Source organism: Bacteriovorax sp. As-1 (genome assembly GCF_058446905.1).
Map to the genome: position 1 here is coordinate 172,631 of NZ_CP184341.1, position 56,793 is coordinate 229,423.

The 56,793-nt window shown below is 41.6% G+C and carries 59 protein-coding genes (2 of these 59 only partly in view); 36 read left to right on the top strand and 23 right to left on the bottom strand.

Annotated elements, in window-relative coordinates; all coding sequences use genetic code 11:
- From ACN20O_RS00820 to ACN20O_RS00850, 7 genes are all read left to right on the top strand, one after another.
- Positions 1-154 carry the end of a hypothetical protein gene (locus ACN20O_RS00820; RefSeq protein ID WP_491636248.1) on the top strand. It extends 1,289 nt beyond the left edge of the window, so the window shows 154 of its 1,443 coding nt (coding positions 1,290-1,443); its start codon lies off the left edge, out of view; its stop codon occupies positions 152-154.
- Between the two features lie 14 nt (positions 155-168).
- Positions 169-426, top strand: a complete 258-nt coding sequence (locus tag ACN20O_RS00825) for a hypothetical protein (protein WP_491636250.1) — start codon at positions 169-171, stop codon at positions 424-426.
- Between the two features lie 48 nt (positions 427-474).
- Positions 475-3,390: a hypothetical protein gene (locus ACN20O_RS00830; RefSeq protein ID WP_491636252.1), complete on the top strand. Its 2,916-nt coding sequence runs from the start codon at positions 475-477 to the stop codon at positions 3,388-3,390.
- Positions 3,391-3,395: 5 nt separating this feature from the next.
- Complete coding sequence (locus ACN20O_RS00835) at positions 3,396-4,292, top strand: tetratricopeptide repeat protein (RefSeq protein ID WP_133566630.1); 897 nt, start codon at positions 3,396-3,398, stop codon at positions 4,290-4,292.
- Between the two features lie 91 nt (positions 4,293-4,383).
- Positions 4,384-4,995 carry a MotA/TolQ/ExbB proton channel family protein gene (locus ACN20O_RS00840; RefSeq protein ID WP_158649654.1) on the top strand — a complete coding sequence of 204 codons (612 nt, stop codon included), beginning with the start codon at positions 4,384-4,386 and terminating at the stop codon, positions 4,993-4,995.
- 38 nt (positions 4,996-5,033) lie between these two features.
- Positions 5,034-5,459 (top strand): ExbD/TolR family protein, encoded by a 426-nt coding sequence (locus ACN20O_RS00845; RefSeq protein WP_102243980.1) that lies wholly within the window; start codon positions 5,034-5,036, stop codon positions 5,457-5,459.
- Between the two features lie 24 nt (positions 5,460-5,483).
- Entirely contained in the window at positions 5,484-6,572 is a 1,089-nt protein-coding gene (locus ACN20O_RS00850; RefSeq protein WP_491636255.1) for an AgmX/PglI C-terminal domain-containing protein, read from the top strand.
- Between the two features lie 41 nt (positions 6,573-6,613).
- Here the strand turns inward: ACN20O_RS00850 and ACN20O_RS00855 are convergent, their stop codons facing one another.
- From ACN20O_RS00855 to ACN20O_RS00865, 3 genes are all read right to left on the bottom strand, one after another.
- Complete coding sequence (locus ACN20O_RS00855; RefSeq protein ID WP_491636257.1) at positions 6,614-8,758, bottom strand: type IA DNA topoisomerase; 2,145 nt, start codon at positions 8,756-8,758, stop codon at positions 6,614-6,616.
- A 77-nt stretch (positions 8,759-8,835) separates the two neighbouring features.
- Positions 8,836-9,714 (bottom strand): M48 family metalloprotease, encoded by an 879-nt coding sequence (locus ACN20O_RS00860; RefSeq protein ID WP_491636259.1) that lies wholly within the window; start codon positions 9,712-9,714, stop codon positions 8,836-8,838.
- Between the two features lie 197 nt (positions 9,715-9,911).
- The gene (locus tag ACN20O_RS00865; RefSeq protein ID WP_491636261.1) at positions 9,912-10,793 is read right to left on the bottom strand and encodes a hypothetical protein; all 882 of its coding nucleotides are present in this window, start codon (positions 10,791-10,793) and stop codon (positions 9,912-9,914) included.
- A 169-nt stretch (positions 10,794-10,962) separates the two neighbouring features.
- Here ACN20O_RS00865 and ACN20O_RS00870 point away from each other — a divergent pair, with 169 nt between their 5' ends.
- Positions 10,963-11,703: a MipA/OmpV family protein gene (locus ACN20O_RS00870; protein ID WP_491636263.1), complete on the top strand. Its 741-nt coding sequence runs from the start codon at positions 10,963-10,965 to the stop codon at positions 11,701-11,703.
- 3 nt (positions 11,704-11,706) lie between these two features.
- Here ACN20O_RS00870 and ACN20O_RS00875 read toward each other — a convergent pair whose 3' ends face one another.
- Positions 11,707-13,068, bottom strand: coding sequence for an HD-GYP domain-containing protein (locus ACN20O_RS00875; protein ID WP_491636265.1), 1,362 nt, complete (start codon positions 13,066-13,068; stop codon positions 11,707-11,709).
- 105 nt (positions 13,069-13,173) lie between these two features.
- On the opposite strand from ACN20O_RS00875, the gene ACN20O_RS00880 reads away from it, so the two are divergent.
- Genes ACN20O_RS00880 through ACN20O_RS00905 form a run of 6 tightly spaced genes read left to right on the top strand, consistent with a single transcriptional unit; the run spans position 13,174 to position 16,742 of the window.
- Positions 13,174-13,629, top strand: a complete 456-nt coding sequence (locus ACN20O_RS00880) for a Fur family transcriptional regulator (RefSeq protein ID WP_491636267.1) — start codon at positions 13,174-13,176, stop codon at positions 13,627-13,629.
- Positions 13,630-14,088, top strand: a complete 459-nt coding sequence (locus ACN20O_RS00885) for a DUF3299 domain-containing protein (protein WP_491636269.1) — start codon at positions 13,630-13,632, stop codon at positions 14,086-14,088.
- Positions 14,085-14,630 (top strand): ZrgA family zinc uptake protein, encoded by a 546-nt coding sequence (locus ACN20O_RS00890; RefSeq protein WP_491636271.1) that lies wholly within the window; start codon positions 14,085-14,087, stop codon positions 14,628-14,630. The genes ACN20O_RS00885 and ACN20O_RS00890 overlap by 4 nt, the downstream gene beginning before the upstream one ends.
- Before the next feature lie 24 nt (positions 14,631-14,654).
- A complete protein-coding gene (locus ACN20O_RS00895) occupies positions 14,655-15,326 on the top strand; it encodes an ABC transporter ATP-binding protein (RefSeq protein WP_491636273.1) in 672 nt (223 codons plus the stop codon).
- Positions 15,319-16,572 (top strand): ABC transporter permease, encoded by a 1,254-nt coding sequence (locus tag ACN20O_RS00900; protein WP_491636275.1) that lies wholly within the window; start codon positions 15,319-15,321, stop codon positions 16,570-16,572. The genes ACN20O_RS00895 and ACN20O_RS00900 overlap by 8 nt, the downstream gene beginning before the upstream one ends.
- Before the next feature lie 17 nt (positions 16,573-16,589).
- Positions 16,590-16,742: a DUF5989 family protein gene (locus ACN20O_RS00905; protein ID WP_491636277.1), complete on the top strand. Its 153-nt coding sequence runs from the start codon at positions 16,590-16,592 to the stop codon at positions 16,740-16,742.
- Between the two features lie 4 nt (positions 16,743-16,746).
- On the opposite strand, the gene ACN20O_RS00910 is transcribed toward ACN20O_RS00905, so the two are convergent.
- From ACN20O_RS00910 to ACN20O_RS00925, 4 genes are read right to left on the bottom strand one after another with little or no spacing between them, the layout of a single operon-like run.
- The gene (locus ACN20O_RS00910) at positions 16,747-17,142 is read right to left on the bottom strand and encodes an SxtJ family membrane protein (RefSeq protein ID WP_491636278.1); all 396 of its coding nucleotides are present in this window, start codon (positions 17,140-17,142) and stop codon (positions 16,747-16,749) included.
- On the bottom strand, positions 17,129-18,901 hold the full coding sequence (locus ACN20O_RS00915) for a carbamoyltransferase family protein (RefSeq protein WP_491636279.1): 1,773 nt from the start codon (positions 18,899-18,901) through the stop codon (positions 17,129-17,131). Before ACN20O_RS00915 ends, ACN20O_RS00910 begins: the two co-directional genes overlap by 14 nt.
- Positions 18,902-19,714, bottom strand: a complete 813-nt coding sequence (locus tag ACN20O_RS00920) for a hypothetical protein (RefSeq protein WP_491636281.1) — start codon at positions 19,712-19,714, stop codon at positions 18,902-18,904.
- A complete protein-coding gene (locus tag ACN20O_RS00925) occupies positions 19,714-20,433 on the bottom strand; it encodes an ABC transporter ATP-binding protein (RefSeq protein ID WP_491636283.1) in 720 nt (239 codons plus the stop codon). The genes ACN20O_RS00920 and ACN20O_RS00925 overlap by 1 nt, the downstream gene beginning before the upstream one ends.
- Positions 20,434-20,527: 94 nt before the next feature.
- Between ACN20O_RS00925 and ACN20O_RS00930 the strand changes: the two genes are divergently transcribed.
- On the top strand, positions 20,528-21,010 hold the full coding sequence (locus ACN20O_RS00930) for a glutathione peroxidase (RefSeq protein WP_491636285.1): 483 nt from the start codon (positions 20,528-20,530) through the stop codon (positions 21,008-21,010).
- On the opposite strand, the gene ACN20O_RS00935 is transcribed toward ACN20O_RS00930, so the two are convergent.
- Complete coding sequence (locus ACN20O_RS00935) at positions 21,007-21,960, bottom strand: MerR family transcriptional regulator (protein WP_491636287.1); 954 nt, start codon at positions 21,958-21,960, stop codon at positions 21,007-21,009. The genes ACN20O_RS00930 and ACN20O_RS00935 overlap by 4 nt on opposite strands.
- 148 nt (positions 21,961-22,108) lie before the next feature.
- On the opposite strand from ACN20O_RS00935, the gene ACN20O_RS00940 reads away from it, so the two are divergent.
- Entirely contained in the window at positions 22,109-23,029 is a 921-nt protein-coding gene (locus tag ACN20O_RS00940) for a TIGR01777 family oxidoreductase (protein ID WP_491636289.1), read from the top strand.
- An 8-nt stretch (positions 23,030-23,037) separates the two neighbouring features.
- A complete protein-coding gene (locus tag ACN20O_RS00945) occupies positions 23,038-24,453 on the top strand; it encodes a cryptochrome/photolyase family protein (protein ID WP_491636291.1) in 1,416 nt (471 codons plus the stop codon).
- Between the two features lie 8 nt (positions 24,454-24,461).
- On the opposite strand, the gene ACN20O_RS00950 is transcribed toward ACN20O_RS00945, so the two are convergent.
- Positions 24,462-25,277: an acyltransferase gene (locus ACN20O_RS00950; protein WP_491636293.1), complete on the bottom strand. Its 816-nt coding sequence runs from the start codon at positions 25,275-25,277 to the stop codon at positions 24,462-24,464.
- Positions 25,278-25,345: 68 nt separating this feature from the next.
- On the opposite strand from ACN20O_RS00950, the gene ACN20O_RS00955 reads away from it, so the two are divergent.
- The gene (locus tag ACN20O_RS00955) at positions 25,346-26,668 is read left to right on the top strand and encodes an MATE family efflux transporter (protein WP_491636295.1); all 1,323 of its coding nucleotides are present in this window, start codon (positions 25,346-25,348) and stop codon (positions 26,666-26,668) included.
- Here the strand turns inward: ACN20O_RS00955 and ACN20O_RS00960 are convergent.
- The 3 genes from ACN20O_RS00960 to ACN20O_RS00970 all read right to left on the bottom strand — a co-directional run bounded on the left by ACN20O_RS00960 (position 26,637) and on the right by ACN20O_RS00970 (position 29,391).
- Complete coding sequence (locus tag ACN20O_RS00960) at positions 26,637-27,476, bottom strand: RluA family pseudouridine synthase (protein ID WP_491636297.1); 840 nt, start codon at positions 27,474-27,476, stop codon at positions 26,637-26,639. The two genes, ACN20O_RS00955 and ACN20O_RS00960, sit on opposite strands and share 32 nt — an antisense overlap.
- Positions 27,477-27,545: 69 nt before the next feature.
- Entirely contained in the window at positions 27,546-28,832 is a 1,287-nt protein-coding gene (locus ACN20O_RS00965) for a S8 family peptidase (protein WP_491636299.1), read from the bottom strand.
- A 160-nt stretch (positions 28,833-28,992) separates the two neighbouring features.
- On the bottom strand, positions 28,993-29,391 hold the full coding sequence (locus tag ACN20O_RS00970) for a hypothetical protein (RefSeq protein ID WP_491636301.1): 399 nt from the start codon (positions 29,389-29,391) through the stop codon (positions 28,993-28,995).
- Positions 29,392-29,534: 143 nt separating this feature from the next.
- On the opposite strand from ACN20O_RS00970, the gene ACN20O_RS00975 reads away from it, so the two are divergent.
- The 3 genes from ACN20O_RS00975 to ACN20O_RS00985 all read left to right on the top strand — a co-directional run bounded on the left by ACN20O_RS00975 (position 29,535) and on the right by ACN20O_RS00985 (position 33,313).
- Complete coding sequence (locus tag ACN20O_RS00975; protein ID WP_491636303.1) at positions 29,535-30,662, top strand: hypothetical protein; 1,128 nt, start codon at positions 29,535-29,537, stop codon at positions 30,660-30,662.
- 5 nt (positions 30,663-30,667) lie between these two features.
- Positions 30,668-32,992, top strand: a complete 2,325-nt coding sequence (locus ACN20O_RS00980; RefSeq protein WP_491636305.1) for an acetyl-CoA hydrolase/transferase family protein — start codon at positions 30,668-30,670, stop codon at positions 32,990-32,992.
- Between the two features lie 69 nt (positions 32,993-33,061).
- Entirely contained in the window at positions 33,062-33,313 is a 252-nt protein-coding gene (locus tag ACN20O_RS00985) for a hypothetical protein (RefSeq protein WP_491636307.1), read from the top strand.
- Between the two features lie 237 nt (positions 33,314-33,550).
- Here the strand turns inward: ACN20O_RS00985 and ACN20O_RS00990 are convergent, their stop codons facing one another.
- Positions 33,551-34,564 (bottom strand): 3-oxoacyl-ACP synthase III family protein, encoded by a 1,014-nt coding sequence (locus ACN20O_RS00990; RefSeq protein ID WP_491636309.1) that lies wholly within the window; start codon positions 34,562-34,564, stop codon positions 33,551-33,553.
- Between the two features lie 212 nt (positions 34,565-34,776).
- Between ACN20O_RS00990 and ACN20O_RS00995 the strand changes: the two genes are divergently transcribed.
- Genes ACN20O_RS00995 through ACN20O_RS01005 form a run of 3 tightly spaced genes read left to right on the top strand, consistent with a single transcriptional unit; the run spans position 34,777 to position 36,857 of the window.
- The gene (locus ACN20O_RS00995) at positions 34,777-35,604 is read left to right on the top strand and encodes an endonuclease I family protein (RefSeq protein WP_491636311.1); all 828 of its coding nucleotides are present in this window, start codon (positions 34,777-34,779) and stop codon (positions 35,602-35,604) included.
- A gap of 6 nt (positions 35,605-35,610) precedes the next feature.
- Positions 35,611-36,198, top strand: coding sequence for a hypothetical protein (locus ACN20O_RS01000; protein WP_491636313.1), 588 nt, complete (start codon positions 35,611-35,613; stop codon positions 36,196-36,198).
- A 5-nt stretch (positions 36,199-36,203) separates the two neighbouring features.
- Positions 36,204-36,857 carry a tRNA-uridine aminocarboxypropyltransferase gene (locus ACN20O_RS01005; protein ID WP_491636315.1) on the top strand — a complete coding sequence of 218 codons (654 nt, stop codon included), beginning with the start codon at positions 36,204-36,206 and terminating at the stop codon, positions 36,855-36,857.
- Between the two features lie 41 nt (positions 36,858-36,898).
- Here ACN20O_RS01005 and ACN20O_RS01010 read toward each other — a convergent pair whose 3' ends face one another.
- Complete coding sequence (locus tag ACN20O_RS01010) at positions 36,899-37,246, bottom strand: high-potential iron-sulfur protein (protein WP_491636317.1); 348 nt, start codon at positions 37,244-37,246, stop codon at positions 36,899-36,901.
- A gap of 207 nt (positions 37,247-37,453) precedes the next feature.
- Between ACN20O_RS01010 and apaG the strand changes: the two genes are divergently transcribed.
- The 5 genes from apaG to ACN20O_RS01035 all read left to right on the top strand — a co-directional run bounded on the left by apaG (position 37,454) and on the right by ACN20O_RS01035 (position 41,413).
- Positions 37,454-37,894, top strand: coding sequence for a Co2+/Mg2+ efflux protein ApaG (apaG, locus tag ACN20O_RS01015; protein WP_491636319.1), 441 nt, complete (start codon positions 37,454-37,456; stop codon positions 37,892-37,894).
- Between the two features lie 65 nt (positions 37,895-37,959).
- Complete coding sequence (locus tag ACN20O_RS01020; protein ID WP_491636321.1) at positions 37,960-38,733, top strand: ABC transporter substrate-binding protein; 774 nt, start codon at positions 37,960-37,962, stop codon at positions 38,731-38,733.
- Positions 38,734-38,740: 7 nt separating this feature from the next.
- Positions 38,741-39,433, top strand: coding sequence for an amino acid ABC transporter permease (locus ACN20O_RS01025; RefSeq protein WP_491636323.1), 693 nt, complete (start codon positions 38,741-38,743; stop codon positions 39,431-39,433).
- Entirely contained in the window at positions 39,433-40,176 is a 744-nt protein-coding gene (locus ACN20O_RS01030; RefSeq protein ID WP_491636325.1) for an amino acid ABC transporter ATP-binding protein, read from the top strand. The genes ACN20O_RS01025 and ACN20O_RS01030 overlap by 1 nt, the downstream gene beginning before the upstream one ends.
- Positions 40,177-40,240: 64 nt before the next feature.
- The gene (locus ACN20O_RS01035; protein WP_491636327.1) at positions 40,241-41,413 is read left to right on the top strand and encodes a hypothetical protein; all 1,173 of its coding nucleotides are present in this window, start codon (positions 40,241-40,243) and stop codon (positions 41,411-41,413) included.
- On the opposite strand, the gene ACN20O_RS01040 is transcribed toward ACN20O_RS01035, so the two are convergent.
- Genes ACN20O_RS01040 through ACN20O_RS01050 form a run of 3 tightly spaced genes read right to left on the bottom strand, consistent with a single transcriptional unit; the run spans position 41,388 to position 44,369 of the window.
- A complete protein-coding gene (locus ACN20O_RS01040; RefSeq protein WP_491636329.1) occupies positions 41,388-42,482 on the bottom strand; it encodes a glycosyltransferase family protein in 1,095 nt (364 codons plus the stop codon). The genes ACN20O_RS01035 and ACN20O_RS01040 overlap by 26 nt on opposite strands.
- Positions 42,479-43,423, bottom strand: coding sequence for a UDP-glucuronic acid decarboxylase family protein (locus ACN20O_RS01045; RefSeq protein ID WP_491639248.1), 945 nt, complete (start codon positions 43,421-43,423; stop codon positions 42,479-42,481). The genes ACN20O_RS01040 and ACN20O_RS01045 overlap by 4 nt, the downstream gene beginning before the upstream one ends.
- A 40-nt stretch (positions 43,424-43,463) precedes the next feature.
- The gene (locus tag ACN20O_RS01050; protein WP_491636331.1) at positions 43,464-44,369 is read right to left on the bottom strand and encodes a DMT family transporter; all 906 of its coding nucleotides are present in this window, start codon (positions 44,367-44,369) and stop codon (positions 43,464-43,466) included.
- Positions 44,370-44,473: 104 nt separating this feature from the next.
- On the opposite strand from ACN20O_RS01050, the gene nadE reads away from it, so the two are divergent.
- Positions 44,474-46,213 (top strand): NAD(+) synthase, encoded by a 1,740-nt coding sequence (nadE, locus tag ACN20O_RS01055; RefSeq protein WP_491636333.1) that lies wholly within the window; start codon positions 44,474-44,476, stop codon positions 46,211-46,213.
- A 19-nt stretch (positions 46,214-46,232) separates the two neighbouring features.
- Positions 46,233-46,589 carry a hypothetical protein gene (locus ACN20O_RS01060; RefSeq protein ID WP_102244018.1) on the top strand — a complete coding sequence of 119 codons (357 nt, stop codon included), beginning with the start codon at positions 46,233-46,235 and terminating at the stop codon, positions 46,587-46,589.
- Positions 46,590-46,611: 22 nt separating this feature from the next.
- Here ACN20O_RS01060 and ACN20O_RS01065 read toward each other — a convergent pair whose 3' ends face one another.
- Genes ACN20O_RS01065 through ACN20O_RS01075 form a run of 3 tightly spaced genes read right to left on the bottom strand, consistent with a single transcriptional unit; the run spans position 46,612 to position 50,372 of the window.
- A complete protein-coding gene (locus ACN20O_RS01065) occupies positions 46,612-47,676 on the bottom strand; it encodes a metallophosphoesterase family protein (protein ID WP_158649658.1) in 1,065 nt (354 codons plus the stop codon).
- 11 nt (positions 47,677-47,687) lie between these two features.
- The gene (locus ACN20O_RS01070) at positions 47,688-48,689 is read right to left on the bottom strand and encodes a GGDEF domain-containing protein (RefSeq protein WP_491636336.1); all 1,002 of its coding nucleotides are present in this window, start codon (positions 48,687-48,689) and stop codon (positions 47,688-47,690) included.
- A 3-nt stretch (positions 48,690-48,692) separates the two neighbouring features.
- Positions 48,693-50,372 carry a hypothetical protein gene (locus ACN20O_RS01075; RefSeq protein WP_491636338.1) on the bottom strand — a complete coding sequence of 560 codons (1,680 nt, stop codon included), beginning with the start codon at positions 50,370-50,372 and terminating at the stop codon, positions 48,693-48,695.
- Positions 50,373-50,531: 159 nt separating this feature from the next.
- Here ACN20O_RS01075 and ACN20O_RS01080 point away from each other — a divergent pair, with 159 nt between their 5' ends.
- The 3 genes from ACN20O_RS01080 to ACN20O_RS01090 are packed head-to-tail and all read left to right on the top strand — an operon-like array spanning position 50,532 to position 52,795.
- Positions 50,532-51,584, top strand: a complete 1,053-nt coding sequence (locus tag ACN20O_RS01080) for a L,D-transpeptidase family protein (RefSeq protein WP_491636340.1) — start codon at positions 50,532-50,534, stop codon at positions 51,582-51,584.
- Positions 51,584-52,450: a hypothetical protein gene (locus ACN20O_RS01085; RefSeq protein WP_491636342.1), complete on the top strand. Its 867-nt coding sequence runs from the start codon at positions 51,584-51,586 to the stop codon at positions 52,448-52,450. The genes ACN20O_RS01080 and ACN20O_RS01085 overlap by 1 nt, the downstream gene beginning before the upstream one ends.
- Before the next feature lie 9 nt (positions 52,451-52,459).
- Positions 52,460-52,795: a bactofilin family protein gene (locus ACN20O_RS01090; protein ID WP_491636344.1), complete on the top strand. Its 336-nt coding sequence runs from the start codon at positions 52,460-52,462 to the stop codon at positions 52,793-52,795.
- A 45-nt stretch (positions 52,796-52,840) separates the two neighbouring features.
- Here ACN20O_RS01090 and ACN20O_RS01095 read toward each other — a convergent pair whose 3' ends face one another.
- Positions 52,841-54,238 (bottom strand): M16 family metallopeptidase, encoded by a 1,398-nt coding sequence (locus ACN20O_RS01095; protein WP_491636346.1) that lies wholly within the window; start codon positions 54,236-54,238, stop codon positions 52,841-52,843.
- Positions 54,238-55,659, bottom strand: coding sequence for a M16 family metallopeptidase (locus tag ACN20O_RS01100; protein ID WP_491636348.1), 1,422 nt, complete (start codon positions 55,657-55,659; stop codon positions 54,238-54,240). Before ACN20O_RS01100 ends, ACN20O_RS01095 begins: the two co-directional genes overlap by 1 nt.
- 85 nt (positions 55,660-55,744) lie before the next feature.
- On the opposite strand from ACN20O_RS01100, the gene ACN20O_RS01105 reads away from it, so the two are divergent.
- Positions 55,745-56,560 carry an MBL fold metallo-hydrolase gene (locus ACN20O_RS01105; RefSeq protein WP_491636350.1) on the top strand — a complete coding sequence of 272 codons (816 nt, stop codon included), beginning with the start codon at positions 55,745-55,747 and terminating at the stop codon, positions 56,558-56,560.
- Between the two features lie 14 nt (positions 56,561-56,574).
- Positions 56,575-56,793 carry the beginning of a hypothetical protein gene (locus tag ACN20O_RS01110; RefSeq protein ID WP_491636352.1) on the top strand. The gene runs 345 nt beyond the window's last position, so the window shows 219 of its 564 coding nt (coding positions 1-219); the start codon lies at positions 56,575-56,577; its stop codon lies beyond the right edge, outside the window.

The following is a 56,793-nucleotide window of genomic DNA, read 5'->3' on the forward strand; positions in this document are numbered from 1 at the left end:
AGGACGTTCTCGTGGTTCTGATGTGAATATCAACAGAAAGACAAGCCAGTACTTCTTTGATTTCAACGGTTCTTTCTGGGCCGATGAACTTGGGGACTACTCTTTCGGACTTCAGTCTGCTTGTGTCGATAACAAAAAAGTGGCCAATAAATAATTAAAGGACAATTTATGAAAATATTAGCAGTCACAACATTATCACTTCTTCTTTCTTCTGGGCTAATGGCCCAGGAGGAAAAGAAAAACGTTATTTACAAATATAAAGAATACGAAGTCATCGACCTTGGGAGTTTAGAGATTAAAGGACAGATCATGGCCCCAGGGGACTTAACAGTAAACGAAAGAGAGCGCCAATCTTTTAAACGTTCACTGCTAGAGAAAAATAACTTTGACTTTGAAAACCGCAGAGAAATTGAAAACCTTCGCTAAGTTTATTTAATATTGACGTTAATCCTCCGCACATACAGAGGGCCCTTCATGAAAACACTCCTACTTCTTCTTACAATACTTTCAGCTAACGTTTCTTTATCGCAAGAAGCTCCACAAACTGGAGCTATGACGCCCGCTCCGGCGTTTGATCAAGAACGTTGGAAAAAACTAATGGTTTTAATCGACAGCGAAATTAAAACTATAAAAGGAAACCGCTACTCTGGGCCGGAACTAAAACACCGCCTCTTCGAGCTTTACTCTGAAAAAATTAAGCTTATTAAAGAAAAAGAAAACTTAAATCTGCTTAAGGCCGACGCTAGTGTGGTCATTAAAAATGGAAAAGAAACTTTCTTTAAAGCGTCTCAAGAGCAGTACAAAACGGCCCAGAGTTACGCTTTAACTATTATTTCTCAATACCCAAAATACCCAAGAATCGCCGAAATCTACTACGCCCTGGCGATCAACTCTCGCGATTACGGAACAGCTTCAGACACTGAACGCTTCCTGAAACTTGCCATTGCTAATAGCACTGGTGAGTCTAAAACGATGTACAACGCAAAAACTGCGCTGGCAGAATACTACTATAACAACAAACGCTACCATGAAGCGGTAGTTTACTATAACGACGTTCTTAAAAACCCGGACGATGAATGGTACGGAAAGCACCTTTACAACGCCGGCTGGTGTCACCTTAAAGAAAGAAATTTCAAAAAGGCCCTGGACTTAATCAAGCTTTCATATGAAACGACAAAAAATAAAAAGTACGTTTCAATGAAAGAGCAGATTTTTATGGCCATCGGGATCTTCTTCGTTCAGGCCGACGCTACTTATGAAGGGGTTGAATTCTTCGAAGCTAACGCGAACCCATCAGCTCCTCACTTGCTTGGACTGGCGCTTTCATCAATGAATAAAAATAACTTCTCTATGACAGATGAAGTTTTAAAAGCGGCGCTTAAAGATACAAGAAAAAGAAAAGACCCTAACGGTGAAATGAAAGTTCGCCTGACTCAACTTGACGTTTACCGTGAGAGTAAAAAGGACGACCAGTACTTTGACACTGCTAACAGCATCCTTGAGCTACACAAGAAAAACAAGCTGGATAAAGATGACCTTTTCCAGGCACAAAACAAGATCAAGGAAGTCGCCGGGTTCATGCAAATCAACCTGATCAAAGACAAGTCAAAAGACCCGGTTGTATACAGCAAAGACGATTACAAAAAGATCATGAGATACTTTGATATTCTCTCAAGCCTGGACCGCCCAAACAAAAAATTATACCGCTACTATCAGGGGGAAACAGCGCTTTCTGCCCAGGATTACCAGGTGGCACTTAAGTACTACGTGCGTGCTGTTATGAACGCAAAACTGACAAAAGATAAAAATGAGATCACAAGAAAATCTCTGGACGCAATGCTGGCAACTATTGAGCTGGCAAAACTTCCAAAGGCCAAAGAAGACGAATACACCATCTTCGCCTTCAAGAACTTTGTGATTTTCTACCCACAATCAGATAAGTCGCAAGCGATTTATCAAAAGCTATTTAACAAATACTTTGAACTTAACCGTATCAAAAAGGCCGTTAACATCCTGATGGTGTACAAGTTCTATTACAAGAGTGATGAGAATATCCACCGCGAGATGCTGACTCAGATTCTTGATTACTACATCAAAGAAAAGAACACAGATAAACTTGCTTTCTGGATTGGAAAAATCGAAAAAGGTTACCTGAACTTCTCAAAAGAATATATCGAGAACTCAATTGCGGTTCTTGGTGGACTTCTGTTTAATAAGTACCAGGCCCTAGAGAAGAAAGGGCAAATCAAAGAAGCAATGAAAGGATACGAGTCAATCTACGATTCAAAACAATACCCAAGAAGAACAAAAGCTGAAGCGGCCTACGCTATCGCCGCTCTTTCTCTTGAGCAAAATAAAGGAAAAGACTCATACAAATGGTTAAAGAAAAGCTTAGACCTGTATGACGATAAAGACTTAATCAAAGTGACAGGATCACTCTTTGTTCTGGCAAAAGGATACAGACTGCTTCAAAACGTTGAGACTTCTAATGAAGTGGCACTAATGACAGCAAGACGCTTTTGTAAAGACCTGTACAAAAACAAAGAAGACTTCTACCAGTTAATCAACGAGAACACGATCATTCACAAAATGAACATCGGGACTCTGATTAAAGTAGAAGAAGAATTCAAAAAATGTGATTTGAGCGAAAAGCTGATCTCTAGAACTCAAAATGAAAACATGGAGCGCATGATTTACGCTGATAACTACAGAGAAGCTATCACCTACTTCAAGGCCCATGCTGATAACATGACTCTAAAAAACATGATGGATAAATACGTAAGATACAAATTCTACCAGAACCCTGAAGCTGTGAAAAAAGACATTGCTGAGCTTCAGCCAATCCTGGATCTGACGGCCATCACTACTCAGTACGAGTACGTGACAGAGTTCGCTAAGAAGGCCCTGGATATGAAGTTCGTTTTTACAGAAGAAGAAAAGTTCAACGAGGACAAGTTTAACTCAGAACTAGAGCAGTATTTTGCCATGATTGGAGAGCTCAATAACGAGGCCATATCTCTCTCAAAAAGCTCTGGTCCACAGGAAGTTATCATGATCAGAAATGTCCTTGGGAAACCGTACTTTTCATTGGTAAAAGCTATCAGAAATTACATCCCAAAAGGGGTAGATGATAAGTATTTAGAGGGGTTTAAACAGGGAATGCGCCAAATTACTGAGTCACTGATCTCTAAGGGCCTGCAAGTTGATCGCGAAAAAATGGCCTTTTTAGAGAAAAATAATTATTTTTTCGAAGTTCAAAAAAATGATATAGTCGGTTTAGAAAAAAATAATTCATTGGAAAAAGCACTTAATTTTCACTCGGCAATTCTCTTCTCGAACACTTTAGACATTGGGACTTCAAATAACAATAGAGTGGTTGCAGGACAATAATGAGTATGAAAACCAAAACAACATTCGCCCTACTTGCTCTCGCTGTTTTAGCTGCTAGTTGTGCAGGGCCAAGTTTTAATAACCAGATCCAGAAAGACCAGTATGACCTTTTAGCTGAAGAATCGTTCATGCGCTATAACACCAACCGCCTTCAGGCGATGGAGTCGCCAAAACGCGATTTCATCTCTCTGGCACTGGTCGCTTGCCATCAGCAAAAAATCGCTAAAGGACAAGGGATGCTGGAAGAAAAAATGCACCAGAATAAAACTAACCCGTTTTACTGGAATGCTCTGGGAACTTGTTATTCGCTTAACAAGGACTACCCTAAAGCGATCTTTTATTACGAGCTGGGAATGGAAGCAACCAGAGCTTCAAACAAGGATATGAACGACTCGCAAAAGAAACTTGCTGAGGCGGTTATCTCTAACAACCTGGGCCTTATTCACCTGGTGTTTAAACGCTTTAATGAAGCTTACGATGCCTTTAAAAAGGCCAATACAATCGTGCCTAGTTATTTCACTCCGGACTTCAATATGGCCCAGCTGTATATCGAGTTCAATGAAAACAACAAGGCGCTGGATATCTTAAAGAAGCTGGAAGCAAAAAATAATGAAGATATTGACCTTCTCTACTCTCTGGCCCTGATTTATTTCAGACAAAACGATATGGATAAGTCTTTTTCATATATCTCAAAGATTCAGCGCGACTACTTAAACCGCGCGGACATTGTAGGTCTTTACGCCTACAATCTGATGAGAAAAAATCGTCTGGAAGAAGCAAAGGCCATTTTAGAAAAAAGAACGTACGCAGCTGAATACAATAAAAGAAATGAGTTGATCCTAGATGAAGTTAACCAAAAGATTAAGGATACACCAAAAGAAGTTCCTGTCCCCAAGAAGTAATTCGTAGCTCTCTCTCAAAGTTGAACCTGTTAAACAATTAAACGCGGATCTAGAGTAGATTCTCTAGAGAACTATGTCCAAAGGAGTACGTATGCATTTTATTGAAATTTTTAAGCAAGGTGGATTTATCATGTGGCCTCTACTGGCCTTCTCTGTAGCGATCTGGGTTATCACAATCCATAAGATTCTGCAGCTGACGAAATTTCAAAAAGAGGCCAAGCACTATGTAAATGAAGCCACAAGAATCGTGGAGACACAAAAACTTCACGAAATGGAATACCTATACAAAAACTGTCCGGAAGTTATTGCTAAAGCTCACTACGCTGTCTTTGATGAATCATCATCAAGAGAAGACTATGAGCAAAGACTGCAAAGACGCCTGGATGAAACCAACTCACACCTAAAGAAAAATATGTGGATGCTTGGTACGATCGCCTCTTCTGCACCATTCGTAGGACTATTTGGTACAGTTTGGGGGATCATGGAATCATTTAAACAAATCGGCTCGTCTGGTAAGGCCGGGTTCTCGGTTGTTGCCGGATCAATCTCTGAAGCCCTGATCGCAACAGGTTCTGGTATTGCGGTCGCGGTTATCGCGGTTATGTTCTACAACTATCTCAACGTAAAAGTTGCTGCTACGGCAAAAGAGTTTAAACACTCTCTTGGTGACATGGCCGATCAGTTCAACTCGATTAAGAGATAATTATTAGTAGACATTAATCTTCACCGCAGGAGTTCTATATGAGTATGAAAGTTGGAAATGATGATAATGATGAAGATATCGTAGCAGACATTAATATGACCCCGCTTATCGACGTAATGTTAGTACTTTTGATTATCTTTATGGTTTCTTCGACAGCAGCACTGGAATCAGGAATGGACATCGAACTTCCAAAAACAGCGCTGACAAATGAAAAGAAAGAAGCCGAGATCCTGGTTATCTCTCTTGGGAAGGATGGGAAAGTGGCCGTTCAAGGAAAGGCCGTAGTACCGGAGGAGATCACTAGAAAAATCGCCAGCGAGCTTAAAAACCTAAAAACCGACTCAGTTATCCTTGAAGGAGACACTGCTGCAAATTTAGGGAGAGCTGTTGAGTTGATGGATATGGCGAAAGTTGCAGGAGCTAAAAACTTCTCAATCGCCGCTGAAGAAGGCAAAAAGAACTAATACTAAGTTGTAGGTGGTGCGCTCATGATACCAACATTAAGACCAATAAAAGTGAACCATCATAGCGGAAAAATCAAAGCTAAGCTGGTCATACCTACAAGACACTATACCAAAGATGAGTCCAACCGCGATTTTATCAAAAAAGCGATCATGGCCTCTCTCTTTCTCCATGCGATAGTGTTTGTAGTGAAATTCCCCGCTCATAAGATCGAGGAAGAAAAGAAAGAAAAACTTGCAGCAATCAAAATGAACTTCATTACGCCTCCTGATTCATATAAGGAGCTTAAGAAGAAGATTGAAAAGCAGGAACAACTGCAAAAAGTTGCGACGATGACGGATCCTGGGGTTCAGAAAGTCACAACCAATGAGGCAGGAAAAACGGGAGACCCTACCCAGGCGCTGGACCAGAAAGTTCAGAAGTCTAAAAAGGGATCTGCTAAAGCAGGACCACTTTCAAGTCCAAACGTTGCTGGTGCAACTGGACTGGGAGACTCTGCTGCTAAAGGATACGAGTTCAAAGGAAAAGGGCTGAAGGCACTAATGGGTAACAGTGCCACCATGACAATTGCTGCCGGAGCTGGGACTGAGGGAAGTCGCGGATTAACTAGTGGTACGGGTATTGGTAACAAAGGTTCTAATTTAACCGGAGACTACCGCGCCCCTGCCGGAATCGGCGATGGATCGGGACACCTGTTGGGTAAAGATGCTGTCGGTAACTACGACCGCTCTACGACTACAAGAGGTCTCGCTAACAAAAAAGGAATTGATACTGCATTCGTTCAGGCAGACACTGTTGTCATGGGATCAATTGAACCTGAAGTGTTAAGAAAAATTCTTCAGGAGTATCTGCCACAGTTTAAGTTCTGTTACCAACAGGAGCTTCAGGAACATTCGGAAAAGATCAAAGGGATCGTCGACTTGAACTTCCGCATTGAAGGTGATGGAAAAGTTTCTACAGTTAATATCAAAACGGCGCAAGCACAGTTTTCTCCAAAAGGGATCTCGTGCATGGCCAACATTTTACGAATTATTGATTTCCCGAAACCGAAGGGAGGGGGTCTGGTCGACGTACGCCAGCCACTGAACTTCTTCTCTGAGAGCACGAAGATCTAGGAAAAAAGGGCCCACACGAGTGTGGGCCTTTTTATTTCTATTTATCTTGGAAGAAACTCAAACTCGACTTTCCCATCTTTGTTCATCGTCAAGTAAGCTTCAAACGGTTTTCCCGCTTTCGACTTAAAGCCTTTAATCAGGTCAGTCTTTTTATCAGTCATGAGCTTTTTCACCTGAGACTCGCTGAGCTTTTTCTTAGCGACAACTTTCCAGATCGTGAACTGACAACCTTCTTTCCAGCGAGAGCAGCTGTAGGATTTTGGAAAGTCTTTAATCTCGGCCCCACAAATAGGACAAGGCCCAAGGTTCGAGACCTTCGCCGGGACTTTTGGCCCGTAGGTTTTTCCACCGTAAGATTTTGGTTTTGATTTATCACGAGGGACACCTTCAATCGACTTCCACTCATTAGTTGCCGTCTGAATGAAGTCGTTGATCTTGTCTAAGAAATCCAAGTCGTCTGTCTCCCCTTCGGCCATACTTTGAAGTGCAAGCTCTAGCTTCGCTGTTTGCGAGACGCTGGTGAGTTCACGTGTTTTGGGCATATCGTTTAGTCTATCGACGAGAAGAATTCCTTTTTCAGTCGCTTTTAAGTTCTTTGCCGCTCTTTCAACGTAGTTTCTTTTTAAAAGTGTCTCGATGATTTGTGCGCGAGTCGCCTGAGTCCCAAGACCAATTTCAGTCCTGAAAATCTTTTTCAAATCAGATTCACTAACCAGTCTCGCCGGATTAGTCATGTCATATAAAAGTGAGGCTTCAGTGTATTCAAAAGGAGGTTTAGTCTTTTTCGACTCCACTTCTCCACTTCCAAAAACACCTTCTTCATTAAGCGTGATTTCCGGAAGGATCTCTTCACTTTCTCTCCCCTCTAGTGCTTTAAAACCAATCTCGATAATCTTTTTCCCACGGGCCTTAAAATGGTTATTTTCGCAGGTAATTTCAACATCTGTTTCCAGGTAGCGGTGGTTTTCCAGGAAGTTTGAAATAAAACGCTTTAAAACCAAATGAAAAATCTTTCCTTCAGGAGAAGACTCATCACCGCTAAAGTCTTTTAAAGGAATTAAACCGTGATGATCCGTCAGTCTTGAATCATCAAAGACTGTTCTATTTTTTACACTGACTTTAAAACCAGCAAATTTTTCAAAATGTTCCGGATAGATTTCTTTAAATTTAAAAACTAATCCCCTCACCATATCAAACGATGAAGTGGCCATTACTTTTGAATCAGTTCTCGGATAAGAAAGACACTTGTATTTTTCATAAAGAGACTGGGCAATCTCCAGCGTCCTTGAGGCCGAAAAGCCATAAAGCATGTTGGCCTGTCTCTGAAGCTCAGTCAGAGAGTATAAACCCTGCGGGTAAGAAGTCTTTTCTGTTTCATTTAAGACAGTAATGACAGCTTTCTTATTTTGAACTTTTTTTAGAAGATCATCGAAAAAATCGCGCTTGTCTTGCCTCTTTTCATCTTCTTTTTTCTTTGGATCAAACCAATAGGCCGAAACGATTCCATTTTTAAATTTAAATTTCCCTTTGAACTCGAAATAATCCTGCGGAATAAAGGTATCAATCGCCTTTCTTCTTTCAACCAGCAGACTTAAAACCGCAGTCTGTACTCTTCCAATAGAAAAAAGATCATTAAGTTTAATCGTGGCAAGTCTTGAGAGATTCATCCCCACAAGCCAATCGGCCTTCTGGCGGGCGCGACCAGCGATAAAAAGACGGTCGTATTCATAGAGAGGTTTTAACTTTTTCATCTCTTGATGAATAACATCTTTAGTGAGGGCCGCTGATGTCCAGAAACGGAAAGCTTTCACCTTTGAGCGCCCTTCATTTAAAATCAGGCGGGCAATGAGCTCTCCTTCGCGTCCAGCATCGGTAGCGACAATGAGTTTTTCAATATCAGTTCTCTTGAGGATTCTTTTAATCACATCAAGTTGTTTTTTAGTTTTAGGCTGAGCTTTAAATTTAAACTCAGAAGGAATAATGGGAAGTGTGTTTAAACTCCACTTCTTGTAAGCGGCATCGTAGTCTTCGGGGTCGTAAGGAGCAAGCAAATGCCCGATCGCCCAGGTAATGACGTATTGATCATTTTCGATAAAGCCATCTTGTCCTTTTCCAGAAGCCCCTAAGGCCATGGCAAAGTCGCGAGCAACAGATGGTTTTTCAGTGAGAATGAGAGTCTTCATCATCTTCTAATAAAACTCTTAAAAATAAAAAAGGGCCAGAATAATCTGACCCTTTTTTATATGACTTTCAGTTTAGAAAATTATAGTTCAGCAGCTGTTGGTTTGTACCAGCAAAGAGGACGCATACCTAGTTCGTATCCATCTCTCTTAAGACATACACCTTTTAGTGCATCTTTTCCGTCTACATCATCAGAGATCGCTTTATCACAAAGAGATCCTTGGAAGTATGTATCAAGACGACATTGAGCAGCTGGGTGGTTGTCGTTAGTTCTAGATACTTTTGATGTATCTGGAGTTGTGAATTTTACGTTTGAGTTTCCACCTAGGTCACCAAGAAGCATAGCAAGTGACTTACCTGCCATTGACACACGCTGACATAGAGCGATTTCAGACTCAGACTTGTAGATTTGCTGACATTTTGCAGTTGCTTCAGCATCTACTTCCATTTTTGAAACGACTGCAATGTTATCATCGTTTTCAAGAACTCTTCTCATACATTTTAGACCAGCGAAGTAGTCAGCTTGACCTTCGTTAGAAGCCCATGCAGATCCCCATCCGCCTTTTCTAGGAGCTCCACCAATGTGGTGACCTAGTTCGTGACATACTACCATCATGAATCCATCAACAGTGACTAGAGGGTGACGAGCAAGACCTCCATACATGTTAACTTGCCAAGTAGTACCCATTTGTTGAGCTGACGCGTTAACTGTTTCGTCATCCCATCTGTTGTTCATAACTAGCTTTCCGCCTTTTTCTTTTACGATTGGCTCGTAAACAGAAGATACGCGGCTGATTGCATTAAGAAACATTTCCTTAGTCATGTTGTTTGCAGCTTTGTCGCCTACAGCGATTTTTAGGTTATTTTCTGGAGCGAATCCACCAGTTCCGTGAACGTCACAAGAAAATGCTTGGAAAGATAAAGTCGTTGCCATCAGTGCAACTAAAATCCCTTTTGTCATATAAAGTCCTCCGTAACAAATATTAGGAATGAGTTAATTCTTGCGATTTAAAATCAATCTGGAAAAGAAAATATTCTTTCATTACCTGACATTTCAGGACGGATAATGACAGAAAAGGTTTTTCATTGGGAAAAAATAAAAAAGGGGCCTCCGAAGAAGCCCCTACTGTCAATTTTTTGGCGTAATTATTTTGACGATTAGATCTCACCAGCGCCTGGTTTGTACCAGCAAAGTGGACGAACACCGCGAGCGTAACCATCTTTCTTGATACATGTTCCTGGGATAGCATCATCTTTAGAAACATTTTCGTCGATCGACTTATCACATAACATACCTTGGAAGTAAGTATCCAGACGACACTGAGCTTGTGGGTGAGCATCGTTCGTTTGTCTTACAACTTTTTTATCAGGCGTATTGAAGTTTACGTTAGCATTTCCACCAAGTGATCCAAGAAGTGATCCAAGTGACTTACCTGCCATTGCAATACGCTGACAAAGAGCTACTTCAGATTCAGACTTATATACGGCCTGACATTGTTTTGTCGCTTCTGCATCGATCGTCATACCTGCAACGATTGCGATGTTGTCGTCATTTTGAAGAACTCTTCTCATACACTTTAGACCTGCGAAGTAGTCAGCTTGTCCTTCGTTAGATGCCCAGTCAGTGTTTCTGTCGTATCTTGGAGCTCCACCAATGTGGTGACCAAGTTCGTGACATACTACCATCATGAAACCATCGTCAGTTGTCAGTTTGTGACGAGCAAGTCCACCGTACATGTTTACTTGCCATGTAGTCCCGTACTGTTGAGCTGAAGCGTTTACAGTGTTGTTAGTCCAAAGGTTATTCATCTTTAGAGTTGCACCCATTTCAGAAATGATTGGTGAGTATACAGCTTCTACGCGTCCGATGATTGAAAGGAAGCGCTCTTCTGTCATATCCCCTGCCATTTTATCGTTTACACCGATAGAAAGGTTGTTTTCAGGAAGGAATCCAGAATTTCCGTGTTGGTCACAAGCGATGCTTGCAGTTGAAAGTGTCATAGTTAGTGCAAGTGAACTAAGTAATAGAGATTTTTTCATATATGTCCTCCGTAACAAACGATGAAAATCAAAACGTAATTCTATCCTGACACTTTCTTTAAATTTCGGTTGGAAATTAATCTGTCAATTTCTTGCAGAAGCTTTGTCTAAATAACCAAGCAAATGAGTGCTCTTTTATTTTTTATGGAATCCTTTATGATCATTAGATATGAAAACTACAACCCTGCTCCTGTTTTTTTTCCTTTTGACAACAACTTTTGCCCGCGCCGAAGATGCCCGAGAATGGAGTGCTTCACTTGGCGCCGGTTTTGTTTTTAAAAAGAATTTGCGCAAAGGAAACACATACGAAAACATGGATAAAAAATGGCTCGTCAAACCCATTCCTATTGTGCAAGCAAGTTATGGCCGGGTTTCTGTTGGGCCTCAAGGCCTCTCATTTATGGCCCTTGGTTCCAGGATGGCAAACGTCACCCTCTTTATTAAACGCGATGGTGATCGCTATCATGGCGCGGGAATGATCCCACGAAAAGATTCGTCCTTTGCTGGAATCTCGGCAAAGTTTTTTAGCTACGGTTTAAATATCTCTCACGATATACACGGTCGTTCTAAAGGAACAGTGGTGCAGTTTAATTATGGAAAGATGTTCTTAATTTCAGAGAGATTTTTTCTCTTAACCAACTTCGGCCTGGATTGGTTTGATGATAAGTACGCTGAGTACTATTATAACGTCAGATCTCATGAAGCGACGGCCACTCGCCGCGAATACCACCTTAATAACTACCTTCAACCAAGTGTCGGGATTCTTCCGGTCTATAAGCTTACAGAGAAGTCTTCATTAATGGGAGCACTCAATACCAAGCTGGTTAATAAAGATGTGAGAAACTCGCCAACAATGAACGCTGACAAGCTGGAGTTCGGTGGACTCTTTGGCTACAACTATAATTTTTAGAAATTATTTTTTGGTTAACATGTGCTCAATTTCCGCCACAATTTTTCTGTAGGTCGGAAGTTGGTAGCGCAGTTTGAGATGCGAGAGAATCACGGCAAAATTCGGTTCATTTCCCTGCTCTAGAAGAGTCGTCACAAAATCTTCAATAACCACAAAGAAAATCGCCATCGGCGAAATCCCGGCGGTGATCGCCTCTGGGAAGCCTACTCCATTAGAAACACCGTGATGCTGTTTAATGATGATGTCGACTCCTTGCGGGAGTCTCGGGTAACTTTGAACTAATAAGGCCGCCTGATGGGCGTGATTTAAAACGGCATCTCTTTCTCGCGGAGTAAGGTTGGCCTTTTTTAAAGCTTCGTTGTCCATAATCTTAAGAAGCTTTTCATCATCCAGGTAAATGTCGTGAAAGAAACTCACCATTGAGAGTTTCTCGAGCATTACTGACTGCTGGTCCTGACTTCCCCATTCCATCTTGGGTAGAAGTGTGTAAGACATCAGGCATATAAGGTAGGATCTTCTATAAGAGTAACTCAGTTGATTGTCTAAAAGTTTTCTGAGAAGTGTGCCCAGCTTATCCGTTTTAGTAATCTGCGTTCTGATTTGATGAACAGTCTGATCAACCATGGCCACGCAGGTAGATGTGATTCCTAGAGACTTAATAAGATCGCTGCTGATGACAAACGAGTCCCCTGTTTTCACCACGGCTTCATCAATCGTTACAGGTTTTTTAAGATTTCTCAGCGATTGAGTAAGAAGACCATTCATAAATAGCTCGCGCTCTTCTTTAAGAATGAAGAACTCTCTAAGCCCCAGGTCTTCGTATTTTTTTAAACTCTCTTTAGTAAAATTCTCGCCAAAGTGCAGTCGCTTCACATACTCATCCCCGCTTTTTTTAGCGAGCTTAATATAGACGTCACATGGTGAAAGATTCATTAGGTAAAAATAATTGATAGGAAACGGAATGTAGTCCGGAAGTTTTAAATGAGAGAACTCTTCCTTTTTAAGGTTAAGAGCTTTCAGCACCAATCGGTTGAGCTCCTCAATTCTCAGGCGGTCAGAAACCATCGCAAATTTTTTATAGGTGTGTTCGAACTCACCAATAACGATCAATGGTGTTCTTAAAGAGTCATCATAAATCACATTGAGAAAAAGGGCCGCGATGGCCTCGCTAGGATGATCGGCCGTTTCTTCGGAATTATTGCGGACAACGAATAAATCAAAATACTCGCCCTTTTTGACGACCTCTACACCTTCGGCCCCACTTTTATAATGGATGGTTTTTGCTCCAAATTCCCTTTCCAGGTTCTTGGATATAAGCTCCCCAACAGAATCATTGGGTTCGACTAAAAGGATCTTTAATTCCATACTATAGATGATAAACGAAAACCTAAAAAAGGGTAAAAATGTATTTGCAAACCACTTGCAAATCAAATATTTTCCCTATAAAATCGCCTAAGGACGGGTCAAATTATGGGTATTTTAAATCCAAAAAAGGAACAAGAGCGAGACGCTCTTTGTATTTCGCTTCTTAAGGAAAAAGGGCTCTCTATAACCGCCCCTAGAAAACTTATTTTGGGTCTCTTAATAAAAGAGCACGGACCCTTTACCGCTGAGGATATCCTCAAGAAATTGCCAAAAAATTCTTGCGACCAGGCCACTATTTACCGCTGTCTTAATCAATTCGTTGATGCCCAGCTGGTTAATACGTCTTTCCTGGAAAAAGACATGGCCCATTTTGAGTACAACGATCCTCACCACCACCATCACCACATCATTTGCAAAATCTGTAAAAAGATCGAATCGTTCCACGATTGTCTAATGGAAAAGATTGAATTGAATCTACAGAAAAAGGGTTATAGCAACATTCAACACAGACTGGAGATCTTCGCTGTCTGTGAACAGTGTGCAAAAAGTCAGGGGTTATAAATGAAAAAGACAATGCTTACGGGAGCACTGACATTACTACTTTCAATGAGTGCTTTTGCTCTTGATGTCCCATGGGAAACTTTAAAGACCCTGGACTTTGACACTAAAACAAAAAAGAACGTTATTAAACCAGACCTGCAAAAAGTTCTGGGGAAAGAAGTGACGATCAAGGGCTTTATGATGCCACTTGATTATGAAGCAAAAGAAATTGTGGAGTTTCTTTTCATGCCATACGTGCCAGCATGTATGCACGTTCCACCTCCACCACCAAACCAACTGGTACTGGTGAAAATGAAAAAAGGATCAAAAGTTAAACCTTCGTTTTATCCAATCGAGCTCACGGGAAAGCTTGCGGTGGAAACAAACGCAGATCTAGAGTCATCTTTTAAAATGGAAGGACTCAAGATGAAAGAACTGAAGACTTATACACCACCGTCACCACAAGGAGCACACCCGTGACAAAACTAACTCTTGTACTTGCCCTTATTCTCTCTACTCAAGCATTCGCTGGTGAACACCACCACGGAAAAGGCCTTGGGGCCCATGAACACGGTTCAATCAAATTAGAAATGGCCGTTGATGGAAAAACAATTGAACTAGATATCGATGGACCAGCTGAATCTTTTATCGGATTCGAATACGCTCCAAAAACAGACAAAGAAAAGAAAACATTCACCGACGCTCAAAATCTTTGGAAAAAAGATCTACTGACGAAACTGATCACTCTAGATGCGAAACTAGGCTGCTCTATCGGAGAAGCTTCATTTGAGCAGGAAATGGAAGATCACGATGAAAAACCAGCAGGGAAAAAAGAAGCTGGTATCCACAGTGACATCGAAGCTAAAGCTAAGATCACATGCGCTCAAGACCCAAAAGGTTCAACAGTGTCAGTGGCCATTAAAAAATATTTCACTCGCATTAAAAAACTACAGATTGACTTAGTTGGCTCAGAGACTAAGACTATTAATGTAACAAAAGCTGTGGAGCAATTTAAACTATAATGCTCTCCTTTCAAGAAGCGTCTCATGACAAAAGCCATTTCACTTAAGCAATGTAAATTCTCTTATCCTAATCATAACAAGCTGGTCATCAACATTGACCAGCTTGATATTGAATCCGGCGAAAAGGTCTTTCTCTACGGTCCTTCAGGACATGGGAAAAGCACACTCTTAAACTTAACGGCCGGAGTTCTCAAGGCCAATTCAGGAGAAGTCAGTGTCCTGGGTCAGGATTTAACCAAACTTTCTCAAAGTAAACGCGATCACCTTCGCGGAGAAAAAATTGGTTACATCTTCCAGATCTTCAACCTTATCCCCTACCTGACGGTTAAAGAAAATATTGTTCTTCCTTGTATGATCAATAAAAAAAGAGCGGACCATGATTTCCACGCCCAGGCCGAAGAACTCATCGACTCTCTTGGATTGCGCGAGCATATTAATAAACAGGTCACTGACCTTTCTATTGGTCAACAACAACGTGTGGCCGCTGCCCGTGCCCTGATCGGAAACCCTGAAATGATCATCGCCGACGAGCCTACCAGTGCTCTCGATGAAAAAAACACCCGCGAGTTTATGGATCTTTTAATGAAAGTCTGGGAAAAGAAAAAATTCACCCTGATTTTTGTTTCCCATGACGAGCGCCTAAGATCATATTTTGCAAGATCCATTTCACTTCCAGAGATCAACCACCATGATTAATTTTCTAACTTATAAATCTATCAAAAACAGAAAGTTCACAAGCTTTCTGTGTGTTTTATCCATCGCTCTTTCGGTCACTCTCTTCTTGGGAATTGAGCGCATCAGAAATGGGGCCAGAGACGGTTTCACCAACACCATCTCTAAGACGGATTTGATTGTTGGGGCCAAGGGCGGCTCTCTTCAGCTTCTGCTTTACACTGTTTTCCATATCGGTGGAGCGGTCAACAACATCAAGATGACGACTTATAATGATATTAAATCCAATCCACAGGTTGAGTGGACGATCCCTATTTCTTTAGGTGACGCTTACCGCGGTTTCCGCGTGGTCGCCACAGATGAAAACTTCTACAAGCACTACCGCTTCCGCGGAGACCAAGAAGTCAAAATGCAGGAAGGAGTCCTTCCTGCGGATACTTTTGATGTTGTCCTGGGTTCTGAAGTCGCTAAAAAATTTAAACACAAAGTGGGCGATCCGATTGTGATCTCTCACGGCCTTTCAAGTGAAGCCGTTCTGGCCCATGACAACACTCCTTTTAAAATTGTGGGGATCATGGCGCCGACGCAAACGCCGATTGATACGGGTGTGTACATCACGCTTCAAGGGATGGAAGCGATTCACTTTGGCTGGGAAACAGGTGTCCCAAGTGGTGAAGCGATCAATCCTGAGCGCTTTAAAAAAGAAAATATCGAAATCACTCAGCTCACTTCTTTTATGGTGAAGCTAAAGTCGCGCATCGCTGTTCTTCGCATGAGAAGAAATATCGATATGTACCCGAACGAGCCAGTGATGGCGATTATCCCGGCCCTTTCTCTTCAGGAAATGTGGGAGACGATCGGCTACGTTGAACAAATTCTCTTCCTCGTGAGCCTTTGTGTTCTTCTCGTTGGTGTCATGAGCATTCTTATTTCTCTCTACACTTCAATCAATGAAAGAAGACGTGAGATGGCCATTTTAAGGTCTCTTGGAGCAAGCTCGCGCCATGTTTTTTTCCTGCTCATCTATGAATCTAGTTTTTTAGTTTTGATGGGATGTATCTTTGGTGTCGCTTCGATGTACGGACTTCTTTATTTCGTCCGTCCATGGCTTGAGTCAAACTTCTCAGTGTATCTGCCAATTGAGCCGCTTTCAAAAACAGAATGGTGGTACCTGGCCGGCATCTTTGTGGTAGGAACTCTGGCCGGACTTATACCGGCGATTAAAGCTTACCTCAATTCATTACAAGACGGGTTGACTATCAAGATCTAAGCTATAGAATTTAATCTATGCTTGATACTTTAAAAGACCTGTTCCGCTTTTTAGGACGCCATAAAAAATGGTGGCTGCTTCCTATTCTGCTCTTTTTAATTCTCTTTGGGGCGCTGGTTATCTACGCTCAGGGAAGTGCGGTAGCGCCTTTTGTTTATTCTTTCTTTTAAAATTTTAGAAGGGATCAGTAAAAGGTGAAATCTCGTTTTTCATAACGAGCGTGCTTTTTATGCTCTTAAATCTAATAAAGAGTCTGTCCCTTTTGATGATTCTAAAAATGAGACCAACGCCGGCAAAGACAGTGAAGTAAATCACGGTGAAAATAATTGTGCTGTTGATTTTTCCTAAGACGTTTCCGATTTTAATCCAGATCTCACGCGGCTTTACCATCAACCTAGGTGTAGCCATTCCAAAAACAAAAACCAGTCCTGCCACTAAGAGAAACGGTACATGGATGTCTTTTCCTCTTAAAATAGGAATCGGCCATCCTAAAACGCTAAAACCAATGGCGACGATCAGTGAAAAGACTCTTAGATCATGAGCAGTTGGAGGCGTATTAGTCTTCTGCATAAGCGCTCTCCCATTTAGCTTTTGTTACCGCTTCGGGTTGTTTTTCTTTGGCGATGATGAAATTTTCCAACACGAGTGTGTCCATATCTGTTGTCATAAAACATTTTAAAGCTTCAAAAGGCGTGCACACGATTGGCTCACCTCTCACATTAAAAGAAGTGTTAATGAGAACTGCGCATCCGGTTTCTTTTCTAAAGGCCGAAATCAAAGCGTGAACCCGCGGGTGAATATTCTTATCAATCACCTGAAGTCTCGCCGACCCATCCACGTGAGTCGTGGCCGGAAGCTCTTTAGATTTTGTCGGGGCCGTAAAGAGCATATAAGGGCTTTCGTCTGAAGCCTTCCAGTCAAAATACTCTTCGACGTTTTCTCTTAAAACGATGGGAGCAAAAGGACGGAATGACTCGCGCTTTTTAATTTTTATATTCATCACCGATTGCATTTTTGTATCGCGGGCATCGCCAATAATTGAACGGCATCCTAGAGCTCTTGGCCCAAATTCCATTCGCCCCTGAAAAAAACCAACGACTTTTTCTTTCACTAAATGCTCTTTGACCAGCACTTCGTCTAAAGAAGCTGAATCGGTGAATTCGTGATATGAGAAATGATGTTTTACTAAAAGTTTTTTTATGTCTTCATTTGAAAAGCTAGGGCCAAGCATTGAGCCCTTTTGAAAGTTCGCCGAGACCACACGCTCTTTTTTCAAGTGCAAGTGATAGAAGGCCAGTGCACACCCCAGAGCTCCACCAGAGTCTCCTGAGGCAGGCTGAACCCAAACCTTATCAAAAAGTCCTGACTTCACTAAGATTCCGTTGGCCACACAATTAAGCGCCACTCCTCCGGCCATGACGAGATTCTTTTTACCTGAAAGATTTTTCACTGCTTTAGCTAGATGAAGAACAACTTCTTCTGTCACTGCTTGAACAGAAGCGGCCATGTTTTTATGGAACTCTTCAATTTTATCTTCTGATTTTCTCTGAGCATGGTTAAAAAGCTTACAAAAATCTTCTGTAAACATTCCACTTTCGCTAGTGAAGCTAAAATATTTTAAATTAAGTTGAAAACTTCCATCCGGAAAAAGAGCAATCAGCTCTTTCAGAATTAAATCTTTGTAAATGGGTTTGCCATAAGGAGCAAGGCCCATCATTTTGTATTCGCCGGAATTCACCTTAAAACCTAAGTAACCAGTGAATGTCGAATAAAATAATCCCAATGAATGAGGAAACTGAATCTCAAAGAGAGGCCAGATATCGTTTTTTGATCCCACCCAGGCACTTGAACTCGCCCACTCACCAACGCCGTCGACACATAAAATAGCAGCGTCTTCGTAAGGTGATGGGAAAAAAGCAGAGGCCGCGTGAGAGAGATGATGCTCGCTGAAATAAACAGGCGGATGCTTTTTCTCATCTGAGATATTTTTTAATCCATCTTTAAGCATTTTCTTAAAGTAGATTTTCTCTTTAAGCCAAATGGGAATAGCATGCAGAAACGATTTTAGTCCCTTTGGGGCACTGGCAAAATACGTTTCTAGCAAACGGTCAAATTTTAAAATGGGTTTGTCATAGAAGACGATGGAGTCAATATCACCTAATCCAATTCCTGCTGTGCTCAGGCAAAAGAGAATGGATTGTTCAGGGAAAGCGCTGTCGTGTTTTTTTCTAGTGAATCTTTCTTCTTCTACCGCAGCGAGCACTTCGCCATCTTTAAGTAAGACGGCGGCGCTGTCATGGTAAAAACATGAGATCCCTAAAATATACAATTAGAAGTCCTTTTTCTTAACAAAATAATTGGCCAGGTAAACATAGGCCCCACTGATAATAACCAAATGAGCGATCTGTTCCCAAAGGTTAACCGGAATGGCCTCTCTAAAAAGAATGTTGTTTGAAGTGTCTGCTAAAAATGAGATGCGCGGGAAAAGGCCGTAAACCACTAGTCCGATTCCTTTAAAGGCATTCATGTTTGCAAAAAACTCATTGTATGGAAGCTTGGCAAATGTAGCATAAGCGACAGCAGAAGCAATACAACTCATAAATGTCGCAAACAGCGCTCCGATCTTATTCATTAACAAAGAAAAGAAAATTGAAATGAAGATGACCTGTAATAAATAAAGCGAAAGAATACAAAATCCCCCTAAATGCCCCGCTGTGAAGACGATCTTCTTAAAAGCAAAAGAAAAAAGAATCGCTGAAAGGACATATGAGTAGGCGTAATAACCTAAAACCAACAACCACGTCCCAAGAACACGGACAAAAAAGTACTCCGCTCTGCTGATAGGAAACGACAGATACTGATAGATGATATTGTTTTGGAAGTCAGAGCGGAAAACACTCACACCAAAAATCGCCGCGACCAAAAAACTCACACTGTTGAGGATGCGGAAGTTCACCGAAAGAACATCGACCCCAGCAAGACTGAAACTCGCATCTCCACCCATTTGTGTGTTGACCAGGTTCATGACCATATGACCTAAAATAAGTGCAGCCGTTGTAGCCACAAAAATAAAGATCAACGTTTTACTTCTTAACTCTTTTAAAATCGTATCCAGAATTAAAGCTTTGTATTGTGGTTTCATTAAGCTCTTCCTCCGTTAACCATTTTGTAAAAGAAATCATCTAGCGATTTTTCTTTTTCTAAGACCGATGGGACAGAGCCTGCAAATAGAAGCTTCCCTTTATTTAAAATGGCGATCTCATCACACAACTGCTCCATCTCTAAGAGAATGTGCGAATTGATAAAAAGAGTTTTACCTTGTTCTTTTAATTTTCTGATGATGTCTTTAAGATCTCTGATCCCGATAGGATCAAGTCCTGAAAATGGTTCATCTAAAATAATTAAATCATTGTTGCCAATCAAGATACTTGCTAATCCAACTCTCTGCACTTGTCCTTTAGACATCTTTGAAAGCTTCCTCTCCGAAAGCTCCGAAATCTGAAGTTCATTTAAAGCGTTGTTTACTTGCGCTGTTAACTCCGCTCCCTCAATCCCTTTCATCTTTCCAAAAAATTCCAAGACTCCACGAGCGGTGTAAAATGGGAAAAAATTAAATTTCTCCGGAATAAAAGCAATACCTAATCTGGAATTTTTATCACTCACAGAAAGGCCGTTGATTTCAATTGTCCCCGAGTCGCTATGCAGTAGATTGAGCATCAGCTTTACAAGTGTGGTTTTACCCGCGCCATTAGGTCCAAGAAGCGAAAAAATTTTTCCTTTCTGGACGTTAAGACTTACATTTTGAAGAGAAAAATCCAGTCCATAGGACTTGGAAATATCTTTGATCTGAATAATATCCATATTAAACCTCAGTCACGATAAAAATTCCTAGCTTCTATGGTATTCTTCCCCTAGGATTTTTAAAAGGAAATTCATTATCTTTAGGGAGAAAAATATGGCGAAGTCTATTTACGATTATGAGGTTGTTGATATCAACGGAAAGACTCAATCTCTTAAGCAATACGAGGGAAAGACTCTACTTATTGTCAATGTTGCTTCAAAGTGCGGCTTTACACCTCAGTACACTGAACTAGAACAAATTTACAAAGAATACAAAGACCAGGGTCTCGAAATTCTGGCCTTCCCATGCAACCAGTTTGGAGCACAGGAGCCAGGTGATGCAGAAGAAATTAAAAAATTCTGTTCTCTCACATATGATGTAAGTTTCCCCCTCTTCGCGAAAGTAGATGTCAACGGCAAGAGCACGGCTCCGGTTTATTCTTATTTAAAAGAATCTCTTCCCGGAATTCTTGGCACCCAGGCCATCAAATGGAATTTTACGAAATTCCTAGTCAACAAAGAAGGTCAACCGGTGGAAAGATACGCTCCGAATGATAAACCAGGCGAAATTTTAAAGGATATTAAAAAGATTCTCTAGTAAACGATATTTGAAAGATACTCATCAACAGCTTCGATGGATTTAAAAACATTAAGGCGCTTTGATGAGATCTTTTCCATATCAAGCTCAGATTTTCCGGCCACAATTAACTCAACCGCAGGATTTAGTTTCATCAAAAGTTTTTCAACGTAATTTTGGAAATGCCCCTTCCCTAATTGTGCCAGCACATTAGTTGGCCCAAGAATGACAGTGCTTACTTCAAGTGCCTTGGCCACTTCGCTGAGAGCTTCATAACTAATATCTGCTCCCAGGTATGTGTAAGGGAGTCCATAATGACTGCATAGCAGTCCAATGATTCCCAACTCGATATCCTGTAGATCCCCTTCCATTCCACTAATCAGAATATGCACTTTGCTTTTTTCTTTGGCCGGTGAGTGAAATAAGTGATGCCCTAAATGAAATCTTAAAAGTGCACGCAAGGCCTCGCCATGAGTCGACGTGTACTCCCCTGTAGAAACACACTCCTGCTTTAAGCGGTAAAGAGGCATTAGTATGTCCAGAGCAAAATCGCGCGGTGAAAGTGTTTGCTTGAGCTTCGTGAGCTCCAGAGAAATAATATCTAATTTATAACTTTTTAAAGCAAAAGTTAAAATGGCCATTGACTGGGAAGAGTCAACTAATGGCTTCACTTCATTAACTAAATTGAAATCGCCCTGCTCAAGACTTGCCTCCGACTTACCCAAATCAATCAGCAATTCTTTGAGTTCTGAAATAGATAAAGGGGCCACCTTTGAAATAGTGTAACCAAGCAAACACAATTCACTTAAAAGCTGCAGCTTTTCAACATCTGTCTTTGAATAGGTCCTGTGCCCCGAGGCATCACGAATGGGTACAAGAGCCTTATAACGCTTTTCCCAGGCCCTGATTGTGTGGACACCAACCCCCGAGAGCTTAGACGCCATTTGAATAGTGTAAGTAGTACTGACCAATTTAATTCCTTCGCGTCTAGAAAATGTCGAACTCAATTATAACATCGTCCTTCTAGTAAAAATATAACATAAAACTATAATGATCTAAGAAACTGCACAAGAATTGTTTAAAGAACTAAAAAAAAAAACTTTCGAAGAGGAGATAAAGATGAAAATACTAATCACCGGTGCCACAGGCTTTGTCGGGACGAGACTAAGCGAGAAGCTCCTTAATGAAGGGCACGAGCTGCATATCCTCACACGAAATACCTCCCACCTGGCCCCTGTTTTTAATCACCCAAATGTAAAGGCCTTCTCATGGCAAGACACTTCAACACCTCCCCCAGTTGAAAGCATCTCCGGAATAAATGGAGTGATCAACCTAATGGGTGAAAACATCGCGGCAAAACGCTGGAGTGATGAGCAAAAAAAGAAACTCCACTCATCACGGGTCGAGTCAACAATCCAGTTAACAAGCGTCATTAACCAGAACCGTAGCACCCCATTGGATTTTTTTATTTCGTCCTCTGCTGTAGGAATTTACCCCGTTAACACTAATGAAGCTCTTACAGAGGATTCAAAGCTGGCCAACAACTTCCTGGCCTCCCTTTGCAAAGACTGGGAAGCCGCCGCCCATACGTTGAAAAATTGCAAACGCACAGTTATTGTCCGCACGGCCGTCGTCCTTGAAGCTCACGGAGGTGCCCTAGCAAAAATGCTTCCTCCCTTCAAACTAGGCCTGGGAGGCCCTATCGGAACGGGCGATCACGTCATGAGTTGGATTCATCTTGATGACCTTGTGGACCTTTATGTAAAGGCAGCCGCAGACGATCGCTATAGTGGCATCTATAATGGCTCTACTTCTCACCCGGTCGATAATTTTCATTTCACCAAGGCCCTGGGCGATGCTCTTCATAGGCCGACACTAATACCAGTTCCGGCGGCTGCACTTAAAATTGCTTTCGGAGAGATGTCTTCTGTTATTTTGGACTCACAGGCCGTGGTTTCAAAAAGGCTTCCAGAGGCAGGCTTTACCTTCCAATACCCGACAATAGAAGCGGCCTTTGCAAAAATGTTCGACAAAAAGTAGAAATAAAAATGAAAAAGTCCCTTGTTTGGTTAAGACGCGATTTAAGACTTCATGATCACTACGCTCTTTCGGAGTCACTGAAGAATTCAGATGAGACTTATGTTGCTTTTATTTTTGATAGCAATATTCTGGAAAAACTTCACAACAAAAATGACTCCAGAGTCACTTTCATTATGGACTCGCTAAAAGAGATTGAATCCGTTTTAAACAAACACGGCTCAAGCCTCATTGTCCGCTACGGAAATCCAGTAGAGGAAATTCCCAAAATTATCGAAGATTTTAAAATTGAGGCCCTGTTTTTCAACCGCGACTATGAGCCTTACGCCAAAGAGCGAGATCAAAAAGTAGAAAAAAACTTATTCAAAAAAGGTATCCACGTTTTTAATTATAAAGATCATGTCTTTTTCGAGAAAAAAGAGGTGCTCAACGGTCAGCAGGAAATTTATAAAGTTTTTACTCCTTATAAAAATAAATGGCTGGAGATTTTTCACGCTCAAGAATCCCGCGTCCCGGAATATAAAGGCGACTTAAAAAAACTGGCCCCTTATAAAAATTCCAAGAACATTCTGGAACATAACTGGTACTACGATATTTGTTTTGTGGAAACTGAATCCGCTTTAAGAGGTGGAGCACTGGAAGCACAAAGACGTCTTAAAGATTTTAAAAACCGCATTGAGGATTATAAAACGGCAAGAGATGTTCCTTCTATTGACGGAACTTCTCTTTTGTCACCCTACATTCGCATGGGCAATCTTTCTATCCGTGATATGATCCGGGCCTCTATAGAAAAAAAATCCGAAGGCCATCAAACCTGGCTTTCAGAAATTATCTGGCGCGATTTCTATCAGATGATCCTCGACGCTTACCCTGGAGTAGACACTCACTGCTTTAGAACCGAGTATGATCAAATCAAGTGGTTAGGAAAAAAAGAAGATTTCGAAAAATGGTGCAATGGAGAAACCGGTTACCCATTAGTCGATGCGGCCATGAGGTGTTTAAACACCACGGGAATGATGCATAATCGATTGCGTATGGTTGTGGCCTCATTTTTAACTAAAACTCTTTTAATCGACTGGCGATGGGGTGAGCGATACTTCGCTGAAAAGCTTCTCGATTACGACATGGCGGCCAACAATGGAGGTTGGCAATGGAGTGCTTCAACAGGTGTCGATGCCCAGCCTTACTTCAGGATCTTTAATCCTTATAACCAATCTGAAAAATTTGATCCTAAAGGTGATTACATCAAAATGTGGTGTCCGGAGCTTGCTAGGTTTTCCAGCAAAACAATCCATCACCCACATGATTCTACTCCACTAGAGCAGGCCGCAGCAGGATGTTTTGTCGGCCGAGATTATCCTCACCCAATCGTTGCCTATAAAGAGCAACGAGAACGTGCACTCTCGATGTATAAAGCGGTAAAATAATCTTAAGATTAAGAAGCTTCAGTCACTGTCGATGAGCTGTTAGAAACAGGCACACCAAACTTCTCACCATCTTTGATAATGGTTTTAGGCAGAACCGCTGTGTTAGGAGCAACCACTGCTTTTTCTCCGATAGTTACACCACCAAGGATTTTTGCTGAAAGACCAATCATCGCTCCACGCTTGATGTGAAGTTTATCGATAATAAGAAATCCTTTCATCCCGTAGTGGGCCATCATGTAAGCAGAGCCACCAATCGTTACGTAGTCGCCTAATTTAATTAAACATGGGTCTGAAATATTTGAAGAGTTAATCATAACTCCTTTTCCAATCTTCATTCCCATCATTTTGAAAAATAGAATATTTAAAGGAGAAGGTGTTAAGAAATCTAAAACCGTGTAACGAACCAGATAAGTTAAAGCATTGTGATAGAACCATGGAATAGATTCAATCGAAAACCACGCACCCCTGTATGACTTCACAAAAGGCAGGCATGGTAGGTTCATCAAAGGGACAATAAAAATTAAAGTGAAGATAAAACTAATAAAGGCCCCTCCTCCACAAAGCCCATAACAGAAAGCTTTTAAGACAAAGGGATAATTCACAACGACGTCTGAAGCCCACTGAAACAGCATAATTCCAGGAGTCAGTGCCACTGCGATACAGAAAATAAAAACAACGGCGATAGGAAGTAAAAACAGGACAAATCCTGCTGTTGAAAAGCGTCTAAACACATTTTCAATAACGGCCTGAAGCCCTTTTTTTGTCGAAGTGGCCGAGTTGATGTCCGCTTTGTCTTCGCGCACAGCTGATTTATTATTTTCCACTGAAGAATCCTTTCTTTTAATATAATTTCATTGTCTATAGTAAAAGATTATTTGTAAACTACTGTGCAATGTCACTAAGAAAAAATATCGCCACAGCTAAAGAAATATTGATTTTCTCCCTGCCAATTATCGCAGGTCAGATCGGACAAATGTTGTTTGGTGTAGGTGATATCATGGTGGCCGGGCGCTACTCCAGCCTGGCCGTAGCCTCTATAGGTGTGGCCGCGACGATTTTCTCCCCTTTCTTAATGATTGGCGTGGGGATCCTCCTTTGCACCGGACCTCTGGCCTCACAACTTAAAGGTGAAGGAAAAAAAGACCCAACTCTCCTTTTTAATGCTTATTATGTGAGTTTTTTTCTCTCACTCATTCTGAGCACGATTCTTTTTTACGCCGATCTTTATATCGGTTACTTTAAACTGACTCCTGAAATTGTTCCTCATGTGATCACATTCCTGCAAATCACATCGATCTCACTTTTTCCGGCCTTTGTTTTTCAGGCAACAAAAGATTACTTACAGGCCCAGGGGCACACCTATGCGCCTAATGCGATTATTCTTTTCTATAATGTCGTTAACGTCTTTTTAAATATTTTCTTCATGTTTGGTTATGGCAGCTTTGGGGGCTTCGGCATCAAAGGAGCGGCCATCGCGACTCTACTGTGTCGCTTTCTTATGGCCATCACTGTTTTTATTTATATGAAGTTTGTGACTGAATTTAAAGCTGAGCAGAACATGGAATCTATCAGAAAAATTTTAAAGCTCGGAACTCCGATTGCTTTTGCCCTTTTATGTGAAGTCTTGATTTTTTCTGTGGTCACTATTTTAGTTGGTGGAATGAGCCTGGTGGCCGGGGCCGCTCAAAGTTTAGTCATCAATATCACCTCTTTGACTTTTATGGTTCCACTAGCACTAGGTAGCGCTATTTCAGTTTTAGTCGGTGAGCAATTTGGAAAAAAATCGCTTGAAGGAATTATCCGCTACAGCCTGGGCTCCATTACCCTTGTCTTGGTTCTTCAGGTTATCTTCGCCACCATTTATCTCTTAATTCCCAAACAGGTCATGGGATTGGCCACTTTAGATGAACCGGTTATTTTATACGGAAGTGCGCTTTTATTCTGGGTAGGAATTTTTCAAATCCCGGATGGTGTGCAGGTGGTTTTATCGGGTGTCATGAGAGGGCTTAACGAAACTAAAATACCGATGATCCTGGGACTTATTTCTTACTGGGTAATCGGTCTTCCAATTGGAGCATACCTTGCCTACAAAAATGGCATGGAGGCACGCGGCCTTTGGATCGGTCTTGCGATCGGTCTGACATGTATGTGTGTTTTCCTGATTGCTTTCTACCGCAATAGAATTAGAAAGCTACGTCTGACAATTCAAAATTAATAGCTTTCTTTGAAAGTGGATCAGTGAATTTTAGCTGGTAGGCCATCAAACGGATACCTTCACTATTTTTATTTCCTGTTCCGTATTTTGGATCGCCCAAAACTGGATAACCCAGCTCCTCGAAGTGACGTCTGATCTGGTGAAGTCTTCCCGTATGAATTTGCACGAGAAGAATGGCCGTGTGTTCTTTTTGTTCCAGTATCGTAAATGTAGTGTAAGCGTTTTTCCCATCAATCTGGAATTTAATTTCGCCGCCTGATGGGTATCTTTTTTGGATATTACCTACGACTTCAACTTTATAAAATTTTTCGACATCACTGTTTTGCCACAACTTTGAAAGTGAACCGGCCGCATGATGAGTGTAAGCAAAGACCATAAGCCCGTGTGCTTCGCGGTCCAACCTATGAATCAGGTAAGCTTTCCCTTTGGCCTTCTCAACTTGTCTTAAAATACTGCAATGATCACCAAAGTCTGTCCCCTGAGATAAAAGCCCTGGTGGTTTGTACCAAATCCCCCATTCTTTCTGTGCTAAAACTTCGCGCGACTCTGGAACTTCTAAAGAAAGGTAACGAGGATCAAAAAAGAATTCTACATGGGATTCATTAGTGAGTTCAGCTGTCGCTCTTCTGGTTCTTAGTCTCTTTGAGTTGTTAAGCTTTCTTAACCAGACTCCACCGTTATTGAGAACTTTTTTTAAAACACTCTTTGAAAGCTTTGTGTGTTTTTCCAGGAAGTCGATCATGACAAGAGGGTCGCCCTCTTTCACACTTTTTTTAACGGTAAATGGTCTGCTGGTTTGTTCTGTCACTGTCGTCCTAAAAAATAAAAGGGCCCATATAATATATGGGCCCTTTTTAACGCATTTTTAGGCAAATGACTAGTTGTTCATTAGTGCACGGTAAGCATCTACACGCCCGCCAGATAGTGAAGAAGACTTTAGTTTAGTCGTCTGAGTTGACGTTCTTATCAGTCTTTCTCTAATTTCAGCAGGTGTAAGTCCCGGTTCTTTTGAAAGAAGAAGCCCTACAACCCCAGAAACGTGTGGAGTGGCCATCGAAGTTCCTGAAAGGTTAGCGTACGAGCCTTTGTAAGTTGAAAGGATCGTCGAGCCTGGAGCTGTTACGTGAACAGTCTTTAGGCCATAGTTAGAGAAACTTGATCTTGCTCCAGCAGATGTATAAGACCCTACTGAAATGACGTTTGAGACGTCGTAGTTTGCCGGGTAGCTTGGAGTTGAATCGTTATTGTTTGACTCATTTCCTGCTGCCGCAACAAAAGTAATGCCCGCTTGCTCAGCTGCTGTGATGGCATCAAGAAGTGATTGTTCTTTATCTCCACCACCCCATGAGTTCGACATAACATTTACGCCTCTTTTAATAGCGTAGTCGATAGCTGCGATAGCATCGATTGTTTCTCCTGAACCTTTGTCTGAAAGAAATTTAATCGCAACGATTTTTACGTTGGCCATCACACCAGCAACACCGATGTTGTTGTGGCCAGCACCGATAACACCTGCACAGTGAGTCCCGTGTCCATGTCCATCGGCCGGGTCACCGTCCTTATTAGCAAAGTCGTATCCGTAGATATCATCTACGTACCCGTTTCCGTCATCATCAACACCCGGTTTTCCATTAAGCTCAGCAAGGTTAACATCCATTTGAGCTTTTAGATCAGGGTGAGTGTACTCCACACCTGTATCGATAACTGCGATCTTAATTGTCTTATCACCTGTTGCACCTTTTGTGATGTCCCACGCCTTCATCGCATTGATATCTTCACCAGCAATACCCGGAGAGAAGATCCCGCCGTTTTTACCGTTGTTAGATAGACCCCATTGCTTAGAAAAAGAAGCATCTTTTGGAGCTTCACCTTTTACACTCTCAAGCGAGATGATGTAATTGGGCTCGATGTATTCGATGTCCGGGTTGTTAGCAAGTGTCTGCATAGCTTTGTCTGAAAGACCTTTATTTGTCTCCAGGCGAGCGAAAGTTCCAAAACCAGTATCAGCAGTTTTTGTCACTTGTCCGTAAGTTGAGATTGCTTTGCTAGATAAGAAGTTTGAGCCTTTTTTAACTTTTACGATGTAGCCGTTGAACGGTGTCGCATGAGCAGATAGAGAGAAAACGAGCGAGAATAGTGAAACAACTAAAAGTTTCGAATTCATATATCATCCTTGATTTATGTTTGTATTTTATGGTCGCAATGATTGAAACTGATTAGCAATAGATCACTTGCGAATGAAAGTTTTTGTTAGCTGGTGTAAATAAATTGACGGAGTCTATTCTTTGACAAAAAGACTCCGGCGTTTGAATAATTTTTATTGTTTAAAGAGAGCAGAATTTTGTAACAGTCATCTTCTTTGAAGCGGGTGTGCGCTTGAAGTCCACTGTCACTTTTGGATTGGTTGTAAATGAAAGAAACTCAATCTTAGAAACATCCCAGTCCGTGGCCTTCTTAGCTGCTTGAGCATAAGTGAATCCACCTGAGATAAAGTTATCTTCCTCAAGGAAAACGACTTCTGTTCCCGCTTTAGGGGCAATGATCTGCAGCTTAAGTCCATTAGGATTGAAGACGAAATCAGTCTTTTCTCCACCGATAGTCTCACTGAAACGGCATTCATATTCTTTGGAAGCGACCACACGCTCTTTATGAGGAGCCGTCGTTGCACATCCGCCTAAAAGTACCAGGGCCATTAAATTTGAAGCAATAATATATTTTTTCACCTAAAACTCCTTAAAAGGACTTGGTTTCTTATCGAATACCTGATCAAAAAACTTTAATACTTTAATGTTTTTGTCGGACTTTCCGATAAGTATTTAGATTTCGTCTATTTTTATTAATGAGAACCATTCTCATAGGTGTGAAAATGAAATTTAAAGCTTTTGTTTTTGTTCTGTTACTGGCCCTTTTTAACTCTCTTCCAACCTCGGTCCACGCCGAAGATTGTATGAAGATCATCAAGTCCATGCTCCCTAAGATGGACGCCCAGGTGGCCAAGACTATCGATCTCGATAGCCACTTGAACCACAGAAACTTCATCGCGCAGTTTGCAAAGAAAAACAAAATCCCAGTCTTTTTTAAACAGAATGACAAAGGGGTGGATGTCCCAGTGATCCTGCTCAACGCTCAGACAGGTCCAAAACTTCAGGCCTATCTGGAAAACAGCTTCGGGACTCAGGTCGCGCTTCAAAAAGACTGGAACAACGACCACGGTCTTCTGCGCGCTGGTAACTACATTATCGACCTCGACACTCCAGGTGCGCGTGGGTTCGGTGAGATTGAAGAAACAGGTCTAGCATGGAAAAACCTTCAGACTTATCTGACGAGAAGAACCATCGGATCAAGCCCGACATTAGAAGTGTCTTATCTTCTAACTCCCAATGAAAAAAGTGTAATCGACTACTACCAGAAAGTCAGACGTGCTGCTCTTTTTAGAGTTAGGTTTACTTTCGGAGGTCACGATGGACCTGACTACCCTAACCTTTTAAAGGGCGGTGGTGAGCACTGTTTTATTTTCTGTAAGGCCCAATCTGTTTACTCCCACGTTTTGGAAATAAAGACGAGATTAAGTGTTCTGGGAATTAAAAACCCGGATAAAACATTAGAAGACCCGGTCATTCAAAAGGCCATTGCTCAGGTGCAGACACTAATCAATGACATAAATCCAAACGATCTGCACTCTGAAATGCTCGCCGATAAAAAGACTCTTGCTCTTTTTAACAGCATTTATCCAAAAGAATTAAAGAGTGACCAAAAGAAACTGGAAATGATCAACTGGCTCGTCTCTTATGACAGCTCGAAGAGATATGGTGAAGTTCTTGATGGTCTAGGAGTGACTGGTGATTACGGTATTGATGATGCCATCAATAAGCGCGCTAGTGCTATCTTCGTCTATGATGAAGGGGCCGATCCTGCAGCTTTCAACAACTCAAACTATAGCAACTTTGGTAAATTCGTAAGCTGGCCTGCAACTAAACAATACCCAGTGGATTAGAAAATATGAAAAACAAAATGCAAATTTTATTTTTTCTCACGGCACTGCTCTTTTCGTTTAATCTCTACGCTGATCCTTGTACGGAATTAGTTAAGAACTTAATCGCCAAGCAAGACATGCCGGGAATGGAAAAGACCGGTGAACTTGTCGGGCGTTTAAAAAAATTCGCCGATGCCAATAAACTTCCCTATCAAATCCTGGAAGTTGGTCCGGCCGAAAGACGAGTGCAAAAACTCTTTGTCGCGGTGGACATGACCGACAATGCTTTGGTGGCGAAATACCTAAAAGAGTTTAACCTCGACAGTGCAGATAAACCAACACTAGCTCTAGAGTTTGGTTTTGAAGTTCCAAACGAATATGTTTCCGGAGTTCTTCGTACATCTGCCGATCCAAAGGCGCAAATTTATCGCTGGGGTAAACTAGACCTCACACGCGATGAATGGGCCAAAGAATGGATGATTAAAGGTGGATTTAACCGTTACCCGGAAAGAGAGCATAACCCGGTTTGGGGATACTCTCACCTTATTCAGCTAAAACCTGATGAAGCTAAAAACGTTAAGCACTTTTTGAAAAATCCTGAAGAGCGCGGTCCATGTAAGTCAGACAACTGCGTGGCCTGGACAGCAAGTATCGAGCTTGGGAAAACTAAAACGGGTGCATCAGACGAAGAGCGCAAGTACCTCTTTAACGAATTAGGTGTTTCACGTTCATCTGCCCACTATGAAATTGGACGTCGTCTAATGCACGCTGCGAGTGAGCGACACTCGGGTGTGATTGTCTTTGTAAACGGTAAAGAAGGAACGGCCGCTTTTAAGAAAAACTTAGCTGGTCTTCTTCCACCTGAACCGCAAATCCCTTACTCAAACATCATCAAGGGATTAGGTCACGATCCAAAAGGTGAGCTGATGCAAGCTGTAGGAAAACTTCCTGACGGCGCACGCATCTTCTTCCCTATCGCGGCCGGAGCTTCTCCTGAAGCGATGAGTGCCTTGATTCAAGCGGCACCAAAACTTAAAAAAGGTTTTGAAATTTCCTTATTAGTTAATGGGATCAACGAGTCGACTCTCAGAAAAGGGGCCGAACTTGCTGATGGAAAAATTCGCTTTAAGTCTTTCTTCGTGGGATCGAACATGAGAAAGCTTCACGGTGAAGGTTATGTAAAATATGTTCCAGGTTACTTAAGTGACTTCCCTCGCTATATGAAAGACCCGGCCATGAAAGATTTTAAGTACGACGCTATTGTCGTGCGTGTCTCTCCTGCGGATAAAAACGGAAACCACTCTCTTGGACCTAATCATGATATGATCCACGCGATCTTAGAAGGTAACCCGAAAGTAAAAATCATTGCCGAAATCAATGAGAACGTTCCGTTTACGACAGGAGATAACATTATTCACTCAAGCCAGATCACGGCTTCGTTTAAGAGTAAGGCCGCACTTGCGGGTCCTCCTGTAGTGCCATTTACCAATGTTGAAAAACGCATTGGAGAAGAGTTAGGAAACTTAATTGATAACGGCTCTACTCTGCAAATTGGTATTGGTAATATTTTCGGAGGTCTTCCTGATGGACTACAAAATGCCGGAAAGAAGAATCTGGTGATTTCAACAGAAATGTTTGGAGATAGCTTAAAAGACATTATGGAGCGCGGGATTGCTAAAAAAGCAGAAACCGGATTCGCTTATGGTTCTGAGGAGCTTTATAAGTGGCTTAATAAAAATAAGTCCGTGAAGTTTGTCACAACTGAAGCAGTAAACTCTCCAGCAAATATTCAAAACACAGATAAGTTCCACGCAGTCAACACTGCTCTACAAGTCCGCCTAACCGGAGATGTAAACGCTGAATTTGGGCCGGAAGGACGACTCTCAAGCCCAGGAGGACAAGTGGAGTTCATGTCTGGGGCCGCAAGAAGTAATGGTGGTAAATCAATTATCGCCATCAGATCGACGGCGAAAAATGGAGAGCTTTCAAGTATCGTTCTCGATCTTTATAACGGACACGTGACAACGCCTGCAGAGAGTGTTCACTATGTCGTTACTGAATACGGAACGGCGGTTTTAAAAGGTCGCACAACTGGTGATAGAGCGGTGGCACTGATTAACGTTGCCCACCCTAAGTTCAGGGAAGCTCTTCGCGATGAAGCTCTGGAGAAAAACATTATCTCTCCTGCTGAGGCCAGCGAGATTATCCTTGATGCTCCAGTGGTTGCTGACTTCGTTGTTCGTCCTTACCAAGGACGTGCGATTGCCAGCCATAAGGAAGGATTTTTCGAGCGCATTTGGAACGCGATTAATATTAACTTTTTTCATGTTTTTAAAATTTACTCGCACTAGTAATAAATGAAAAACTTAGTTTTTTTATTCGCTCATCTTTTCTCTCTTAACACCTATGCCGATCCTTGAATGGATTTGGTGAAGGCGTTAATGGTCAATAAAAAAGATATGCCGTCACTGGAACACACCAGTGAATTGGTAAAGCGTTTAAAAAACTTTGCTGATGAAAACGCCCTTCCTTGCCAAACCCTGGACGTCGGGCCTGGCAATCGTAAAGTGCAAAAACTCTTCGTCGGTTTGGATGCGACCGACGAAGCTTTGGTTGAGCGCCACCTAAAAGAATTTAATCTCGAGGACACTAAAAGACATTCCAAGGCGTGAATGGGTTCGCGATTGGATAATCCAAGGTGGTGGTGATTACAAAGGTAAAACCGATCACCCTGAACGTTTAAAAAATCCGGTTTGGGTTTACTCGCGCTTAATTCAGCTCTCTCCTGATGAAGGTAAAAACGTTAAAGTCTTCCTGAAAAAACCAGGAGATCATGCAGGGACGAGCTATTGCGAGTGAGAAACCAAGCCTTCTTGAAAGCATCAGTGCCTGGTTCTCGTCAATTTTTCTTAATATCTCCACACTGCACTTGCCCAGGTAAACCCTGAACCAAAAGCGGCGCTGGCCACAAGCATTCCTTTTTTCAGGACACCTGCTTTAATTGCATCATTCATTCCCAATGGGATAGTCGCTGCAGTTGTATTCCCGTAGCTTTGAATCGTATTAAAAACTTTCGACTCCGGGATATTGAGCATCTCTGCTACTTTTGAATTGATTCTTAAATTAGCCTGGTGGAAAAGGAAAACGTCGACATCGTTTAACGAAACACCCGCTTCTTTACAAGAATGCACTAAACACTCTGCCATTCTCTTTGTTGCATGAACGAAAACGGTCTTACCATTCATTTGCGGGAAGTGTTGACCCTCTTCCAGCATCTGGTGATTAATTCTATCTTTTCCAAGAGCATTTCCAGGAGCTGGAATCCAAAGTTCTTTAGCGTAAGCTCCATCAGCATATAAATGCGTGGTCATAATGCGCGAGTCTGTTTTGTCATTAGTCAGGTCTTTTCTTGAAACAACAACTGCTCCTGCCCCGTCACCGAATAAAACCGCAACGTTTCTGCCGTTAGGAGTTTTATCAAGTCCCTTGGAGTGAACTTCTGCCCCAACAACTAAAATATTTTTGTGTGATCCACTTAGGATAAATTTATCAGCGATACTTAGGCCGTAAATAAAACCGGTACACTGCTGGCGAATATCGAGCACAGCAATCTCAGGCAGGTCTAGTTTTGCTTGAAGAAAACACCCCGTCCCAGGGAAATCATGATCAGGGCTTAGAGTGGCGAAGATAATCATATCGATGTCTTTTTTATCAAGACCTGCATTCTTAATGGCCTCAAGGCTCGCGTGAACTGCAAGATCTGATGTAGAAACATCCGCATCAACCCAACGGCGCTCTACAATCCCCGTTCTTTGCTGAATCCATTCGTCTGATGTGTCCATCATTTTTTCCAAATCAAAGTTTGAGTAAACTTTTGGCGGAACGTAAGAGCCGACACCCGTGATTTCACTTCTATATTTCATAAAAACCTCAATTCATTTAGACTAATTTTATTATTTTAATCCAATCCTAAAAATATTCAAACAATTCTCTGACGTAATAGCTCTATCATCTATACTGGAGTCATTTCCTCCAATGAAAAAAGGTTGTCAAAGTACTCTAGTATTAAGACAATAAAAAATACATTAAATACAAAAGCGAATCTGTCTAAATACTTTTAAAAGGATGTAGAATTATGAAGACGATGCTAGCGCTCCCGCTTGTTCTTTGGGCCATTAATGCTACTGCAAGTGTAAGCTATTATCCCGAGTCAACTGTTGCGAAGCTTACTAATCAGAAAACTTCTCAAACTGATCTGCGCAATGAAATTTTTAATCTGTCTGAAAAAATTCACATCAAGAATGAAGGTGGAAGTGACACTTTAAGTGACACTTGCCCTGATGAAAGTAACTGTAGTGAACAAAGAAGAGACATAACATACCAAGAGGCCAGAGAACTGATGTTCGGCGATCTTTTTTTAGTCACTCATGGAAATAAAAAATACTCGGTTAAAGAAGTCTACTGCAACATCGAAGTTGACCAGACTCAAGGTGTAGGTCCGGGAAAAATCCCTAATCCCAATGTAATTAATTGTGAACACACCTGGCCTCAGAGTAAGTTCTCTAAACAATTTCCTTCAGAGCTTCAAAAGACCGACCTGCACCATCTATTTCCAGTGGACATGAAGGCCAACTCAACAAGAAACAACAACCCTTTTGCTGAAGTTGATGGAAAGGCCACTCATAGCAATTGCCAGGACTCAATGATCGGAAATGCGATCGGTACAAGTATCAGATCGTTTGAGCCGCCTATTGAACACCGTGGAAATGTTGCGAGAGCTCTTTATTATTTCTCTACAAGATATAAAATGAATATTGATGCCACTCAGGCAAAATACTTAAAAAAATGGAATGCAGATGATCCGGTGGATGAAGCTGAGATGGAGCGCAATGAAAAGATCATGCAGCTTCAGGGAAACAGAAACCCGTTCGTCGATTACCCGGAACTTGTTAATCGCTTGTAATAAATTATGAAATATTTCCCTTACCTTTTTCTTCTCCTTGTCGTCGCCTGTAGCTCGACCGAAGAAAAAGCTGAACCTAAAACTTATTCTGATGAAACTAACCGCGCTTTTTTACAAATTGAGCGCGGTGATTCTTATTACATGAAAAGGCCGGCCAAAAGCACTCCTCCACCTCAGGTGAAGTCTCCTCATCAAACACGTCAGGCGACTCGTCCGGTTTACCGCGAAGATGTGAGGCCGGCCGAGATCGTGGTGAAACCTGCCAGACGTGAAGAAAAACCTTCAAGAGAAGAAATCGTCATTGACGAAAAAATCAATTATCAGGAACCACAAAAGGAAAAATCGATTACGACGATCATCCCGAAGTCTCAACCTAAAACAAAAAAAAGTGCTCAGATGGATGAGCGTCTGATTGAGATCAACCAGAACCTGGCCTTCTACTGCATGAAACACAGAAAGGACCCACGTTTTGGAGACAGTGAAGAAAGATGCATGAGCTTTGTAAACAAGTCTCTGGAAGACTGTCAGAAAGTTCATAAGACTCCGGATAAAAAACTCCTAAGCTGCATTCAAACGAAATTAAAGCGCAGGTAAAATATATGGAACAACACAATTTAGATTACTCTTTCACGAGCGAAAGCCGTGCTTTCTGCCAGCAATGCGACTTTCTGAAGTCCCGCTGCTTATGTGACACTTTGAAATCTATTCCTAACAATGTCCACTTAATCGTGCTTCAGCACCCGAGTGAAACAAAACACCCTCTCAACACTGTTCGCATCATGAAGAAAAGTTTTAAAGAGATGACAGTCATGGTAGGAGAAGATTTCACCAATGATTTAAAGCTCAACACACTTCTTTGTGACTCAAAAAATAGGTGCGCTCTTCTCTATCCAGGTCAGGATGCAAAGGTCCTGGAGTCAACACCTGCAACTAATGAAGTCATCACTCACCTTTTACTGATTGATGGGACATGGAGAAAGGCCAAAAAGATTTATCTCTCATCACCTAACCTGCAAAAGATTCCGGCCATCAAATTAGCTCCAGAAGAAAAGTCAGATTACAGAATCAGAAAGGCCCCGGCGGAAAATGCTCTTTCAACACTAGAAGCAAGCGTTGAAGCTTTAAAAATACTAGAACCAAAACTAGATACTGCTTCGGCCCTCGCTTCATTTCAAAAGATGATTGATTTACAGATTCAGAAAATGGGCCGTGTCGTTTATCAGTCCAACTATTTAGACAAAAAAAAGGAGTAACTCTCGTTACTCCCTTTTCTAAAGATTAATTTATTCAAAAATTATTTCGCAAGGTAAGATTTACACCATCCACAGTTTGTTACGTACTTCATCCCCATCATTGTACATGGAGCGTATCCGCCTTCTGCTTTTTTGTCATTGTAGTACTTACAGTTTCCACAATTTTGTCCTGGCTTGTGTTTTGCGTTTGTCGAAGTTTTTCCATCTTCAACGTACTCTAAACTCTTTGCCATTCCCTCTCCAACTTTTGCTACTTGCTTTCCAGCAGGAGGAGTTGTCGGGCATCCAGCAGCTTGAGCTTTAACACTCTTAAAGGCGAAAGGAACGATAGTAGCCGCAGCAAGCACCATTCCGAAAAACGAACGACGATTTAGGTTTTTGTCTTCCATATATATCTCCAAAATATTTATCAGTTCCACGCATTTTATCATGCATGGGAACTCAATTTCAAAGCTTATCGGCAGAAAATCCTAATTATTTTAAGTACTTATAATCAAACTCTTGTTTCAGGCTCCAAACTAAAAAGTTTGGTGCAAAGCTTTAAAAAGTGTAACGCCTTTGGTATGAGAAGCGTCTAAAACACATTTTGAGGCCCCATGGAACAGATTAATCCAATTGAACCCAATGAATATTATTTTGAGACAACTCAAGGTATATTAATCGAAGTCTACCCTCATTACGTTCCTGAGCGCTCATCTCCAGAGAACAATCAGTACTTTTACGCTTATAAAATCAAAATCACTAACAACGGTGAAGTCGCTTGTCGCGTTATCCATCGCCACTGGAAGATCAAGGACGGAAACGGAAAAACGTATGACGTTCAAGGATCAGGTGTTGTTGGTGAGCAGCCAATGCTTAAATCAGGTGAATCTTTCGAATACACAAGCTTCTGCCCACTTCACTCTCCATATGGGAATATGCGTGGAAAATACCAGATGATCGATGAATTCGGAAACCGCTTCTGGGTGACAGTTCCGGTTTTCTTCTTCAGACCACCTCGCAACTTAAATGAAGAAGGCGAAACCATTATTCAATAAAACCTTTTCAATTCGTAAACGTTCCCGTTACCATAAATAATCGTTTAGTATTTACGGAGACCTTTATGAAACGTCTTTTGGTTTTAGCTACTCTTCTTACATCTCTTTTCTCACTTTCTGCCTTCGCTGATTTAGATGCAGTCGTTAAGGCAAAAAAACTTAAAGTGGCCGTGGACACAACTTATCCTCCAATGGAGTTTGAAGCGACAGACGGCAAAATCATCGGTCTGGACGTAGACCTGGCGCGCGAATTGGCAAAGATCTTAAAAGTTGAAGCAGAATTTATCGTTATACCATGGGATGGAATCCTGGCAGGACTTCAGTCAAACCGTTACGACATTATTATGTCATCAATGAACATCACTCCAGAGAGATCTGCAGCGGTAAACTTTGTTCCTTATATTTCAATGGGACAAGTTTTTGTTGTTAAGCAAACAGCAGCTGCGGTTACTAAAGATACTGAACTGGCCGGCAAAACAGTGGCGGTTCAAGTAGACACGACATCTTTTACTGCTGTTGAGGCGATCCAAAAGAAAGGTGTAAAGATCAAGGCCATCAAAACATTCCCAGGTGCAACTGAAACCTTCAGTGCCCTTAAAGCAAATCAAGCTGACGTTATCGTAACGGATGAAGCTGTTGGAAGATACTACACAGGTCTTGATGCTAAAACGTTTAAGGTTTCAGGAAACGCGCTTAAGCCAGAGCCAATTGGAATTGCTGTAAGAAAAGCTGATCCAAAACTTTTAAAAGCGCTGGAAGATGCTGTGAAGACAATCAAAGCAAACGGCACTTACTCACGCATTTATAAGCATTGGCTAAAAACTGAACCTACATTATAAGTACTAGATGGAATTTGAATTAGGTTTTTGGGCATTCTCTAAAACAATCGTCCTTCCGCGTCTGGCGGAAGGAATGGTCATCACTCTCAAGCTCACTTTTATAAGTGGTTTTTTTGGACTGATGCTGGGGATGATTCTCGCACTGATGAGAATCTCTTCAATTAAAGTTTTAAATTGGTTTTCTGTGGCCTACGTCACTCTCTTTAGAGGGACACCACTTCTGCTGCAGATTCTTTTTATCTACTTTGCTCTTCCGACTATTTTTTCTAATTACGGAATTGATATGGTTATCGATTCTTTTCCTGCAGGTATCCTGGCCCTTTCACTTAATAGTGCTGCCTATTTGGCAGAAATTTTTCGCGCCGGAATTCTCTCTATTCCTAAGGGCCAGAGTGAAGCGGCCAGAGCTCTGGGGCTTTCGCGCCATCAGACCATGTATAAAATTATTATCCCACAGACCTATAGAAGAATTATTCCACCGGTCGTGAATGAACTTTCTGCTCTGACAAAGGAGACATCACTGGTTTCAGTTATCTCTCTTGGAGAACTCCTCTATGTCACTCAACGTGTGGGAGCTAAATACCTCCGCGTATGGGAAGTGTATGTCTGGGCAGCTCTAGGGTATTTAATCATCGTTATGGTTCTAAGTTTTATTGCTTCCCGTGTGGAAAACCGCCTGCTGCAAAAAGGAGGCGTGTAATGAAATCCAATGAAGTAATTTTAAAAATCTCCAATATCAAAAAAGTGTTCGGACACAATGAAGTCTTAAAAGATATTTCAACTGACATCACTAAAGGTGAAGTGGTGGTTATTATCGGGCCATCTGGTTCGGGAAAATCAACTTTTCTTCGCTGTTTGAATTACCTTGAACTGCCAACCAGCGGTGAAATTAATTTCAAAGGTCAGATCATTGAACACAACACCAAAGAACACGTGCTGGATATTTACCGCACGAAAATCGGAATGGTGTTTCAGAGTTTTAATCTCTTCCCGCATTTAACAGTGCTGGAAAATATCACCCTTGCCCCAATGAACGTGCTTAAAGTCTCAAAAGATGAGGCCCAAACACGCGCCCTTGACCTGCTTCAAAGCGTAGGTCTAAAAGAGAAAGCTCACGCCTATCCAAGAGACCTCTCTGGTGGACAACAGCAACGCGTGGCCATCGCCAGAGCGCTTGCCATGAAACCAGATGTGATGCTTTTTGATGAAGCGACTAGTGCCCTTGACCCTGAACTTGTTGGTGAAGTTCTCAAAGTTATGAAAGACCTCGCCCACACAGGGATGACGATGGTAGTGGTCACTCACGAAATGGGATTTGCCCGCGAAGTGGCCGACCGAGTGATTTTCATGGATAAGGGAGTAATAGTTGAGCAAGGCACTCCACAAGATGTTTTTGGAAACCCAAAAGAGAAAAGAACTATTGATTTCTTAAAGAAATTGTAACACCACCTTCTAACTATTAGACGGATACCCTAAGATTTTTTCATAGCGAGCCGAAAAAGCTCCTATGAAAACAAAAATCATCTTAGCCACACTTCTGTGTTCACTTGTTTCAACTCACGCCCAGGCCATGGGTTCAAAAAAACCATCGCCATCACCAGCGCCTACTCCGGCACCGGTGACTCCAACACCAGCTCCCTCTACTAAACCTACACTGGATTTTGGGCCTGAACTCGCAGAAGACGCTTACTTAAATGCTGGAGCAGAAGTCGGTGCTCAAGTCGATGATTCGCAAAATAACAATGAACTCGTAGGTTCTCCACGACAAGTTATCAATAACGATCAAGTTGACCAATGTTTTACAGACGAAGCTCCACACGAGTATTTTGCAGATCAGATCAGCTACTACGTGCAAGAGATGATCAATGATGTTCCAGCTAAAGTTGGCTACATCGGAAGCTATTATGGAACAAGCTCTGATGACAGCGCTTACTTCCCGACTTCGCTCATCAGGCATCCACTTTGTAATGTAACTTCATCAACTCTTTCAGCAACTATTAATAAAGTCCCGGGACAAACGACGATTGATAAACTTAACCGCTTTGCCAATACAGTGAACACTCTTCGCCAGGAAGTTCTAAGTGGTGATCAGTCCGCTAAAAAAGAACTTCTAAGCACGTGGACAAGACTCTTTTCTTGCCTGGCCTACGCTGAATCACTGAGCACGGCAGACACGACAACATCAAAAAATGTGGCGACAAAAGTTGGTCCATCTGGATACAGAAAACCTGCGGGAGTTAAGTTTTACGAAGACCCTGCTCAGGATGCAGCTTCAAGACTAAATATCGGGATGTTTCAGTTCACGCCAAATAGTGCTGGAAATATTCAGCCTTGTATCCGCGCATGGAACTCTCTAAACCAAAACAAAACAAGCTGTCAGATTAACCAAAAGGCCACTCAGGCGGATTTAATTAAAGCACTGGGAAGTTCATACCAAAGCTTCAACGCTTTCTGTGGAGTTCATAAACTGGTTCAGACTTTTGCCATTCAGGTTAACACAACAAAGTCGAGTGCCACTCACCCATCAAATGTGGTGAATGGAAAACTTAAAGGCTTTGAACAAAGATGCGTCTCTCCTCACTTTCAAGCGGGAAAGGCCTACAATCACTTCGGGCCATTTCAAAATTCTACGGGATCAAACCTAGATAAGCTCTTTACTTGCATTGAGAGCAGTCGCTAGAGTGAGTGTGGTCATGAGGGTGAATCTCATGAAACGCTTTATCTAACGTTCGCTTCATTTGTGCCTTGAACTTAATGTCATGGTACTCCATTACGTGGGCGCGCAATTTCTGCGCCTCAAGCACGCTGTCGCTCATAACATTGTCTAAGGCCTTTTTAATTTCAGCTTTATCGAAATGGGAAACGTAATCCACTCCTAAACCAGAAAGCCATTTTGAGAGAGGCTTGGCCAGAATAACCGGTCTTCCCGTGGCCAAAGTCCCAAGGGCCAGCGCCGGAAAGTCTTCAGTATTGAAAGTCACTAGAGCTTTAGATGAAGCTAGAACAGGAGCATGCTCCCCGCTGCAACGGTCACCAAAGAAAGTGTTTTCAGGAAAATGAGATTTAATTGAACTTAAGTGAGCATCCGGCCCGATGAATTGAAATGAGTAATTCCACTCTTTCATCCATTCAATCAAGTTCGTTGCTTCATTTATGTTGAGACCTTTGGCCTCAATCAAAAAGAAGTGATGCTTAAACATGTCTTTTGGAAAAAGAGCATAATCCGACACTCTAAATGGCGGAGGAATCACTTCTGTGTTTTTTAGACCGTGAAGTGTTGTTAATAAATCCTCTCTTGAAGAAAGAACTTTATCAGCTTGCCCCAGAGATTTTTTTATCCATGAAAAAACCATTGGAGATAGGATTTTTTGCATAAATGTTTTTTTAATCTTTGAATCCAAATCCAGATCGTAAAGATAAGTTATGAGTTTTGTCGTCTCACACTTTGCCAGACCTTGAGAGAAGCCTTTTGAAATATTGATAATGAGGTCGTACTCACACGAAACAAAAAGATTTTTTGCCAGCGAAGGAATCTTATTCGAGTGCTGGTAAAACTCTTCTTCTGTCGAAACAATATTGCTTAAGTAGGTCGACTTGATAGGTCTTTGTTCAATATGACCTAAGATCGCTCCTCTTTTGTGAGCAAAACAATAAATAGGAGCTTCTGGAAAAACCTCACAAAGGCTCTCGATGATCTCCACATAATGGCTTCTGCCTAATAAATAATCACAGGTAATCGCTACTTTCATAGTAAAGTTTTAAAATACTCCGCTGTCGCTTTGATACCGTCTTCAAACTTCACCACTGGTTTGTAGTCAGAAATGCTTTGAAGTTTGCCGATATTTGGTCTTCTTCTTTTTGGGTCATCTTTTGGAAGTGGAAGATACTTGATCTTTGATTTGCTTCCTAAAATTTTAATTACTAGCTCAGCCGTTTCCTTAACTGTGTACTCATCAGGGTTACCGCAGTTAAATGGAGTGACGTCATCGCTCATCAAAACATTGTGGATCGCCTGAACTAAGTCAGTAGAGTAACAGTAAGAACGAGTTTGCGAGCCGTCTCCGTAAACAGTCAAATCCTCCCCTCTCATCGCTTGCGTGATAAAGTTCGGGATAACACGTCCATCGTTTGGACGCATACGCGGTCCGTATGTGTTAAAGATACGCACGATTCTCGTGTCTACTTTGTATTTTGTGTGAAAGCTCATTGTTAGGGCTTCAGCAAAACGCTTTGATTCGTCATAACACGAACGCGGTCCAATTGGGTTAACGTGTCCGACGTAGTCTTCTGTCTGTGGGTGAATTTCCGGGTCTCCGTAAACTTCAGATGTCGAAGCTTCTAAGAAACGCGCATTCTTTTCTTTTGCCAGCTCCAGAAGTTTCAGAGTTCCTTCTGAATTTACACGCATAATTTCCAGTGGGATTAAACCAAAGTCAATTGGTGAGGCCGGAGAGGCCATTGAAAGAATATAATCGATCTTCTGCAATTTAAAATCTGGAAGAGATTCGTAAATGTTGTGTTTATGGAATTCAAAGTTTTTGCTTTTTGAAAGAAGCTCAATATTTGATTCCGATCCAGTAATAAAGTTATCAAGACCAATAACCTTGGCCCCCAGTTTTAAATAGTGTTCGCAAAGAGTTGAAGGAACAAATCCCGCCGCTCCAGCAACTAGAACTGTCTTTCCTTCCATTGATGTTGGCAGTACTACTTTTTTCATAATATTTATTCTCCTAATATTTCTTTAATTGAATCACCGATGATGAGATCACCAGGAGGCTTGCTCCTACAATCTGAACTGGCTGAAGCTTAGCTCCTAAGAAAATCCAGTTAATCACCACGGCACTAAATGGGAAGAACATTTCGGCCAGCGCAGCTGCTCTTGCTGATAAAGTCTTAAGCCCTTTGTAATAAAAATACATTCCGGCAAAACCAGAAAGTAAAACCATAATCAGAATTTTACCATAAGTAAGGAGGTTCCAATCTAAACTTAGTCCACCAAATTGGTAGTATAAGTAAAAGGTCATAAACACGAGACCCAAAACAAAACGCCCACCCATAATCTGGATTTCATCAAATCCCTGAGCAGAAAGTTTTTTTCCAAAAACCGTTGAAGCTCCCCAGCTCACGACTGCAATCATGGTCAGTGTGTAACCCCAGATGGCCTTTTTGCTTAAAAGCGCCATTGAGAAATCAAGCCCCATTAATCCCGGCATGATATCAGGAGAAGAAATCAAAAATCCACCGACCAATGCAATGAGGGCCCAGAATAAAAACTCGCGTTTGATTTTTTCACCCAGGAAAACCCGGGCAAGTGAGATAGCGACGATTGGTTGAAGCTTTTGCAGCAAAATAACCAGCGAAGGGTTAATCAGCATGAAGGCCTTGGTAAAAGTCAGTGTTCCGATGGCCTGGCCACAAACCCCGATGACGCCAAAGTAAGCAATCGTCGAAAGTTTAAGCGCTCCGATTTTTTTAGCGTCTTTTAAAAGCAAGGGAATGAAAACAATGGAAAGAATAAGTTGTTCGGTGAACACAATTCTTTCAGCAGAAACACCGGCAAAGAGCATTGGGTAGCGAATCAACGTATCAATCGCCCAAAGAACGCCAGCTAAAATGACAAAGACAACACCGATCATGGGTATCCTTCAACTCATGGAGAAACGCTTTAAAATTGCCGTTTTACGAAGCCATGAATTCGTATTATTATCTAGAGTGTAAATTTAGATCAATGGATGCGTTCATGCAATTAAATCTTCACCAAACTCACCATGAAATTGCTGATTTCGAAGGCATTTTTAAGTACCTTACATCCACTTTCCAAGACGGAAGTCACAGTGGTTTACACATTTTTCCAGAGCTTTTTTTAACCGGATATCCTCTACAAGACCTTCCTCTCAAAAAGACTTTTATTGATGACTACCTCGCTTTCCTCGAGGACCTTTCTATTTGGTCAGAGCGCCAATTAAAAAGTAAGAATCCCCTGGCCTTGCTTTTTGGCGGTCTTCGCTATGAATTTGACGGACTTGGCTGGCCGGCCCAGATTGAAAACGTTATCTACATTCTGGAGCCGGGAAAGAAACTTCGCCCTCTCTACACTAAACAACTTCTTCCTAATTACGACCTGTACGAGGAAAAAAAGTATTTCACACCGGGCAACCAGTCGGTGATTTTTGAGTTCCAGGGCAAAAACTTTGGACTTCTGATCTGTGAAGATATGTGGTTTTCCCACCTTCACGATGTCGATCCGGTAGAGCTTTTATCTGAACAGGATAAAAAATGCGACATGGTGATCAATATCAGTGCAAGCCCCTATCACCTGGGTAAAATTGAAACGAGAATCAACCGCGCCCTGGAAGTTTCACAATTTTTAAAGGCGCCTTTTGTCTACGTCAACCGCGTGGGTGCTGAAGATGAGATCATCTTCGATGGCCACAGTTTTGTCGTCGATGGCAACAGTGTCGTTAAAATGGCCCATGGTTTTAAACCACAAATTCTTTCGTTTGAAATGCCGGTTTACCATGAACCGGAAAAAGGAAATGTCAGAAGCTATCATTCATCAACGAACAGTTGGGGCACGATTTTTTCAACACGTTTATCAAGTGACACTCTCTCGCTTACTCCAATGGGCCACAAAGGCTGCCAGGAAGTTCTCGATGCTCTTTTACTGGGAATCGGCGACTACATCACAAAAAATGGCATGAAAAAATTCACCATCGCTCTTTCTGGTGGAATGGATTCGGCCCTGGTTTTAACTATTATCAAACTACTGCAAAAAACGATGCCGATTGAACTTGAAGCTGTTTTTATGCCGGGATTTTATTCGAGCTCTGTGAGTTTTGATCTTTCATATGATCTCTGCCGCAACCTGGGCGTGAAACTTACAACTATGCCAATTAAGTTCATTCACTCAACAATCAAAACCGCTTACCGCGACAATTTTGGAGCTGAACTTAAAGGTCTTGCCGATGAAAATATCCAAAGTCGTTTAAGAGGCGCTTTGATTTATATGCGCTCAAACGATTTAAACTCAGTGGTACTTAACACTTCCAACAAGTCAGAGCTTTCTGTGGGTTACTCAACTATTTATGGGGACTCTGTCGGGGCCCTTTCTGTTCTGGGAGATTTGTTTAAGTCAGAAGTTTTTGAACTCGCCCACTTTATCAATGCCAACTACGGCGGGCTGATTCCAGAAGATATTATCACTCGTCCACCAAGCGCAGAGCTTCGTGAAAACCAGGAAGACAGCCAAAGTCTTCCGCCTTATGACAGGCTGGACCCGATCCTGGAAGCCCTGTTATCTTCGCGCTTTAGCCCTGCAGACCTGATCAAACGTGGACACGATAAAGACGAAGTCTTGAAAGTTTATTCACTTTTATCAAAATCAGAGTATAAACGAAAACAATTTTGCCCTATAATAAAAGTGAAGCCGAAAAGCTTTGGCTTTGGCCACAGAGTCCCTATTAGTAAAAAGATTCTTTAACCCTAGAAAGGAGTTTATAGTGAATAAGAAGCAGTTACTTAAATCGTTCCAGGAACTAAAAGGTGAAATCGAGACCCTGAGAAAAAAGCATGTTGTTCAAGGGCTGGTTGATAAATTTCACACTGAAAAAAAGACTCTTGAAAAAAGAATCGAAAAAACTGTGGTTGATGAAGTAAAGAAAGCAAAAAAATTCCTTACTGAACAAAAGAAAGAGTTAAATAAGATTCAGAAAAAAGTTGAGAAAATCATCTCTCAGAAAAAATCTGAAGCAAAGAAAACTCTTAAGACTGCTCAAAAGGCGGCTAAAAAAGCAACGAAAAAAGCTCCAGCTAAAAGAGTTGCTAAGACGACAAAAAAAGTTTCTAAAAAGGCTTAATTTGAATAAAGGGAGTGTCTGTCTAGACGGCAGACACTTCTTCTCTGTATGGTTTCCATGTTCCTTGCCAAAGATTCATCGTCCCAGTTAAAAGCGATCTCTTTTCCTTATCAACTTTAATCTGCACATACGTAAAACGCGTAGAAGCTTCCATTTGTCCGGCATCAAGATGTGGAATGGTATTCCATGTTCCGGTGTTGAAATAGTATTTGTTCTCAGGAAAACGCAGCCACTCCTGCACGTGAGTGTGCCCCATCACCACCGTATGAATTTCCGGATGGCGCTTCAGGATACCCTTCGCTTTTTTTCCATAAAGTGGATAAATCGTTATCTGCTTTAAGATAGAAAGCGTGGTTTTAAAGTTTCTGTTTTGTTTGATGTACTCGTCGAAGTTACTTTGAAAAAGGTATCTTAAAACGATCTTACTCATCTTTAAAAAGAAAGCGAAGTCGTAAAAAAAGCACCAGCGTACATAACTTCCTAAGGGTCTTACTTTATCAATATTCGGCCGGTCTTTTCTTAAAATAGGCAGAAGGTTAATACAAAAAAGTGTTCCCCATGGAAGATTTAAAATCATTTTCCCATTGGGACCTTCCATAAAATACTTGTCACTTGGAACGGTATTGATCACTTCAAAACGATGACCATGCTCAATGTGAACACCACAAAGATTCACTTCAAAGCAGAACTCAATTTCTTCTCCAACATAGCGGCGAAGCGCTTGCTGGGCCTCTCTAAAGGCCATACCTGAATCGTGGTTTCCAATGACGTATGTGACTTTTTTTCCTGGAATTTTCAAGAAGCGACGAAGGCCTTCAAAAAATTTCGGATGCCCTTTGACGATGGCATCAATCGCCCTGACGGTGACTGTGTCGTCGATGATATTCGTGAATACACCATCCACATCAATCTGTATAAGATTTAAGATGTCCCCGTTTAAAACGAGATGGACCTCTTCTTTTTCGTAATCGCCTTTTGAATAGTAGTCGCAGAAATCGAAGAATTTTTCATCTTCTAAGAAATCTTCCAGGAGATTGAGTTGCCCGTTTTTAAGAAATTTTCCTTTTCCTAAATGTAGATCGCTCAATACCAGGATTATCATTTCGTTTTAACCGCCTTTTGCAGGCTTGATTTGAAAACGTCTTGAGTGTTAAAGACCACTCCACGCCCAGATTCTTTGGCCTCGTACATCATGCGGTCGGCGATCGCCAGGATTTCCTGAGAGTTCACGGCATCTGTCGGGAACTCCGCCACACCAATAGAAACACTCAGCTTCACCATCTTTTTTTCGTTTCTCATTTCCACTTCGTATGTGCGCTCGCGGATGATTTGCAGAATACGCTCTCCTACAATTTTTCCGGCCACAGCATCAGAATTAACCAGGATCACCACGAACTCATCTCCCCCGTAACGATAGCTAATATCACTATCGCGCAAGAGACTTTTAATATCGCGAGCAACGTTTTCTAACAGTTTCGTTCCCACTAAGTGCCCGTAAGTGTCGTTGACTTTTTTAAAGTAGTCGATGTCGATAAAAAGTACACAGAAAGGATCTTTTTCCTTCTGAAACTTATCCACCAGCAACGTTAGATCTTTATAAAGTTTTCTCTGATTGTATAAACCTGTAACGTCATCGATATGGATGAGTTCATGTGTCTTATAAAGATCTTCAAAACGCTGGATAATTTTTAAGTGGCTGGCAGCAAATTGTGACAGCGACTTCAGTACATCAGTCGAGATTTCCGACGGAGCAGAAAAAACAGCGAAATGAAACTGGCTTCTTTTGAAACCCAGGTTTAAAAAATAATAGAAGCAATTCTCCACTTTGACTGACAGGCACGGCAGATGTTTGATATCATCGCGCTTGATAAAGAGATCATCTAAAAGCTTAGTACTGTAGAGCTTCTGGCGGTCTGCCTTCCCTACAATTGTACGGCATTTTTTTAAATCAATCTGTGGTATTTTGTTATGAATTGAATACACCAATAACGGTCTGACCAGATACTCCCGGGCCAGATACTCTTCTATATGAGAGATTAAATTCTTTTCATTTTCAAAAAAAGAAAAACTACTTAAAAAATCAGTCAGAGATTGTGTCATAATTTAGTTCTTTTCCTTTTGATGATCATCGTCTTCTTCCACATGGTCGATATCATCTTCCAGGTTCTTGATCGAATGTCTCAGAGTCTTCATTATTTTACTTAATCGATCTTCTAGCTTTCTCTTATCTTCCAGAGATTTTTGCTCCTTAATAGAAGCATTTTCCATGTTAAATTCTAGAGCGTCAATTTTTCTTCTCAGCTCTAAAATTTTCTGGTCGCGACTCTGGACTTGCGAATCTACATCCATAGAAAGCAGTTCAAGCTTGCTTTCTAACTCTTTTTCTCTTTGTTTTACCTGATTAAAATCAATCCTTACTTTCTGCTCAAGCTTTTCACGGCGTAATTCAGCCTGGCGTGCCTTCTCATCAGCAAGGGCCTTTTTCTCTTCACTCATTGTTAAGCGATACTTCAGGTCTTCTAATTCCACCATATGACGTTTTCTTAGAATCGTAATTTCAATTTTAGCTTCATCTAAGTTCGCCTTTAATGTCAGGTTGTCTTGTTCAAATTCTTTAGAGTCGGCCTTTAATGTTTTAATTTGCGACAGCAACTCTTCTCTTTCTTCGCGAAGCGCTCTGATCGTTGCCTGAAAGCGCATCGAATCTTCGGTGCTCAGTGACTGCACCCCTAGTCCAGCACCGGACCCGAATGAAGAAAGTGGTTCCTCAACAGTGGCCTGGACGACGGGTTCTGGTTGAGACTGGGCCACAACTGGTGCAGCTTTTGGAAGTTCAGGTTTTGCCGGAGCTTCTGCTTGCACTGCTTCGATCTCTTCCATATCGCTGATGTCAAACTCGCGTGTCGCTTCGTTAGAAGAAACCGCAAAATCTGAACGCGTATTATTTTTTGTTTCAAGAGCAAAAGCTTCATTATCGTCAATCATATTTTCCAGCGAAAAACCCTGAGAAGGAGTATTGCCTCCAAAATCCAGAACGCTGTCTTCAATATTATCCAAGGCCCCGGTATGCGTTTTTTCCAGTTCTTCAATATTTGTTTCTTTTGTATCGTCAAACTTAGGACGAAGAATGTCCTTAATCGTCGACTCCATATTGGCCTTCGCCTCTTCTGTCGTCATAAGATCAGCAGAAGAGCCAGTGCTACCAGTTGAATCGAGAGCGAACTCTGCCAGGTTTGAATTCGTCAGGTTGTTTGGATTTACCACAACAGTCTTTTTTGTGGATTCATCAAAATTGTCGTGATCAGCAATCACGTCATCCAATGAAAACCCTTCATCTTCCAATGCGATTGGAGATGTTGCTTGTGTGGCCTCAGGTTTTGTTTCAATTTCCTGTGCTTCGACATCAAAATCCAATGAAAAACCTAAGTCATCATCTCCTGCACTGCCAGCAGGCGCGGCCGCTTGAGTGGCAACTGATTTTTCCGGAGTGGCCGGAGTGCCGTCATCCATTGAAAAGTCCAGGTCAATTTGAAGCCCGGAGTCTTTTTCACCCTTACTTCCATTGTCATTTCCCATACTCATCTCGTCGTCTAGTCCTGTATTAAAATCGATATCGTCATTAAACACACTTGAATTATTTTCATTGGGGTTTTTTGCTTTTTGTGGAACGACTGGCGTAAAAACAATATCAAACTTGCGCTGAATTTTGGCATTCAACGGGTCTTCAAATACTGGCTCAATTTTCTTTGCCCCACTCATGGCCGTCCCTTTGATTTTGTTCAACTATTTTCTACTATTTTATCAGTTATCCTATCGGACGATACTTACGAAAATCATAGTACTAACTGCCTAGTGATGCTTTTAAGTTGATCGAAAGCACGCTTTTGTCTAAAATAAAGTAAGATTTTATACTTTACCTGACCATTTTAGAGGGTTATTTCGATGAAAAACATTGCTGCTAAGATTCTTACAGTTGGTACACTTACACTTCTGCCTTTAACAAATTCATTCGCACAAGGCACAAGTGCAGATGGAACAAAAGTTATGCCAGCTCCACTTCTCATGATGGATAACTTTTTTGCTCACCACGTTTTAATTGCAGAAAAATCAACTCACTCTCTTCACCTTTTCAAAAACGCTGACGGAAAACCAGAATTTGTTCGTTCATACCAAATGGCCACAGGGAAAAAACCAGGCGACAAAGAAGCTGAGGGTGATTTCAGAACACCAGAAGGCGTTTATAACTTCGTTGATTTCATGACTAACAAACAACTCCTTGCTCAATCTGGTCCTCAAGGTGCTATTTACGGAGCTGGTGCTTTCGTTACTGATTACCCAAACCCGGTTGATAAAATCAACAAGAAGACAGGTTCAGGAATCTGGCTACACTCTACTAACGATGAAACAAGAATTGATAAAGGTCTTGATTCAAGAGGATGTGTTGTGACGGCCAACAACGAATTGATTGATGTTTCAAAATACCTGGAGCTTAACAAAACACCAATGATTGTTGTTCAGGATCTTATTTACTTAAATGAGAAAACTTGGGAAACACAAAAAGGCGAGCTGAAAAAAACAATTGATGGATGGCTGGATGCCTGGAGAAAAAAGGATATCGAAAGCTACATCAGCTACTACGATCAAAATGATTTCGTAGACTCAAAAGGAAAATACGCCGCCTATAAAGCTTATAAAAAAGCTGTCTTCTCTAACCCTGGTCAACCTAAAATCGACCTGGACAATCTTTCTATTCTACAGGCTAAGAACTACGCTGTTGTGACGTTTACACAAAACTACCAGTCAAACACAATCAACGACACTGGTAGAAAGCTTCTTTATCTAAGACAAGATGAAAACTACAACTGGAAAATCGTCAGCGAAGTATGGACGAAAAACGGTTTAGAAAACATGGGCAAACTCGCATTTGAGCCTTCTCTAAGATTTTTCAAAGAAGGAACACGCGAAGGAATTGAGATTAAAAAAGGCAATAACTAGTGAGCGAACAAAGGCCCAACAATCCTGAGACTGCCAAAAAAGACAGTGTCTCGATTATTTATCACCAAAAAAATGACTCACCAAAATACTTTGAGATCAAACGTTCAAAGATTTATTTGTTTTTCATTGGTCTACCGGCCATTACTCTTGTTGCTTTAGTTATTGGTGTCGTAGGCCTCTTGAATGCCGGTCCTGCTCGCCTTCTGCAAAGTTATCAGCAAAATAAATTTATCCGCGAAAGACAATCCAAAAGCGAAGATTTGGAAAATAAACTTGCTGATCAGATGGAAGAGAATGTTAAATTAAAAAATCAGCTTCTCGCTTTTGAGGAACAAGGAAAAAAGCCAACTGCAACTTCCGGAACAGAATCAAAAACAACAACAGCTCCTTCCGATGCAAAATGCCCTGCTCCTGTAACATGTCCAGCCCCAGTAAGCGGGACTGTTAACACAATCGGGCTTTCGACACTTTCTCTTTTTAAACCGATCCAGGGGCAAAAAGATCGCACTCGCCCGGCTATCCTGAATCTTTCAGGATTCAAGGCGCTAGTTGGCCGCGACACTGTCAATCTTCAATTCAACATTATCCCGGCCGTGACAGACGATGCAAAAATCTCCGGGCACATTATTGTTTTAATGAAAAACGAAATTGGAATTCAGGCCTATCCATACAATTCTTTTGGTGGAAGCGACTTCCAGATCAACTACGCTGCCGGTGAGCCATTTGCAACTCAAAGATTCAGACCAGTGGATGCAAGTTTTGTGAAGCCGAGAAAGTCAGGAAACTACTCGTTTACTGTTTTTATCTTCTCGCGCACAGGTGATCTTATCCACTACCAAAGCATGGCGTACGCACTTAAATTATAGGTTGATGATATGATCCAGAATCAAACTTACACTTCAATCGGCAAACAAACTGTTTTAAATGGAAAGTTTCATTTTGTCGGCACCACTCACCTCTTGGGAAAACTAATGGGCGAGATTACAGTTGAAGCGCCTTCTAAAATCATGCTGGAAATTGGCTCAGTCACAGAGGCCATTTTGACTTGTGGAGACCTGGAAGTTTACGGTGAATTCACAGGTGAGATTAAATCAACAGGCAACGTAACTCTTTATCCTACGGCCGTGGTAAACGGTAAAATCATTGCTAAGTCTTTAGAGATTCTTCCTGGAGCGGTGGTGAACATGAACGCTCACACAGAGGCCGAATAGTCTTTTTAAAAAAAGGTGGTGACTCTCGCCACCACCAATTGATTTTTATAGGTATTGTTTGTAGTCTACGACCTTAAGAGGCCCGTATTTTTTTGTCAGCGCTCTTAGTTTTGGTTCAATTGATTTATCCCCTAAAACAAAAATCGTCTGTTTTTTCATTCCAAAAATATCGCCAATCTTCTTTGCAACATCTTTAGCATTGTACTTTTTAACTGCATCTTTAAAGTCAAAAAGATCTGAGTATGGCTTTCCAATGTGATCCAGAAGCAGCAGCTGACCTAAGAAGGCAGGGTTGCTTTCAAACTTAAATGGATAAGCGCCAATCATCCCTTGAGTTGAGCGGTCTAAATCCTCTTGTGTAATTCCTTCTGTATGGATCTTAGTGACTGCTTCATCAATGACTTCAATGAGACGGTCGATCGTCTGGTTTTTAGTAAACGTTGAAATCCCCGCTCTTCCGTACTGTTTCTGAGAAGAGATGAATGAACCAATCGAATAAGTTAAACCGCGCTTTACACGCACTTCGCGCATTAAACGGGAAGTAAAACCACCACCTAAGAAATCAGATGCCAAAGCATCCAGGTTTCTTTCGTTTGTTTCATCGTAGTTTAAGAAACGTCCGATGCGCAATTGAACCTGGTTAGCATCTGGAACCGGAACAAAAATGAACTCTCTTTTTGCCGTCTTCTTCTTTGGAGCATCAACCGCTCTGACAAAATCAGAATCTGAACCTTTAAAGCGGCATTCATCTACTAAGATTTTTTCCAGTGCAAGAGCACTTTTGGGACCTGTCAGGTAAACGCGTTTTTTCACATTATCCAGAAAATAATTCATCTGCCCGCGAAGAGCGGCCGGCGTGTAAGTTGCCAGGTCTTTAAGTTTACCGGCAACCGGGTAAGAGTACGGAGTCCCACCTAGTGAGATTTCACGGAACACTCTTTCTGAAAGACCTTGTGGTGATGCCACGAGGCTTTGCAGTCCGTTTCTTTCTAACTGTAGTTCTTTTTTAATGACATTTTCCGGATAAGTCGCCGATCTCATCAGTGAACAAATTTGGGTCATTGATGCTTTTAAATCTTTCGTTAAACCCGACACAGTGACTGTACTATACTCGTGAGTCACGTCCGCTCCAAACTCTGTTCCTAAGAACTCTAACTGGTCTAAAATTTCTTTTTGAGAAAGTTTATCAGTTCCTGAATCCAGAAGATTGAAAGCATGAATAGAAAGACCGTTTTGCCCTTTTTTCTCACTTAAAGCACCGTCTGCAAAATAGATAGTCAAATCGTAAGTCGGGAAACGATTGTCTTCAATGTAAACGACATCAATGCCGTTCCACTTTAAGCGTTTAATATTATCTTCGATCGCTACCGGCTTGGCGGCCGAAGCGGCAAAAGCATTAAATGAAAGGCCCAGGGCCGCAAGTAAGACTAATGGTTTTTTCATTATTTTTTCTCCGCGGTTTTAGGGTATTTATCCCAAGTTGAAATGAAGATGGACTTCGACTCTTCTAAAACTTCGCGGCAGGCAATCTGCACTTCGTTTTCTGAAATTGAGTTATAAATTTCCATTTCTTTTAGACCGTAATTAAAATCACCATGCCACTTCTCATTGCGGACAATTGTTGAGGCCACCCCGGCATTGGTCTTAAGTTGGTTGTAACCTTGGGCCAGGATCTGATTCTTTGATTTTTGCAGTGAACGCTGATTAATCGCCTGGTCACACATTTCTTTTAAGTCACCTTCGATTTGTTTTTTCACGTCTTCAATCTTTTTGCCTTCCATCAACTCTCCGGCAAAATAAAAGACACCAGAATGAATCAGGTTAAAGTTAGAAAGATTGATTTCAGTTAACATTGGCTCATCAGACTTTACATATTTCTGTGTTAAGTACGAGCTTCCCCCATTTCCAAGAATCATCGCAAGAAGGTCCATCACGTAAGACTTTCTTGTCCCCAGTTTTTCTCCCTGGAAGGCCATGACAAATTTTGGAATCGGGTTAGTTGCGTAGAACTTGTACTCTTGTCCAAACTCAGCTTTCGACTTAAAGACTTCTTCACCAGAAGTTTTATCTTTTAACTCTTTAAGTTTTTCTGATCTAGGAATGACTCCGTATTTTTCTTCAATCTTTTTAATAACTGTATCCGGATCAACGTCTCCAGAGATAGCGATGATGGCATTGTTTGGAACGTAATAGTTTTTAAAGAACTCCATCATTTGATCGCGTGTAAGCGCTTTTAAGTCTGCCTCTTCACCGATAACTGATTGTCCGTATGGTGTGCCAGCAAAAACTTTTTTCATAAGTGCTAAGAAAATCAATCCGTCCGGGCTGTTTTCATAACGCATTTTTCTTTCTTCAAAGATAACTTGTCTTTCACTTTCAAACGACACTGGCTCTAAGAGCAGGTTTTGCATGCGGTCTGCTTCCATGTCGATCATCGTATCCAAAAACTCCACTGGAATGTTTTGATAGTAAACCGTCATGTCATTTGTTGTATAAGCGTTGGTCATACCACCGCTCTTTTCCAACAGCGTATCAAATTGACCTGGGCCGTACTTCTTTGCTCCCTTAAACATCATGTGCTCAAGAAAATGCGTCGCCCCTGTCGTGCCAACACCTTCATCTCTTCCACCGACGTCAAAGAGTGTGTAATAAGACACAATTGGAAGTTTTGGATTGGGTGCAACAAGAACGGTTAGGCCATTTCTTAACACCACTTTTTTTACATTGAAGCCTGCTTTAAGCGGCGCAGACTTTGAACCCATCCCCATGCTTGAACATGCATCAAAAAGAAAGACCACTGCCGTGAGCGACAAGACCTTAATTAATTGTGGAGATTTCAAAAGTTTTAACTTTCTCGGTAACATAATTTTTGTTCCTTGATCTCTTATAGTTGAGTTAAAATTATACTGCTTCTATGGCCAAAAACAATCAGAACAAAATGGGCCCTAAATGGAAAAATCTCTGAATAAAAATATGTTACTAGCACTTGGTACAGGCACCAGTGTAGGAATACCGCAAATAGGTTGTTCGTGTTTAGTCTGCACTTCATTTGATCACCGCGATCAGAGACTGAGAACAAGTGTATTCATTCAAACAAAAAATGGACAACGCATTCTCGTCGACACAACTCCTGACCTAAGGACACAAATACTAAGCAATAAGATATCCGCAGTTGATTTCGCCATCATCACCCATGAACATGCTGATCATTTGCACGGAATTGATGACCTTCGCCCTTTCTGCTTTGGACCTCCGCCAAGGGAAATTCCGGTTTTTTCTAATGCCAGCACCAAGGCTTCGATTGAGTCCCGCTTCTCATATATCTTTCATCACAAAGGGCCTGTTTTAGGAGGAGGAATCCCTCGCCTGCAACTACAATCGGTAGAGCTGGAAAAACCCACGACACTTTTTGGTGAAGAATTCCTCTTCTTTAATTATCCACACGGACATGCAGAAACGATGGGTTTTATTCTTGGGGACCTCGCCTACATCGTCGACTGCCACTCACTACCTGATCACATCGTTAAAATTCTCAGCGAGAAGAAACTAAAACTCCTGGTCATTGACTGCCTGAAAAAAGGGAGTCACACAACGCATTTAACTGTTGATAAATGCTTTAAATACGTCAGAGAAATCAAGGCTGAGCAAACTGGTCTAATACATATTTCGCATGATCTTTCCCACTCTGTCTTAAAAGACCTGGCCATGAGAGAATTTGGAGAATCAGTTTTTCCATTGTATGATGGTCAAAAGCTATTTTATTGAGAGGAATCTTTAATATGACGACAGACGCGATGCTTGCCGGAGAATCCCGTTACAAAAATTTCATTCATCTGATCAACACGAATAAACACGAATTCGCTCTTAGAATTTACACTTTTATCGTACTCGCACACTGGGCCGAGCACCTGGTACAAGCATTTCAAATTTTTGCACTTGGATGGCCTCGCCCAGAATCACGTGGTGTCTTAGGGCATTGGTTTCCATGGCTGGTTTCA

Excerpts from the sequence above, each read along its gene's own strand:
- ACN20O_RS00925 (WP_491636283.1), bottom strand. The coding sequence starts at position 20,433 with ATGGATATTATTCAGATCAAAGATATTTCCAAGTCCTATGGACTGGAT.
- ACN20O_RS00990 (WP_491636309.1), bottom strand. The coding sequence starts at position 34,564 with ATGAAATATAGAAGTGAAATCACGGGTGTCGGCTCTTACGTTCCGCCA.
- ACN20O_RS01005 (WP_491636315.1), top strand. The coding sequence starts at position 36,204 with ATGGAACAACACAATTTAGATTACTCTTTCACGAGCGAAAGCCGTGCT.
- ACN20O_RS00975 (WP_491636303.1), top strand. The coding sequence starts at position 29,535 with ATGAAATTTAAAGCTTTTGTTTTTGTTCTGTTACTGGCCCTTTTTAAC.
- ACN20O_RS00895 (WP_491636273.1), top strand. The coding sequence starts at position 14,655 with ATGACAAAAGCCATTTCACTTAAGCAATGTAAATTCTCTTATCCTAAT.
- ACN20O_RS00995 (WP_491636311.1), top strand. The coding sequence starts at position 34,777 with ATGAAGACGATGCTAGCGCTCCCGCTTGTTCTTTGGGCCATTAATGCT.
- ACN20O_RS00870 (WP_491636263.1), top strand. The coding sequence starts at position 10,963 with ATGAAAACTACAACCCTGCTCCTGTTTTTTTTCCTTTTGACAACAACT.
- ACN20O_RS01030 (WP_491636325.1), top strand. The coding sequence starts at position 39,433 with ATGAAATCCAATGAAGTAATTTTAAAAATCTCCAATATCAAAAAAGTG.
- ACN20O_RS01100 (WP_491636348.1), bottom strand. The coding sequence starts at position 55,659 with ATGTTACCGAGAAAGTTAAAACTTTTGAAATCTCCACAATTAATTAAG.
- ACN20O_RS00905 (WP_491636277.1), top strand. The coding sequence starts at position 16,590 with ATGCTTGATACTTTAAAAGACCTGTTCCGCTTTTTAGGACGCCATAAA.
- ACN20O_RS00885 (WP_491636269.1), top strand. The coding sequence starts at position 13,630 with ATGAAAAAGACAATGCTTACGGGAGCACTGACATTACTACTTTCAATG.
- ACN20O_RS01020 (WP_491636321.1), top strand. The coding sequence starts at position 37,960 with ATGAAACGTCTTTTGGTTTTAGCTACTCTTCTTACATCTCTTTTCTCA.
- ACN20O_RS00955 (WP_491636295.1), top strand. The coding sequence starts at position 25,346 with ATGTCACTAAGAAAAAATATCGCCACAGCTAAAGAAATATTGATTTTC.
- ACN20O_RS00985 (WP_491636307.1), top strand. The coding sequence starts at position 33,062 with ATGGATTTGGTGAAGGCGTTAATGGTCAATAAAAAAGATATGCCGTCA.
- ACN20O_RS00855 (WP_491636257.1), bottom strand. The coding sequence starts at position 8,758 with ATGATGAAGACTCTCATTCTCACTGAAAAACCATCTGTTGCTCGCGAC.
- ACN20O_RS01000 (WP_491636313.1), top strand. The coding sequence starts at position 35,611 with ATGAAATATTTCCCTTACCTTTTTCTTCTCCTTGTCGTCGCCTGTAGC.
- ACN20O_RS00825 (WP_491636250.1), top strand. The coding sequence starts at position 169 with ATGAAAATATTAGCAGTCACAACATTATCACTTCTTCTTTCTTCTGGG.
- ACN20O_RS01035 (WP_491636327.1), top strand. The coding sequence starts at position 40,241 with ATGAAAACAAAAATCATCTTAGCCACACTTCTGTGTTCACTTGTTTCA.
- ACN20O_RS00850 (WP_491636255.1), top strand. The coding sequence starts at position 5,484 with ATGATACCAACATTAAGACCAATAAAAGTGAACCATCATAGCGGAAAA.
- ACN20O_RS00835 (WP_133566630.1), top strand. The coding sequence starts at position 3,396 with ATGAAAACCAAAACAACATTCGCCCTACTTGCTCTCGCTGTTTTAGCT.
- nadE (WP_491636333.1), top strand. The coding sequence starts at position 44,474 with ATGCAATTAAATCTTCACCAAACTCACCATGAAATTGCTGATTTCGAA.
- ACN20O_RS01050 (WP_491636331.1), bottom strand. The coding sequence starts at position 44,369 with ATGATCGGTGTTGTCTTTGTCATTTTAGCTGGCGTTCTTTGGGCGATT.
- ACN20O_RS00940 (WP_491636289.1), top strand. The coding sequence starts at position 22,109 with ATGAAAATACTAATCACCGGTGCCACAGGCTTTGTCGGGACGAGACTA.
- ACN20O_RS00880 (WP_491636267.1), top strand. The coding sequence starts at position 13,174 with ATGGGTATTTTAAATCCAAAAAAGGAACAAGAGCGAGACGCTCTTTGT.
- ACN20O_RS01010 (WP_491636317.1), bottom strand. The coding sequence starts at position 37,246 with ATGGAAGACAAAAACCTAAATCGTCGTTCGTTTTTCGGAATGGTGCTT.
- ACN20O_RS00920 (WP_491636281.1), bottom strand. The coding sequence starts at position 19,714 with ATGAAACCACAATACAAAGCTTTAATTCTGGATACGATTTTAAAAGAG.
- ACN20O_RS00875 (WP_491636265.1), bottom strand. The coding sequence starts at position 13,068 with ATGGAATTAAAGATCCTTTTAGTCGAACCCAATGATTCTGTTGGGGAG.
- ACN20O_RS00860 (WP_491636259.1), bottom strand. The coding sequence starts at position 9,714 with ATGACAAAAGGGATTTTAGTTGCACTGATGGCAACGACTTTATCTTTC.
- ACN20O_RS01070 (WP_491636336.1), bottom strand. The coding sequence starts at position 48,689 with ATGACACAATCTCTGACTGATTTTTTAAGTAGTTTTTCTTTTTTTGAA.
- ACN20O_RS00980 (WP_491636305.1), top strand. The coding sequence starts at position 30,668 with ATGAAAAACAAAATGCAAATTTTATTTTTTCTCACGGCACTGCTCTTT.
- apaG (WP_491636319.1), top strand. The coding sequence starts at position 37,454 with ATGGAACAGATTAATCCAATTGAACCCAATGAATATTATTTTGAGACA.
- ACN20O_RS01095 (WP_491636346.1), bottom strand. The coding sequence starts at position 54,238 with ATGAAAAAACCATTAGTCTTACTTGCGGCCCTGGGCCTTTCATTTAAT.
- ACN20O_RS01080 (WP_491636340.1), top strand. The coding sequence starts at position 50,532 with ATGAAAAACATTGCTGCTAAGATTCTTACAGTTGGTACACTTACACTT.
- ACN20O_RS00910 (WP_491636278.1), bottom strand. The coding sequence starts at position 17,142 with ATGCAGAAGACTAATACGCCTCCAACTGCTCATGATCTAAGAGTCTTT.
- ACN20O_RS00900 (WP_491636275.1), top strand. The coding sequence starts at position 15,319 with ATGATTAATTTTCTAACTTATAAATCTATCAAAAACAGAAAGTTCACA.
- ACN20O_RS00830 (WP_491636252.1), top strand. The coding sequence starts at position 475 with ATGAAAACACTCCTACTTCTTCTTACAATACTTTCAGCTAACGTTTCT.
- ACN20O_RS00945 (WP_491636291.1), top strand. The coding sequence starts at position 23,038 with ATGAAAAAGTCCCTTGTTTGGTTAAGACGCGATTTAAGACTTCATGAT.
- ACN20O_RS00930 (WP_491636285.1), top strand. The coding sequence starts at position 20,528 with ATGGCGAAGTCTATTTACGATTATGAGGTTGTTGATATCAACGGAAAG.
- ACN20O_RS01105 (WP_491636350.1), top strand. The coding sequence starts at position 55,745 with ATGGAAAAATCTCTGAATAAAAATATGTTACTAGCACTTGGTACAGGC.
- ACN20O_RS01040 (WP_491636329.1), bottom strand. The coding sequence starts at position 42,482 with ATGAAAGTAGCGATTACCTGTGATTATTTATTAGGCAGAAGCCATTAT.
- ACN20O_RS01025 (WP_491636323.1), top strand. The coding sequence starts at position 38,741 with ATGGAATTTGAATTAGGTTTTTGGGCATTCTCTAAAACAATCGTCCTT.
- ACN20O_RS01045 (WP_491639248.1), bottom strand. The coding sequence starts at position 43,423 with ATGGAAGGAAAGACAGTTCTAGTTGCTGGAGCGGCGGGATTTGTTCCT.
- ACN20O_RS00840 (WP_158649654.1), top strand. The coding sequence starts at position 4,384 with ATGCATTTTATTGAAATTTTTAAGCAAGGTGGATTTATCATGTGGCCT.
- ACN20O_RS00865 (WP_491636261.1), bottom strand. The coding sequence starts at position 10,793 with ATGAAAAAATCTCTATTACTTAGTTCACTTGCACTAACTATGACACTT.
- ACN20O_RS00845 (WP_102243980.1), top strand. The coding sequence starts at position 5,034 with ATGAGTATGAAAGTTGGAAATGATGATAATGATGAAGATATCGTAGCA.
- ACN20O_RS00965 (WP_491636299.1), bottom strand. The coding sequence starts at position 28,832 with ATGAATTCGAAACTTTTAGTTGTTTCACTATTCTCGCTCGTTTTCTCT.
- ACN20O_RS01090 (WP_491636344.1), top strand. The coding sequence starts at position 52,460 with ATGATCCAGAATCAAACTTACACTTCAATCGGCAAACAAACTGTTTTA.